At 61.7% G+C, this 57,671-nt stretch carries 41 protein-coding genes and 1 pseudogene (1 of these 42 running past the window's edge); 22 read left to right on the top strand and 20 right to left on the bottom strand.

All coding sequences use genetic code 11. The features are described 5' to 3' along the window. Positions 1 to 971: the 5' portion of an APC family permease gene (locus ACFMO7_RS00210; RefSeq protein ID WP_376793524.1), read on the bottom strand. It extends 514 nt beyond the left edge of the window; the window shows 971 of its 1,485 coding nt (coding positions 1-971); its start codon is at positions 969 to 971; its stop codon lies beyond the left edge, outside the window. A 438-nt stretch (positions 972 to 1,409) separates the two neighbouring features. Further along, the gene (locus ACFMO7_RS00205; protein WP_376793523.1) at positions 1,410 to 2,033 is read right to left on the bottom strand and encodes a PadR family transcriptional regulator; all 624 of its coding nucleotides are present in this window, start codon (positions 2,031 to 2,033) and stop codon (positions 1,410 to 1,412) included. Positions 2,034 to 2,439: 406 nt separating this feature from the next. Here ACFMO7_RS00205 and ACFMO7_RS00200 point away from each other — a divergent pair, with 406 nt between their 5' ends. The 3 genes from ACFMO7_RS00200 to ACFMO7_RS00190 all read left to right on the top strand — a co-directional run bounded on the left by ACFMO7_RS00200 (position 2,440) and on the right by ACFMO7_RS00190 (position 6,638). Then, positions 2,440 to 2,955, top strand: a complete 516-nt coding sequence (locus ACFMO7_RS00200) for a hypothetical protein (protein WP_376793522.1) — start codon at positions 2,440 to 2,442, stop codon at positions 2,953 to 2,955. A gap of 257 nt (positions 2,956 to 3,212) precedes the next feature. Next, positions 3,213 to 4,679: an FHA domain-containing protein gene (locus ACFMO7_RS00195; protein WP_376793521.1), complete on the top strand. Its 1,467-nt coding sequence runs from the start codon at positions 3,213 to 3,215 to the stop codon at positions 4,677 to 4,679. 729 nt (positions 4,680 to 5,408) lie between these two features. Beyond that, the gene (locus ACFMO7_RS00190) at positions 5,409 to 6,638 is read left to right on the top strand and encodes a M48 family metallopeptidase (protein ID WP_376793520.1); all 1,230 of its coding nucleotides are present in this window, start codon (positions 5,409 to 5,411) and stop codon (positions 6,636 to 6,638) included. Between the two features lie 141 nt (positions 6,639 to 6,779). On the opposite strand, the gene ACFMO7_RS00185 is transcribed toward ACFMO7_RS00190, so the two are convergent. The 3 genes from ACFMO7_RS00185 to ACFMO7_RS00175 all read right to left on the bottom strand — a co-directional run bounded on the left by ACFMO7_RS00185 (position 6,780) and on the right by ACFMO7_RS00175 (position 10,628). Next, positions 6,780 to 7,844, bottom strand: coding sequence for an LLM class flavin-dependent oxidoreductase (locus tag ACFMO7_RS00185; protein ID WP_376793519.1), 1,065 nt, complete (start codon positions 7,842 to 7,844; stop codon positions 6,780 to 6,782). Between the two features lie 234 nt (positions 7,845 to 8,078). After that, positions 8,079 to 8,270, bottom strand: a complete 192-nt coding sequence (locus tag ACFMO7_RS00180) for a hypothetical protein (RefSeq protein WP_376793518.1) — start codon at positions 8,268 to 8,270, stop codon at positions 8,079 to 8,081. A gap of 213 nt (positions 8,271 to 8,483) precedes the next feature. Further along, positions 8,484 to 10,628 (bottom strand): polysaccharide lyase family protein, encoded by a 2,145-nt coding sequence (locus tag ACFMO7_RS00175; protein ID WP_376793517.1) that lies wholly within the window; start codon positions 10,626 to 10,628, stop codon positions 8,484 to 8,486. 345 nt (positions 10,629 to 10,973) lie between these two features. On the opposite strand from ACFMO7_RS00175, the gene ACFMO7_RS00170 reads away from it, so the two are divergent. The 4 genes from ACFMO7_RS00170 (at position 10,974) to ACFMO7_RS00155 (ending at position 15,319) form a co-directional block, all read left to right on the top strand. Next, positions 10,974 to 11,540, top strand: a complete 567-nt coding sequence (locus tag ACFMO7_RS00170; protein ID WP_376793516.1) for an RNA 2'-phosphotransferase — start codon at positions 10,974 to 10,976, stop codon at positions 11,538 to 11,540. A gap of 457 nt (positions 11,541 to 11,997) precedes the next feature. Continuing rightward, complete coding sequence (locus ACFMO7_RS00165; RefSeq protein WP_376793515.1) at positions 11,998 to 12,549, top strand: HdeD family acid-resistance protein; 552 nt, start codon at positions 11,998 to 12,000, stop codon at positions 12,547 to 12,549. Positions 12,550 to 12,733: 184 nt separating this feature from the next. After that, positions 12,734 to 13,825, top strand: a complete 1,092-nt coding sequence (locus tag ACFMO7_RS00160) for a hypothetical protein (RefSeq protein WP_376793514.1) — start codon at positions 12,734 to 12,736, stop codon at positions 13,823 to 13,825. A gap of 102 nt (positions 13,826 to 13,927) precedes the next feature. Then, positions 13,928 to 15,319: an FHA domain-containing protein gene (locus ACFMO7_RS00155; RefSeq protein ID WP_376793513.1), complete on the top strand. Its 1,392-nt coding sequence runs from the start codon at positions 13,928 to 13,930 to the stop codon at positions 15,317 to 15,319. 127 nt (positions 15,320 to 15,446) lie between these two features. Here ACFMO7_RS00155 and ACFMO7_RS00150 read toward each other — a convergent pair whose 3' ends face one another. Beyond that, positions 15,447 to 16,205, bottom strand: a complete 759-nt coding sequence (locus ACFMO7_RS00150) for a hypothetical protein (RefSeq protein ID WP_376793512.1) — start codon at positions 16,203 to 16,205, stop codon at positions 15,447 to 15,449. Positions 16,206 to 16,391: 186 nt separating this feature from the next. On the opposite strand from ACFMO7_RS00150, the gene ACFMO7_RS00145 reads away from it, so the two are divergent. Then, entirely contained in the window at positions 16,392 to 17,654 is a 1,263-nt protein-coding gene (locus ACFMO7_RS00145) for a 3-oxoacyl-ACP synthase III family protein (RefSeq protein WP_376793511.1), read from the top strand. Positions 17,655 to 17,897: 243 nt separating this feature from the next. On the opposite strand, the gene ACFMO7_RS00140 is transcribed toward ACFMO7_RS00145, so the two are convergent. Then, positions 17,898 to 18,785: a GNAT family N-acetyltransferase gene (locus ACFMO7_RS00140; protein ID WP_376793510.1), complete on the bottom strand. Its 888-nt coding sequence runs from the start codon at positions 18,783 to 18,785 to the stop codon at positions 17,898 to 17,900. Between the two features lie 243 nt (positions 18,786 to 19,028). Here ACFMO7_RS00140 and ACFMO7_RS00135 point away from each other — a divergent pair, with 243 nt between their 5' ends. After that, positions 19,029 to 19,817: a phosphatase PAP2 family protein gene (locus ACFMO7_RS00135; protein WP_376793509.1), complete on the top strand. Its 789-nt coding sequence runs from the start codon at positions 19,029 to 19,031 to the stop codon at positions 19,815 to 19,817. Between the two features lie 262 nt (positions 19,818 to 20,079). Continuing rightward, the gene (locus ACFMO7_RS00130) at positions 20,080 to 20,565 is read left to right on the top strand and encodes a PaaI family thioesterase (RefSeq protein ID WP_376793508.1); all 486 of its coding nucleotides are present in this window, start codon (positions 20,080 to 20,082) and stop codon (positions 20,563 to 20,565) included. 276 nt (positions 20,566 to 20,841) lie between these two features. On the opposite strand, the gene ftsH is transcribed toward ACFMO7_RS00130, so the two are convergent. After that, entirely contained in the window at positions 20,842 to 22,995 is a 2,154-nt protein-coding gene (gene ftsH / locus ACFMO7_RS00125) for an ATP-dependent zinc metalloprotease FtsH (protein WP_376793507.1), read from the bottom strand. Positions 22,996 to 23,443: 448 nt separating this feature from the next. On the opposite strand from ftsH, the gene arsN2 reads away from it, so the two are divergent. The 3 genes from arsN2 to ACFMO7_RS00110 all read left to right on the top strand — a co-directional run bounded on the left by arsN2 (position 23,444) and on the right by ACFMO7_RS00110 (position 25,757). Continuing rightward, the gene (arsN2, locus tag ACFMO7_RS00120) at positions 23,444 to 23,896 is read left to right on the top strand and encodes an arsenic resistance N-acetyltransferase ArsN2 (protein ID WP_376793506.1); all 453 of its coding nucleotides are present in this window, start codon (positions 23,444 to 23,446) and stop codon (positions 23,894 to 23,896) included. A 194-nt stretch (positions 23,897 to 24,090) separates the two neighbouring features. Further along, positions 24,091 to 24,735 (top strand): RNA polymerase sigma factor SigZ, encoded by a 645-nt coding sequence (sigZ, locus tag ACFMO7_RS00115; RefSeq protein ID WP_376793505.1) that lies wholly within the window; start codon positions 24,091 to 24,093, stop codon positions 24,733 to 24,735. A 221-nt stretch (positions 24,736 to 24,956) separates the two neighbouring features. Further along, a complete protein-coding gene (locus ACFMO7_RS00110; RefSeq protein WP_376793504.1) occupies positions 24,957 to 25,757 on the top strand; it encodes a methyltransferase domain-containing protein in 801 nt (266 codons plus the stop codon). 103 nt (positions 25,758 to 25,860) lie between these two features. On the opposite strand, the gene ACFMO7_RS00105 is transcribed toward ACFMO7_RS00110, so the two are convergent. The 3 genes from ACFMO7_RS00105 to ACFMO7_RS00095 form a co-directional block, all read right to left on the bottom strand. Then, positions 25,861 to 26,703: a hypothetical protein gene (locus ACFMO7_RS00105; protein WP_376793503.1), complete on the bottom strand. Its 843-nt coding sequence runs from the start codon at positions 26,701 to 26,703 to the stop codon at positions 25,861 to 25,863. 181 nt (positions 26,704 to 26,884) lie between these two features. Further along, entirely contained in the window at positions 26,885 to 28,309 is a 1,425-nt protein-coding gene (locus ACFMO7_RS00100) for an APC family permease (protein WP_376793502.1), read from the bottom strand. 263 nt (positions 28,310 to 28,572) lie between these two features. After that, positions 28,573 to 30,054 carry an APC family permease gene (locus tag ACFMO7_RS00095; RefSeq protein ID WP_376793501.1) on the bottom strand — a complete coding sequence of 494 codons (1,482 nt, stop codon included), beginning with the start codon at positions 30,052 to 30,054 and terminating at the stop codon, positions 28,573 to 28,575. A 750-nt stretch (positions 30,055 to 30,804) separates the two neighbouring features. On the opposite strand from ACFMO7_RS00095, the gene minC reads away from it, so the two are divergent. The 5 genes from minC (at position 30,805) to ACFMO7_RS00070 (ending at position 36,807) form a co-directional block, all read left to right on the top strand. Then, complete coding sequence (minC, locus tag ACFMO7_RS00090) at positions 30,805 to 31,671, top strand: septum site-determining protein MinC (protein WP_376793500.1); 867 nt, start codon at positions 30,805 to 30,807, stop codon at positions 31,669 to 31,671. Positions 31,672 to 31,928: 257 nt separating this feature from the next. Next, positions 31,929 to 32,765: a septum site-determining protein MinD gene (gene minD, locus ACFMO7_RS00085; protein WP_376793528.1), complete on the top strand. Its 837-nt coding sequence runs from the start codon at positions 31,929 to 31,931 to the stop codon at positions 32,763 to 32,765. A gap of 18 nt (positions 32,766 to 32,783) precedes the next feature. Further along, positions 32,784 to 33,134, top strand: a complete 351-nt coding sequence (gene minE / locus ACFMO7_RS00080; RefSeq protein ID WP_376793499.1) for a cell division topological specificity factor MinE — start codon at positions 32,784 to 32,786, stop codon at positions 33,132 to 33,134. Between the two features lie 1,559 nt (positions 33,135 to 34,693). Next, on the top strand, positions 34,694 to 35,662 hold the full coding sequence (locus ACFMO7_RS00075) for a hypothetical protein (protein ID WP_376793498.1): 969 nt from the start codon (positions 34,694 to 34,696) through the stop codon (positions 35,660 to 35,662). 167 nt (positions 35,663 to 35,829) lie between these two features. Continuing rightward, positions 35,830 to 36,807 (top strand): VOC family protein, encoded by a 978-nt coding sequence (locus tag ACFMO7_RS00070; RefSeq protein WP_376793497.1) that lies wholly within the window; start codon positions 35,830 to 35,832, stop codon positions 36,805 to 36,807. Between the two features lie 219 nt (positions 36,808 to 37,026). Here ACFMO7_RS00070 and ACFMO7_RS00065 read toward each other — a convergent pair whose 3' ends face one another. Together ACFMO7_RS00065 and aroE are read right to left on the bottom strand one after the other, a co-directional pair. Beyond that, positions 37,027 to 37,971: a fumarylacetoacetate hydrolase family protein gene (locus ACFMO7_RS00065; RefSeq protein ID WP_376793496.1), complete on the bottom strand. Its 945-nt coding sequence runs from the start codon at positions 37,969 to 37,971 to the stop codon at positions 37,027 to 37,029. 242 nt (positions 37,972 to 38,213) lie between these two features. Further along, on the bottom strand, positions 38,214 to 39,137 hold the full coding sequence (gene aroE, locus ACFMO7_RS00060) for a shikimate dehydrogenase (protein WP_376793495.1): 924 nt from the start codon (positions 39,135 to 39,137) through the stop codon (positions 38,214 to 38,216). A 239-nt stretch (positions 39,138 to 39,376) separates the two neighbouring features. On the opposite strand from aroE, the gene ACFMO7_RS00055 reads away from it, so the two are divergent. Continuing rightward, positions 39,377 to 40,198, top strand: a complete 822-nt coding sequence (locus tag ACFMO7_RS00055) for an NUDIX hydrolase (protein WP_376793494.1) — start codon at positions 39,377 to 39,379, stop codon at positions 40,196 to 40,198. 56 nt (positions 40,199 to 40,254) lie between these two features. Continuing rightward, entirely contained in the window at positions 40,255 to 41,121 is an 867-nt protein-coding gene (locus tag ACFMO7_RS00050) for an MBL fold metallo-hydrolase (protein ID WP_376793493.1), read from the top strand. 77 nt (positions 41,122 to 41,198) lie between these two features. Here the strand turns inward: ACFMO7_RS00050 and ACFMO7_RS00045 are convergent, their stop codons facing one another. After that, positions 41,199 to 42,899, bottom strand: coding sequence for an ABC1 kinase family protein (locus ACFMO7_RS00045; protein WP_376793492.1), 1,701 nt, complete (start codon positions 42,897 to 42,899; stop codon positions 41,199 to 41,201). A gap of 360 nt (positions 42,900 to 43,259) precedes the next feature. On the opposite strand from ACFMO7_RS00045, the gene ACFMO7_RS00040 reads away from it, so the two are divergent. Both ACFMO7_RS00040 and ACFMO7_RS00035 read left to right on the top strand, forming a co-directional pair. Continuing rightward, a complete protein-coding gene (locus tag ACFMO7_RS00040) occupies positions 43,260 to 45,971 on the top strand; it encodes a M1 family aminopeptidase (RefSeq protein WP_376793491.1) in 2,712 nt (903 codons plus the stop codon). Positions 45,972 to 46,443: 472 nt separating this feature from the next. Further along, positions 46,444 to 50,010, top strand: coding sequence for a DUF4012 domain-containing protein (locus tag ACFMO7_RS00035; protein ID WP_376793490.1), 3,567 nt, complete (start codon positions 46,444 to 46,446; stop codon positions 50,008 to 50,010). 220 nt (positions 50,011 to 50,230) lie between these two features. Here ACFMO7_RS00035 and ACFMO7_RS00030 read toward each other — a convergent pair whose 3' ends face one another. The 6 genes and pseudogenes from ACFMO7_RS00030 to ACFMO7_RS00005 all read right to left on the bottom strand — a co-directional run. After that, positions 50,231 to 51,193: an acetamidase/formamidase family protein gene (locus tag ACFMO7_RS00030; RefSeq protein WP_376793489.1), complete on the bottom strand. Its 963-nt coding sequence runs from the start codon at positions 51,191 to 51,193 to the stop codon at positions 50,231 to 50,233. Positions 51,194 to 51,334: 141 nt separating this feature from the next. Continuing rightward, positions 51,335 to 52,780 (bottom strand): APC family permease, encoded by a 1,446-nt coding sequence (locus tag ACFMO7_RS00025; protein ID WP_376793488.1) that lies wholly within the window; start codon positions 52,778 to 52,780, stop codon positions 51,335 to 51,337. Positions 52,781 to 53,243: 463 nt separating this feature from the next. Then, on the bottom strand, positions 53,244 to 54,668 hold the full coding sequence (locus ACFMO7_RS00020; RefSeq protein WP_376793487.1) for a GH1 family beta-glucosidase: 1,425 nt from the start codon (positions 54,666 to 54,668) through the stop codon (positions 53,244 to 53,246). A 206-nt stretch (positions 54,669 to 54,874) separates the two neighbouring features. After that, entirely contained in the window at positions 54,875 to 55,864 is a 990-nt protein-coding gene (locus ACFMO7_RS00015) for an ABC transporter permease (protein ID WP_376793486.1), read from the bottom strand. Positions 55,865 to 55,866: 2 nt separating this feature from the next. Continuing rightward, positions 55,867 to 56,865 carry an ABC transporter permease gene (locus ACFMO7_RS00010; RefSeq protein WP_376793485.1) on the bottom strand — a complete coding sequence of 333 codons (999 nt, stop codon included), beginning with the start codon at positions 56,863 to 56,865 and terminating at the stop codon, positions 55,867 to 55,869. A 217-nt stretch (positions 56,866 to 57,082) separates the two neighbouring features. Then, positions 57,083 to 57,671: pseudogene (locus ACFMO7_RS00005) on the bottom strand (ABC transporter substrate-binding protein); the annotation flags it as partial.

The following is a 57,671-nucleotide window of genomic DNA, read 5'->3' as shown; positions in this document are numbered from 1 at the left end:
ACGAAGAGAACGCGAGCGAACGAGTAATTGTAAGCTGTAGCGGCCATTAGGTAGCTGAAGAGCAGCGCCACGACCGTGATGTTGCCGGCCCATTTGCCCAGGACGGTATCGACTACGCCCACCAGGGCGAAGGGATTGGCGGTCGAGCCGGCTCCCTGGACAAGCAGGAGGGTAAGAGTGCTGGCCAGGTAGCCGAAGAGCACAACCAGGGTACTCCAGCGGAGGTAGCCCGGAATAGCCTCGCGATCGTAGACCTCTCCACCCATATTCAGGGGCATAGCGGCCCCACCAAAAGCGCCGCAGATCAGACCAAAGAGGCTCAGATGCGCCAGCGTAGGTATCCAGTCGGCGGGTGTACGGAAGCTGGTAGCTGGCTGATGGCCTTGCAGCAGCCAGAGGGCCCCGGCTCCGCCGATGAGAGCGATGCTGAGCAGGCTGGCGCAGAAGCCAACATTGACCAGGTTTTGGGCGGTGCGCAGGCGGCGGCTGGCAAGAATGCCCGACAGGACAATCAGGCCGATAATTGCTAGCCCCTGTTGCCAGGGCTCAGTGAGCCAGCCGTGGTTCAGTCCCTGGAGATAGCTCACCATGCTGGCGGCAGAAATCACGATCAGCAAAGGACCGGGCAGCCACCAGCAGAAACCGACAAGGAAGCTCCAGTAGCGACCAAGAGCATGGTGGGTCCAGCTATAGAGGCTGCCATCGTGAGGGAAAAGCACGCCGAGTTGAGCAGAGACCAGCACAGACGGCAGAAGGTAGAAGAGACCTCCACAGAGCCAGAGAAGCAGCGCCGCCGCGCCGCCGCTGGCGGCAGTTGCCGAATTGCTCAGATAGAGCATGCCCAAGACGCAGAGGGCCGTCAGATCGAAGGTTCCCAGCATGGGAGGCATGGCCCTGGGCACATAGCTTTCCGAGGGAAGCTCTTGCTCCGCTTCTCCTGCCGACTCAGACGTGACAGATGATTGCCTCATTGGTTCTCCTCTAGGTCTTGTGAAGACTGAGTAGTCAGAAGAGGCCCAGGCTGCTTGACGGAAGACCTTGTACTAGGAATAGACAGGGCAACCTCCCTGGCCCTCTGCCAGCTCGCTCTGGCCCGCCTTTCTTTGCCGTCGTCGCTCCTCCTGCCCGTAAGGATCCTGCTCCGAGCAAGAGATGTTGCCCCTCGCCCCTCATTCAGAGGCGGGTTCTCGCTGATTATGCAGGGCAGATTCTGGCCGGGGCGTCCGGTTCTTCCTGGCACCTCTCGTCTGGCTCAATTCTGTTGGTCAGGAGGCCCGAAATGGAGAGAATCTGAGATTCTCTTTGAGAATATCACAGGTTTCTTGCTGATTGCCAGGAGAAGGGGGGAGGTAGCCGTATTGGGGGGCAAACCCCGGTGTAAGAGGCAGCTCTTGGAAGAGATGCTCGGACTAGGTGTTATCGGATAAGCGTTGCTTCAAGCGAGCGATCGCGCGCTCGGTGACCTCCAGGCCCGCACGCAGCACCGCCTCTTTGTATTCGCGAACGAGCATCTGATACTCCAGCAGGCGGGGGCGTCGCGTAGGCCGATTGGCATATTGTTGACGTGCCCACTCCATATGTTGCAGTTGCCGAAGCAGGCTCTCGCGGTGCTGCAGAAGATGCTGAAGGGCGGTGGCATCGGAGGTCTCGCCGCAGAAAAAGAGCTTGGTCAGAAATTCATCTTTGGTAAAGCGCTCGGGAATTGGCTCGCAGAGCCAGCGGTCCAGCTCAGCCTGGCCTCGTGGTGTCAGGCGATAGAGTTTGCGATTGGGGCGGCTCTTCTGCTCAATGACCTCGACCTCGACCAGACCTTCGTGTTTGAGGCTTTTGAGAGTGGTGTAGATCTGGCTGCTGCCAGCGTTCCAGTAGCTGGCGATCGCCCGGTCAAACGCCTGCTTGATGTCGTAGCCGGTCATCGGACGGGTACCGAGCAGCCCCAGGATGATGTAGCGCAGGGTATTGCGCGAAGCGAGGGAACTGGAGCTGGCCTCTTCTTCCTCTTCGTACGCTGAGTGGGACAATCCTTCAACCATAGGACCTCTTCTCTCTCTGCTCTCTGGCCTGGTGCTATCTTAGGGCGTCGTCGGGACGCCTGCGCTGGGCGGCTGGCCTCACGGAGGCTTCCCGGCCGCCGGGAAGCCCGTGTCGGAGTCGTGCGGCCATTGCATCTCTCTATTATAGCATTGTACTCGCCGTGGCGTCGGGCCGGGGAGCGGGCTGAGCTTGGCCGGGGATCCCGGCCTGGCAGGTCTGAGTTGGCATCAAAAATTTTAACCTCTCTTTCTCCGAGTCGTATATCTTTACGAAATGAGACTTCCGCCTGGTGAAGGGGGCGCGTCGCCGGGGGCGAAACCACTCCGTGAGGGGGCCTCATCCGAGAAGGCAAGAATTGAGCAAAGCAAAGTAGAAAAAAGAAGAGAAGGCAGAACAGGAGAGTATATGAGTACCCGTTTCTACAATACCCAGGACATCGATCTGGAGCGTCTGGCCCATGATCTGGAAAGTATTCTGCGGGCGCAGGGCTACCAGACCCAGCAATTTGGCAGCGGCGATCAGAAGGTGGTACAGTTGAGGAAGGGGGGCGACTTTGAGCGGCTGCTCGGCCTGCAGGCGGCGCTGGCGGTGGTGATCCAACGCACGGCAGGGGGGATCTCGGTTACCACCGGTCAACAGCAGTGGGCCGAGAAGGCGGTCGTAGGGGTGGCCGGTATGGCTATTCCGCCGCTGTGGCCCTTGCTCTTTACGGCCGGCATCGGCGCGGTGCGGCAGGCCACGCTGGCTAACGAAGTGCTCTGGATTGTCGACGGGCTGATTCGGCAGCAGCAGCCGGGGGTGCAGAGCTGGCCGCCCGCCCCGGGCTTTGGCTTCCCTGGCTGGCAGCCGCCGCAGCCGCCTCCTGCGCCGTCTGGGCCGCAGTCGCCCCCTCCTTCGACCGAGCCGTCGCCCGCGCAGTAGACCCAGACCGGCGGTAGGTAGGTTGTGAGGCCGTTGACACGCCGCATGGCGAGCTAGATGCGCTTGCTGGCGAGATGAGGCCGCGCCGTTTCTGTCACCGGTGGGGAGGCGGCGCGGCTCCTCCCTGCTCTGTTGAAAACCTGCGCCATGAGCAGCTTGCTCGTTCTCTGTCGGCCGATAACGAGGGAAGCGCGATTGTTGGCTGTGGTCGGAGAGCGAGCGAGGAGCGCCTCGCTACCGCAGAAGAGGAGAGACCAATGGATGCCCGATTCTATACAACACAAGATATCGATATACCACGTCTGGCTAGCGACCTGGAGAATGTCTATCGTGCCAAGGGCTATCAGACCCAGCAGTTTAGCAATTCCGATCAGGCGCTGGTGCAGCTGAAGAAGGGGGGGGACTTTGAGGCTGTGCTTGGCATGCAGGCTGCCCTCTCGTTGACGCTGCAGCGTGTCTCGGGGGGAATGCTGGCCATGATTGGTCAGCAGCGCTGGTTGGATAAAGCGGCGGTAGGCACTATTGGCGCTGTGGGGGCGATGGTGATTCCAGTCCTGCTGCCGCTGGCGATTACCGCCGGTGTAGGAGCCGTGCGTCAGGCAAGCCTGGCGAATGAGGTGCTCAACATTGTTGATGGGCTGGTGCGCCAGCAGCGACCAGAAGCTCAGATTGGTCCCATTCCCCCCTCTTTGCTGCCGCAGATTCAACAGCAGTGGGGGATGCCAGGGATGGTGACCGGTCCCTATGGGACGGTGCCAACGCCCGCCCCTGGCTCGCCTTCGTATGTGCCGCCCTACGTGCCGTCAGCGCCGACGCCGGCTGCGCCAACCGTTCCCAGCGCCGGTCTGCGCTGTCCTCAGTGCAATACCCCGTATGAGCCAGGCGATACGTTCTGCTCGGGCTGCGGGAGAGCGCTCAAGCTGCTCTGTCCAAAGTGCAAGACGGAGTTGAAGCCCAATGCGGCCTTCTGCCCCAAGTGCGGCGCGTCAACCTTCCAGGCTCAGGGTTCAGCAGCCCAGGGAGGCCAGGCACCCGCTCGACCGGCGCCCACGCCGGCTCCTGCCCCGCCCAGACCGCCGGCTGCTCCTGTGCCGCCGGCCAGGCCGCCGATTCAGCCATATACTTCCCAGGTGCCGGCCCAGCCGCCGGTGATTCCCAAGCCGACGGTGACCTTTATCCCGGGGCCGGGCGCTCAGGGACAGGGGACGGAGGTCAGCGGCAGTGCCGAGCCAACTATCGCGGCCTCTCCCTCGACCGCCGGGCAGACCCCGGTCTATCAGCCGTCGACGCCGACGCTGTCTCCAAACTCTCCAACTCCAGTGGCCCCGCAGTCGCCGCCACCCCCAGGGCCTCCGCAGCCAATCAAGGCTCGTCCGGCCGGTGGCCCGCGGCCCGATCCTAATGCCCCCTGGGGACGGCTGATCTTCAGCGATGGCCGCGAGCTTGTTCTGGCGGGCGAGCGTCTGGTGGTCGGGCGCTACGACCATGACCTTGGCGGCTTGAAGCCCGATATCGATCTTGGCCCAATGGAGCATGCCGACACGGTCTCACGTGTTCACGCGCTTCTGGAGCATGTCGGCAGTACTTTTACGCTGACGGATCTGAACAGCACCAATGCGACGCGCATCAACGGGCGGCGCCTGGAGCCGGATAAGGCAACTCCTCTCAACGATGGCGACTCGCTCCACTTCGGTAAGGTTAGCTGCACGTTTCGAAAGTTCTAAGGGCCTGCCCGGCGCCTCTCTCCCCGGTCTGATCTGCCGTTAAGCGGTCACGCCGGGGAGCGCTTAACTAACGGCAGCGCGGCTTCTTGACCGCTGGCCTCGTCCGATCCTGGCCTTTTCCCTGGCAGAGAGAGCCAAGAGACCGGGGCAGAGCTGATCCCCGCCGGCGCCGAGACTGCTACTGGTCCTGGCTGGATGGAGACCTCGGATCTCTGGCTGGCGCATGGCTCGGCTGGCTCCAAACGCTTGTAGCCCGAAGAGCTGGTAGAGCTGGCCATCATCTTCATCTGGGTCCGCTGTCTTGGGTATCATCTTCGTGGGGCCTTGGGTAGCGTCTCGCCTCCTGCTCGTCCCTCCGAGCTGGTCTGCTCCTTTGCCTGTAGCATATATATGCACTATATATGGTGCCTGACCCGGGCCTTTCCCTGGACCGGGCCAGCGCCTCCGAGGGCCAGTCGATGGTGAGCGACCAATGCCGCCTGCCTTCCTCGCAGGTTGATCTTCAGGATTCGGAGCGCCTGTCTGCTCTGGCGTCGAGTGACGAGCGCCCGCAGGTGTGCTCCCCGCTAGACCGGCGATGCCGGGATCTATCTAGAGGGAGGCGGTAGAAACAGAGGCCAAGATCGACTTGCTCTGGCCAGGACCTATGCGTTAAGATAAAGCGAAACAAGACGAGACGAGGCACTGCGGGCACTGCCGCTAACTATTGTGTGGAGAGAGGTAGTCTGTATGCAACAAGAGCAGTATCCACAACAACCGGAGCAGAGAGAAGGAAGTGCGTCCGAGCCGGCCCAGCTTGATCCCCAGCGCCAGCAGCAGGCGCGCGTCTATGCCCGCATCCGGCGACGCCTCTGGCTCGTGGGGCTGGCTATCGCTGCTGTCGGCCTGGTAGTGCTCTTTCTCTTCCGGCTCGATCTCTGGCTGCGCGACCTTCTGCAGCCGCTGGCCTGGCAGCCCCTCACGGGCTGGTATCCTCTACAAGTAGCCTGCTACTTCCTGGTCCTGCTCCTCGTCTATGAACTGATCAGTGCCCCCCTGACCGTCTATCGCGGCTATGTGCTGCCGAGACGCTATGGCCTCTCGGTGCAGACGCTGGGAGCCTGGCTAGGGGATCTGTTCAAGGGATTGCTGCTGAGTGTCATTCTTGAACTGGCGGCTCTTGAACTTATCTATCTTCTGCTGGCCACACAGCCGCTGACCTGGTGGCTCTGGGTGGCGCTCGTGATGCTCTTCTTCTCGGTGGTGCTGGCCAACCTGGCGCCGGTCCTGATTCTGCCGCTCTTCTACCGCTTCACGCCTCTCCCCGATGGCGAGCTAAAGGCCCGTCTGCTGGCCCTGGCCGAGCGGGCCCGCACGCGGGTGCGCGGCGTCTTCACCATGCAGATGAGCAGCAAGACCACTGCTGCCAATGCCGCCCTGATGGGCCTGGGCAACACGCGTCGCATCGTCATCGGAGATACCTTGCTCGATCAGTACACGCCGGATGAAATCGAAGTCGTGCTCGCTCACGAGCTGGGTCACCATGTTCACGGCGACATCTGGAAACTGATCGCCAGTCAGTCGCTCTTGACCCTGGTTGCCCTCTACCTGGTCAATGTCACGCTGCACTGGCTGGCCACCCCGCAGCTTGGCTATCACGGCCTGGCCGATCCTGCAACCCTGCCCCTGATCGCTCTGGTCAGCGCGGTGGTAGGGCTAATCTGCATGCCGCTGGGCAATGCCATCAGCCGCCATCTGGAGTACCAGGCCGACGAGTATGCCCTGCTGACGACTGGCAAGAGCGCGGCCTTTCAGAGCATGATGACGCGCCTGGCTAACCAGAATCTTGCCGAGGCCGAGCCGGCTCCCCTCGTCGAGATCCTCTTTCACGATCATCCTTCGATCAAAAAGCGGCTGGCCCATGCCGAAGCCTTCGCGCGCCGCCAGAGTCGCGATGATCTCAGCCTGGCCAGGCCCTAGCCCTGGATCGGGTCAGCGTCGGGCCGGCCAGCGGCCGACGTCGGGCGGAGCGGGCAACCTCCAGGCCAGGGACGGATAACAAGGCAGGGTGGACAGCGCGTCCGTGGCCTGGACTGCCTTTCCGCCTGATAGCAAGCCCTGTCAGGAGCGCAGAGCTTCCATCAGGGCGCTCAGAAGTTGGCCAGCCTCGTCTACCGAGCCGCCCGGCATACTGAGCAGCGGCTGATCCACACCGCGCTCCGCCCAGAGATCGAGCCTGGCCACGATCTCGTGCGGCGTGCCCACTATGGAGACCGCATCGAGCAGCTCTGGATCAACAGCCTCGATGGCGCTCTTCATGCCTTGCTTCCAGCCCTCGATCACCGCCTGCACCTGGGTCCCATAGCCGTGGCGAGTCAGCATCTCGGCGTAGTAGACTCCCATCTTTCCAATATAGTAGGCCAGGGGGGCCGCGGCCTGATAACGAGCGGCCTGGCGCACCTGCTCATCGGCATTGGCGGGCAAAATCACGCTCGTAATGTACGGAGCGATCAATGCGCTGTGGGGAGGACGTCCGGCGCGCTCTGACCCCTCGTCAAGCTGCTGACGCAGCTCCTGCCACTTATGACCAGGCCAGTAGACCGGCAGCACCCCGTCGGCGATCTCTCCCGTTTGGATCACGTTCTTCGGCCCCATTGCCGCGATGTAGATAGGCACATCCGCGCGCAGCGGCGTAAAGCGCAGCTTAAAGCCGCGCTCCAGCTTAAAGAACTGCCCATGATAGACCAGCTTCTCATGGCGCAGAATCATTCTGATGATCTCGACGTACTCGCGCGTGCGCTGGAGGGGCTTTTCGAAGGGGACACCGTGCCAGTGTTCGATCACGTTAGCCCCCGAGGGGCCGAGGCCGAGAATCATGCGCCCCCCGGAACGCTCATCCAGGGTGGCGACAGTGCTGGCGATCAGGGCCGGGGTGCGGGAGTAGATATTGGCAATGCCGGCGCCAAGCTTAATGCGCCTGGTCGCGCGTGCCAGATCGGCCAGCGAGGTGAACAGCTCGTAGCCCCAGGACTCGCCCAGCCAGACGGAGTCGAAGCCCAGCTCATCGGCAATCTTGACCTTCTCGACAATCTCGTTCCAGGCTCCGGGGAATTGCGGCGAATCAGCCACCAGCCCTACACGGCTGCGATAAGCCTTCGTCGCTGCAGGCGCGGAATCAGCGTTCATGCCTGCGTACCTCCATTGGTAGAATTTGCTCCTATGCTGAAATTATAGCGTATGCTCGCCTGGGGCTGGCTGAAGGGAAGCTGCCGCCTGGCCTCTTGCTAAGCTCGTTCCTCTATTGGTTCAATACTGGCCTGCGCCGGCCCAGGACGAGTGCCCTTACTCCGTTCCCCCTTGACCATGACCACAGGCCAGTTTCTTCTGTCCACTCTCGCAACGCTCCGGCGCCAGACGAGATTATTTCAGCGTCTTCTTGCGCCTATGCCATTGATCCAGAGAGCGGACCACGAAGCGCGGCTGGCCGTCCAGATAGATGGCCAGATAGTAGTAGTCAGGTTGCCCAACCTCGGGCAAAATGCGCGCCTCCACCTTTGGCGCTTCCTGTTGAATGAGCGTCTGTAGCTGCTGTGCCTCTTGATATGTGAGCATAGATGAAACCTCGGCTCATCGGAGCCGGTCTATCATGGTTTTACCCGCAGTAACGGAGAAGGCCAGTTAAGTATTGCAGCGATAAACGAAAAGGCTAGCGAGAAGAGGCCGTGCAGCCAGGGACCTGGCAGGGAGAGATAGACAGCGAGGCGCCCACGGTCAGAGAGCTACCGCGAGCGCCTCGCCCAAAGGAGGAGGGAAAAAGATCTGCTATCAGGCCAGTGTGCAGCTCTGACCATTCAGAGCGAACGAGGCCGGCGCCGGATTACTATTGGTCCAGGTGCCATTAAACCCCAGGCTCGTCGAGGCTCCTGGAGCCAGCACCGCGTTATAGCTCAGGCTACTGGCGCTGACCTGATTTCCCTGCTGGCTGAAGGTCGCATTCCAACCCTGAGTCACCGTTTGGCCAGCGCTGAAAGCAAAGGTCAGAGTCCAGCCGTTGATCGTACTGGTCCCGCTGTTCGTTAGAGTAATACTGGCTGTGAAGCCACCGGGCCACTGGCTGGTGACGCTATAGCTCACGCGGCAAGCGCTGGTCGTCACGGTGGCGGTCGGAGCAGGCGTCGGGGTGGGCGTCGCCGTAGGGGTAGGAGTGGCAGATGAGCTGCCGGTCACCTGCGGTCCCACCTCCAGCTTGATGGTATCGTACATGGCGCCACCGCCGCTGCTCACCGAGGTCATCGCGAAGGCCACCGTATTGCTGCCAACGCGCAGAAGCGAGGCCGGGAAGGTAAAGACCATCAGGTGATAGTAGCCGCTCTGGTTGGCACTGCGATAAATCGCCGCGTCATTCGCGTAGGCGGGATAGGAGCCAATCGCCGTCCCATTCACGCGGACCGTTACGGCAGCGGTGCGCGTCAGACCTGCCAGCGCCACCGTGAGGTGGGCATCGCCGCTATAGCTTTGACTGACAGAGAAGTTCACGTTCCAGGTGCCGACCGCCGTCTGAGCGTAGTACCAGTTGTTGGCCGGCGTGCTGGAGCCAATGGTATAGGTCAGGTTCGCTGGCACCTGGTTCCAAAGGCCATACTGGCGCGGCAGGTTGCCCAGACGGAACTCAGCCGCCTTGCGGTCCGCAGTGCCGATCTGCCAGAGGAGGGTGCTGTAGCGCACCGGCGTCCAGGTCAGTGTCCCCAGGTTTGTGCTCGTGCCACTGATGTTCACATTATCCAGCTCGTACTGATCTGTAATATCACCGATGCTGCCGCCGTTGGCCCAGGCGTAGAGGCTATAGCTGCCCGGGCGCACCTGGCGAATGGTAAAGGTGCCTGCGGCATCAGCCACCGTTGTAAAGATGTAGCCGGCTCCCTGGGCATAGACATCGCCGCCAGGCTGGGCCAGGGTCACCTGGGCCCCAGCGGCGGGACGCCCATCGGCCAGGCGCAGGGTACCTGTCACTGTGGTCCGCGTGAGCGGATAGGCGGCATTGGAGAGCCAGCTATAGGGCCACTGTTGTTGCTGGAGGGCGGCCTGGGCCTGTGCGTCGCTGATGCTGCCGTTGTTAAAGTAAACAAACCAGGGACCAAAGAGCTTGCCGTTGGGGATCGTTACCTCCGGCGTTCCAAAGTGGGCGCTGATCAGCATATTCAGGACGACTGCGTCGCCAGTACTGCTGTCAACGTGGACCGTCAGGTCCTGCTTGAGCGGACCACCGTTGTTGTACTCGTGGCTGGGTGAAATCAGCCAAACGCCATAGCCGTTGCCGTAGACACCGTGCAGCAGGTCTTGACTCATCAGGTAAGTGGCCGCATCATATTTCGTATAGATGGTGCCATCGCTGAGCTGATAGGTGGAGTCCTGCAGCTCGGTGGCCGCTTGAATCTGGCTCAAGGTTGGAAAGGGAATGGCGCTTAGAACCCCGTTATAGCCCGTGCGGAAGATCGAACCGTCGACGCGGTAGAGGGTGCGAAACTCGCCAACGGTTCCGATGCCGGTGGCCAGAAAGTAAGAATAGAGGCCACTGACTCCGCTGCGCACTACGTAGTGCAGCGCGCCCCAGCTACTGATGTAGGCGATATCGACCATGCTCGAGGTGTTGGTCACCACGGTGAGCTGGGTCGGACTGAAGCCCGTGCCGCCGTTGATCGAGCTGTAGAAGCCCTTGGCTGGCCCAATCAGCTCTTTGCCCTGCCAGACCAGCGAGTAGCCGGTGCCGGAGCTGTTGAATTTGATCGTAAAGATGCCATTGCTGATCGTCGCGCTCATGCCAGAGACGCTTAAGGTCACGGGCGAAGCCGCCTGAGCCGGCTGGCCGGGCAGAACGGTCGCCAGGCTCATACTGCACAAGACAAGGAGAAGGATCAGCAGACCGGAGAGTATTCCCGGGAGGAGAAGAGAGCGGAATCTCGTGCCAGACATATAGCGATTCCTTTCTGTGGCTCATTCTGCTTTCATCCTGGAAAGCAGCTCTAAGGCGGTTGTATTGACCAAGGCTCCCCTTAGACAGGGAGGGAAGGCAGGCTCAGATGTGCGCTGGCACCCGCCGGCACCCTCCCCATACATAGAGAAGTATACATCAAGAGGATTGCGGCCAGCAGTAGGTGAGAAGAATGTCAGGCTGTGTAACAGGTAGCATGATGGTGGGCTGCATCAGCTTGGAAGAGATTGACGCAGGAGCAGACCATCACCGCGCTAAAGTCCGGCGACGCTCGGATTATCTTCAGCAAGACTAGCGAAGGAAAGGTGAAAGGAGTTTGCCGCCTGATGAAAGGGAGAGAAGAAAGGTCGATCGATTATCTGAGCCTGAGCCGGACAGTAGCGCATGCCCTGCGCCATCAGCCGGCGCGGTACGGGTTGCAGCTAGACGAAGAAGGCTGGGTCTCCGTGGAGGAGCTGCTACATGCCCTGCGTCAGCGGCGGGCGAGCTGGCGCCACCTGCGCGAGGAAGACCTCGAGATTATGATGGCCAGCGCCGAGAAGCAGCGCTACGAGCTACGCGCTGGCAAGATACGGGCTCTCTACGGGCATTCGCTGCCTGGTCGCTTGCCAAAGCCAGAGGCCACTCCGCCTGAGATCCTCTATCATGGGACCTCACCGGAGGCGCTGCCCACCATCCGACGCCAGGGACTCAAGCCCATGCGCCGGCAATACGTCCATCTTTCTGCCGATCTGGCCACCGCCAGCCAGGTTGGCAAGCGCCACACGAACCAGCCCGTCGTTCTCGTGGTACGCGCTCGGGAAGCTAACGAGCATGGCGTTCGCTTCTACCGTGGAAATGACCAGGTCTGGCTGGCCGATGCCATTCCCCCGGCCTTCATCCGCTTCCCGTGAACGCGAGCCGGCGCCGTCTCGATCTGACCTCCTTGGGTCTAATCTCCCCGGGTGCCGCGCGATCCCTACTTACCTCCTCGCTCTATTGGGAAGAGGCACTTGAACCGTATTCATCGCTGCGGGGATCGGCGCTGCCATACGCCCGCCTGAGCAGCGTAACGCCGACAGCGCCTTGCACCATCACTATCATCGCCACCTCCAGCGGCATCGCCTGCTCCCAGGCGCCGGCAGGAAGGAGGAGGGAGGAACAGCGAAGGCCACGCTGGCTGAGCTAAGCGGCGGTTGTCTCCCCAGGCGTCTAGAGGGCGTGTTCCCTATGTAAGGATGCTGCAAAGGTCCGGCTGTTGTTATTCCTGATGGGAGGCAGACAGGCAGGGGAAGCATCAGCTCGCCTGCTGTGCGGACTGTGCGGAAGACGACATGACCGCTAGAGCGCAGAAGAAGGAGCGTGATAGGTATGATGACCGGTTATCAGATTTCTCAGCATGCGTGGTGGATACTGGCCGTGCGGGGAGTTGCCGCCATCCTCTTTGGAATCGCCGCCCTGCTCTGGCCTCATCTCACCCTGCTAGTACTGATCTATCTCTTCGGAGCCTACGCCCTGATTGATGGCCTGGTCGCCGTTGCTGTAGCGCTGCAAGAGCGCCATATAGTCGGCCACTGGTGGATTCTCCTGATTGAGGGGTTGGCTGGTATCCTGGCGGGTCTGCTGGCCTTCTTCTGGCCGGGTATCACGGCCCTGGTCCTGCTGGCCCTGGTAGCCACCTGGGCCATCCTCACAGGAGTGATCGAGGTGGCGGCAGCCCTAAGCTTCCGGCGCTCGTTCGGCTTAGAATGGACGCTGGTACTGGCTGGCGTGGTCTCTATTCTCTTGGGGATTGCCCTGGCCTTGAGTCCTGCGGCTGGCTTGCTGGCTCTGGTCTGGCTCATCGGCCTCTATGCCATCGTCTTTGGCCTGCTTCAGCTCATCCGCGCCTTTCAGTTTCGCGCCGCCCTCCCCTCGTGGTGAGGGCTGGTCTGCCAGCTGAAAGAAAAGAGAGAGGCCCAGCCCGGCCCTCAGCTCCCCTCCTGCCCAGGCTTAGCCCCCAACAAGTCCTATGTCCTTTGTCGGCTCTGACACACTCTGATATAATGCCTTCATCCCACACCACACTCTCCTGGTGCAAAGCAGGCAAGGGGCGAGAAAAGAGGCAATGGCCAGAAAAATTGTGGTCCTGTTGCTGGCAGTTGGCGGGCTGGTGGGCCTGGGGCTGGGCTACGTCTGGGGCGGTCTGCAGAGCTACGCCCGCTATCAGCAAGCGAGCCTGGAGGGCCGTCAGCACTGCGGCGGTCAACTGCCGGTCCGTGTCTGCGTCAATGCTCCGCAGGAACTGTTCTCCGCCTTTTATCCCTCTTACCTGCGCACGGGGAGCGCCGTTGTGGAGGTTCTCGTTAGCAGCACTGCCGGCCCGCAGGCGCTGCGCATCAGCGTGAGCATCGAGGGATTCTCGCAGGTGGAGACGCGCACGGTGAGCGCCGCGGAGCGGGTACAGAGCGTTGGCTTCGTCCCTCCCTTGCTAGAGGGGGCCTTGCGCTCGCTGACTGGCGATCGTCAGGCTCGGCTGCAGGTGACGGTCGCCGACCTGCAAGGCAGGCGCTATTATAGCAACGATATCCCCCTGCGACTCCATTCGCGGCGCCTGATGGCCTGGTCTGCGGCCAACCGCCTGCGCATTGCGGCCTGGGTAACGCCGACGGCTCCGGCCGTTGAGCAAGTGGTGACGCACGCTCTAACCTATCTGCCGCAGCAACCGCCGCCAGCTCCTCTGGCAATGACGGGCTACTCCGGAACAATTTTGCGCCAGGTGCTTGATCAGGTCGATGCCCTCTTTGATGCTCTGCGGCTTGACTATGGCCTGCGCTGCCAGCGCCAGGGTCTCCCGTACGCGGGTCCGGAGAGCACGGCCTCCGCGACCCAGGCGATTCGCCTCCCGTCAGAGGTTCTCCAGCAAGGCGGGGGCTCCGATATCGAGGTGACTCTGCTGCTGGCTTCGGCGGTCGAAAGCATTGGCCTCCATGCGCTTATTGTGGTGCTGCCCGATCGGACCCTGCTCGGGGTGGCGCTCTCACCCGATGATCAGGGCTTTGGCTATTGGGATGTCAGCGAGTTGAGTGCTGCCATGACAGGCGATGCTGTTAATGTTGCCAGCGATGCGCTCTACGCGAAAGAGGAGAAACAGGGTGCTGTCATCGACAGGATTCTGATTTCTGAGGCTCGCCGCGCTGGCGTTGAGCCGATGCTCTAAGCGATGGTGCACGTGTGAGGAGGGAGTGCTACGAGTAGCGTTGCTTTTCCTGAATGGTTTAGCTTCGGTTGCTACGGTGGCCTCCTCTGTTGCCTGCTCACAATGGCCGGAGAGGTCTTTTATCAGGGGCTGGGCCGCCGCGGAACAAGACGCCAGCTCGCCGGTGCGCTGCTGGTGGAGGGGCTGTCTGCTCTCCTGATCGCTCCCGCTCTCATCTGGTTCTATCTGCGTTTTATACCCCTCCAGCCGGTGCTCCCCTCCTCGGAGGTAGCGGCCATGCTGACCTATGTGGCTCTGTGCGGCTGGTGTCTGCCGCTGAGCGCGGGCCTGGGCTATGGCCTCTTTGCCACGCCTGCTTCCGCCGCGCGGGGCAGGGTCCAGGGAACACGCGCCTTGTCGCGTGGTCTGAGCGCTCCCCAGGCTACTCCGCCCCCGCTCTCTCATCCGCCGCATCCGCCGGGTCTGACGGCGCCCTTTGTCTTCAACGCCGATACGCCCTGGGGCTGGCTGGAGCATCGCAATGGTCGCCTGCAGGGTCAGCGTCTGGCTCTGACCCGCGCCTTTGTGCGCCTGGGAAGGGGCGAGGAGAACGATATCTGGCTCGACGATGATCTGGCCTCGCGCTACCATGCTGAACTGATTTGGGACAATGGCCAGGTCTATGTGACCGATTGCAACAGCCTCAACGGGGTCTTGGTCAATGGACAGCGTGTCTCTGGCTCGGCTCTCTTGCGCTCGGGGGACCTGTTGGAGATCGGCTCGCTGCGCTTCCTGTTTGAGCTAGCCGCTCCGACGCGCGCGGCTGCTTCCACCGACGATGATCCTTTGCTGCGCCATCCTCATCCCCTGCGACCGGTACGTTTGCAGAGGAGCCAGGCCACGCCGCCGGCGACGCCTTCTCCATTGCTCTCGGCCTGGGAGCAGCCATTTGAGGCCAGGCCCGAGGGGGAGCCAGGAGCCTTTGGCGGGATAACGCCGCTACCCCAGGGACCACAGGCCCCCGCGGAACCGCCGCCGTCCACGACTGTGACAACGCCTTCTGAGGCTCTGCCAGCGCTGCGTGCGGTGACGCATGTGCTCCTCATCTGCAATGGGGCTCTTGTGGGTCGCAGCTTCGTTTGTAACGGGCCGGCCCTGGTCATCGGGGGCGATCCGGGCTGCGAGGTCTGTCTCCAGGACCCGTCGTTGGCCCCGCGTCATGCGCTCTTGCTGGTGCGCTCCCAGCGCCTCTATATCCAGGATCTGACACAGGGCGCGACGCTGGTAAACGGAGAGCCGCTCAGTGGGCCACGGCTGCTGGAGAGTGGCGATCTGTTGCAGGTGGGGGCCATTCTGCTTCAATACAGGCCGTTAGTCCCCTCGCAAGCGCCGGAGGAGCCTCTGACGGCCCCGACCTCCAGCGAGCCGCTTTTTTCTGGGACCCAGCTCACCCAGTCACAATTTCAGTCCCAGGGGCAGCCGCAGGCTCAGCCGTTCTGGCCTCCAGAGCATTAGCCTGAATGAAGTCCGGCTCGGGCCTGGCTCTCCAGTCCCAGCCGGCTGGCCCGCGATCGCCTTCCCTTCCTGCGGCTTGCTTTTGGCTCCTGGCTGACCGCTGCCCGTGCGCCTCCGATCCTCCCTCCTACCAGTCCAGGCGGATCTGGGCGGCGGCATTGTGGGCGAGCAAAGGTTTGCCCTGGCCTGGGTAGAGATAGTAGATCTGGAGGTCACGCAGGACGCGCAGCGTCTCCTGCTGTCCACGCGGGTCGCCGCTGGCATGAAGGATAGGCATTCCTCCTTCGGTCGTGCTCATGGCGGCTCCTCCGATCAACTCCCAGGAGAAAGGGTTATAGAGGCAGAAGTGGCCACGAGCCGCGCCGCCAGTGGCAATGACTCGCCAGTCCTCGTGACGCGGCAGGCCCCCCACGTCGTGTAGCCAAATGCTCACCTGGCGCAGGTGAGGGTTGGTAAAGGTCAGCAAGGCGTCGAGTGAGAATAGCTCGCCGGCGCGAAAGGCAAGCGGAATAGGCAGGGTACCGCCATCGCCATTGCCTGCGGGTCGGCGGTCGTTCGTGGAGGAAGTGCGGCCCCTGGTCCTGGCCAGGGCGGCGACAGGAGCTGTGCAATACGAGCGCAGCGTCTCGATCCCCCCACTTTGGTTTGTCTCCTGGCTGGTTAACACGATCAGGTCGATGTCGCTGGGAGAGCGCTTCAGGAAGCGCTCGACGTAGTGCAAGATCAGCCGCCCGTTGAGAGAGGAGCGAGGGTCGACGACCACCAGGCTGCCATCGTCGATCAGGTAGGTGTTGAGCATGCCGAAGCGGTCGGTGATCGTGTGCACCTGGCGAAGCTTCTGGGCGGTCCGGGTCGGGACTTCCTGCCCGGGCAAAATAGCAGTCATGCGTCTCTCTCCTCTGATAGCGCGATAGCTGCCTTTTCTATCCTATCACTCTGGTCAAGAACAAGCTGGGCGAGATCGCTGGCCAGTAGCCTCAGAATGGAAGCGGCCACGGCCACGATATGGTATACTTGGAATAATCGGTCTTATGCCTGATCATCGAACGTCATTGAGGGAGTTCATCAAGCAATGACATCCTTCCCTGTAGACGGATCATGGCCACAGTATAACTACATTGTGCCTGAGATCTACACCCGCGCCAATGTGCGCCTGATCGGCCTGGGCACCTATGCCCCTGCAGGAATCATCACCAATGATTTTTTTGCCTATATTTCGACGCGCCTGGGCGATCCGCGCAAGGCTGAGGACCTGGAGCGGGTGACGGGCCTTGTGACGCGCCATGTCCGCGCAAGCACGCTAGAGCTGTGCCGCAGGATGGCCGGTGAGGAGGCTCCCGGCCTGATCGACAGTCCCGAGGCCCCGCGCGATGAATCGCTGGTCGATATGGCTGTTGTGGCGGCACAGCGTGCTCTGGCCAGTGCTGGTCGCTCTGCCTCCGAGATCGATATGATCGTGGGCGCTTCTTCCTCTGACAACGATGCTTTTCCGACTATCGCCGGTCAAGTACAGCACCGCCTCGGCCTCAAGCCCATTCGGGCCACGATGCTGCGCGGGGCTTGTGCCTCGCAGACCGAGGCTTTTCAGGTCTGTGCTGAGGCTCTTGCTTCTAGCACGGCTCGCCTGGTGCTGTTGGTGATGGCGGAGGGCCTGCTGCCTAATATTATGCATATTCTGGACTGGAAGACCAGCTCGCTCTTTGGCGAGGGCGCGGCAGCCTTCTTGCTGGAGCGCGGCGGGGAGGGAGATGAGACCTATGCCATCAGCGGCTACGACGCCGGCCAGGCTCCGGCTCTCTTCTATCAGACGCCGCTGCGCAAGGATTCCATCGAGATGGCTGAGGTCGATATGAAGATTCTCCAGCTTTATCGGGAGGGGAAGGGCAAGGAGCTGGCGCAGTTGCTCTCGCAGAATCTGGTCGGCTATACCAAGATGAATGGCAAGGAGGTTTTTCGCGAGGCTCCGCGGGCTATGGCGGAGGCGGTTGACGCCTGTGTGCGCCATGCTGGCCTTGCCTATGATGAGGTCTCCTATATTATTCCCCATCAGGCTAACTCTCGCATTACGCGCCGCCTGGGTGAGCTGCTGGTCCATGACTATGGCTGGCCAGCTTCTACAATGGAGAAGCTGGTCGATAATTTCCGCTATTACGGGAACCTCTCAAATGCCAGCATTGCTACGGCAATGGCCGAGCTGATCTATCATGACCAACTCAAGGATGGTCAGTGGTTGGCCTTACCTGCGGTTGGCGGCGGCATGCACTATGGCTGTTGGCTAGTGCGCTACCGCGTCCTGAAGAACCCACACGCGGTCATGAAGCCCCTGGAGCATTGAGCCGCTCACTCCCTCGCCCGGCTGGGAACCGACTGACCGCCCAGATAAGCAAGAAGAGCGGATTTTGGTCTTGGAGAGGCGGGATGGCCTGAGCAGGTCCAGCTCACTGGCTGGATCCCGACCGGCTGCCTCTGTTCTGCTCAGGAGGCTATCCCGCTTGTTGCCTGGGCGAGGCGTTGGAGTAACCTGGCCGGCGCCTTCGGCTCATCTTGGGTGGCAGATGGGAGGTTGGACCTGGGCTGCTCAGGTCAGGCTGCGCTCATAGGTAATGTAAGGATTCTCAGTAACCTGGTACTCGGCGCCGGCAAAAGTATCGCGCACCATTAGCAGATCGGGCACGTGGGCGCGCACCGCCTCGAGGTTGCGCTGAGCTGCGAGATGGCGCAGAACGTAGGCGAGCTGGCCAATGGTGTCGGCGGTGGTGCCATCGATATAGCCGATGAAGAGATACCTGCCGTGGCGTCCCTCGCGCTGCTCTGTCATCATTAAGCCATCGAGACGCTCCCAGCGTCGCAACAGGTAGACCTCGCCAGCGGCAATCTTGGTCTTCAGCAGGCGATCGCTGATGCTATAGGCGATGAAGCCCGAGTAGTAGAGGCCACCGGTCAGAGGGAAGATATTAGAGACGTTGAGATAGTCGATGATCTCCTCAAGGTCCTCGGGGCGGGCTAGCTCTGGGCTGGGAAGCGAGGCCAGGCGCCGCGGCAGCTCCGGTAAGGGCGGAGCCTGGTATGGAACAAAGCTGCCGACCTCCTGCATCCGACTCTTCTTGACCAACGCAATGGCTGCGCTGTTCGTGGCCTCGGTGAGCAAGCGCACGGTAGTTGCTCCACGGCGTATAGCCTCAGCCATAGCAGCCCGATGCAGGGCCGAGGCGACTCCCTGGCGGCGATAAGCCGGATCGACGCGCAAGCCCTCCAGCCAGGCCTCGCGCTCGTTGAGCATGCGCAGATGAAGCAAACCGACGGCGCGCCCGTCGCTGGTAGCCACCAGCAGTAGCCCTTGCGGGTCCTCTAGCCAGCCATCCCAGGCTTCAGCGATGTAGTCTCCCCATTCCCAGGTATGACTACAAAAAGCAAGGATCGTCTCGCGGTCCTCTGGAAGTGCGGGACGCACCTCAAAAGTTGCCATTGTACTAGCTCTCCTTCTTTCCCCTCTTCAAGGCGGAGCAAAGCCTGCTATGAACTCTTCGCCGCCGTCCCTTCCCACCAGATATAATACAACAAGAAGGCGACTCGCCCAGGTCGCGAGCGACCCCGTCCACAAGGAGGCGACAGGTCCGTTAGAATGGCAGAGCGTTCCCCTCAGAGTGAGCAGCCAAAGAGAGAGAGAGAGGCGATCGCTGGAGGCGAAGAAGAAAGTCTCCTGACAGAGATGCAGCAAGAGATCCAGGAAGCGCGGCTTCCCTGGTATCGGACCATACGCATACGTCGTGGCAGGCTCTTGCTGGTCCTCTATGCTCTCCTGCTGAGCGTCTTCGCCTTGCTGGCCTGGTGGGTACATGAGCACCCGGTGCTGAGTATCGACGTTGCCATCACGCGCGAGTTCCAGGAAGAGCAAAGCCCCTGGTTACGCACGCTGATGCTGGCCATCAGCTTGATTGGCAGTGTGCCGTTGCTGGCAGCGTTTCTGGTTGTGGCCACGGCCCTCCTGCTTTGGCTGGCACGCTTCCGCCTGGAGGCCCTCATTTTGCTTGGCAATTGTCTGAGCAGCGAGTTGCTCAACCGGACAGTCAAGCTGCTGGTGGCGCGCCCGCGCCCCTCGCCCACGCTGGTTGAGGTCCTGCAGGCTGCCAGCGGGGCCAGCTTTCCAAGTGGGCACGTTATGGCCTACGTGGCCTACTGGGGCTTAGTTTTTTCCTATGCCCTTATTCTCTTCGAGGGCTGGCGCTGGTGGCGCATCCTGCTCCTGCTCCTCTCCGCTTTCTTCATTGTGATGGTGGGGCCATCGCGGATCTATCTGGGGGACCATTGGGCCAGCGATGTCCTGGGGGGCTACCTCCTCAGTGGACTCTGGCTGAGCCTCTGGCTGCTCCTCTATCTTCGCCTGCGGGCGCAGGGTCTGTTGAGCCGGGCCTTGCCACGGGGAAGAGCTGGGACGGAGAAAAAGGAGGTCCGAGGGCCGGCTTCGCCCGCCTCCTGGCGCGAGCGAGACCTATCCTAACGGCAGGGAGCTGGTGGAGAGAAAGAGCGAGGCTGGCGCTGCCTTCCGCACTCCTCTCCTGCCAAAGGAGGCCGCCCTGGCGCGCTTGCCTCTGATCCTGGGGCTGTGATACACTCAGCCCAAACCGGTGGGGTCGGAAGGCGAGCAGTCCCTCTGCCAGCCCGCCGCCTCTCTGGGCGCGCCCGGCCCGGGTTGGGGACCTCCCGTTCAAACTCGCTCTGCCGGCGAAATTCTCCACGGAAGGACGCCCTCGGCTTGTTCTATGAAGCTCAACGACGATACCGACTACCAGCGCTGTTTTGTCTGTGGTAAACGCAACCCGTATGGGCTGCAGCTTGTCTTTCGTCGCGAAGACCGCAGCATTGTGGCCGATTTTCAACCACGCGAGGAGCACCAGGGTTTTCCTGGCGTCATTCACGGCGGCATCGTGGCTGCCGTCTTGGATGAGACTTTGGGACGGGCCTCGCTGCTGGCTGAGCAGCCTCAGTGGACCATGACGGGCAAGTTGGAAGTGCGCTACCGGCGCTATGTCCCCTATGGGCCTTTGCTGCGAGTGCGCGCCTGGCTCCTTAAAGAGCGACGCAGCATGCTCCAGGCACAAGGGATACTGACGCTGGCCAGCGACGAAAGCACACCACTGGCGGAGGCGCAAGGAATCTTTTTACCATTGCCAGAAAGCTTTGTAGATACCCTCATGCAAGATTATCCCGGACTTCGACAGTTCTTCACTGGGCAATTAGAGGAATGAACGGGGTCGAAGCCGGGATAGCGGTGGTGGCTCCTCGCGGCGCTGCCAGCTTGGTAGGGATAGGAGATCGCGGCGCTCTGAGCGAGGAGGTGGCATCTTGAGAGCTGCCGGCAGGCTCAAGCCTGAGCTGCGGACAGTAAACAGGCAGGCAGGCTAGTCGGGCTGCTCTCTCCTCCCGCCAGCCTGCCTGCAAGAGACTTGCGGCGCTTCGCTTCAGGCTATTGGCTTCGGTCTACCAGGTTCTGACGGATGGGCCGATGCCGCTTGCGCGCTCGCTCAGGAAGGGTGGCTACCATTGCCTGGGGCGGTGGGAGCGGGCGGCTCCGGCTCCTGAAGGCTCGTGCCGACCTCGGGAGGGGCCGGCGCTGGGGTTGGCTCAGGAGGGGCGATCACCTGGGGAGTGCCCAGCGGAGCCGGCTCGTCGGGGGCCGGCGTGGCCCCGGTCTCCTCCAGAATGGCGCGCAGTTGATCACCGTCGAGCGTCTCCTGGCGGCGCAGCTCCTCCGCGATGCGATCAAGCGTGCGGCGGTGCTTTGTCAGCAGGTCGATCGCCTGCTGATAGCAAGAGCGCACAATGCGTTCGACCTCTTCATCGATCAGCTCGGCGGTCTCCTCGCTATAGTCGTACGGCTGACCGACCTCCATTTCTGAGACACCCGAGAAGGGGCTAGGTCGCTCGCTGTAGGAGATCGTGCCGAGACGCTCGCTCATGCCCCAGCGCGTCACCATCTGGCGAGCGAGGGCGGTGGCCTTCATCAAATCGCTTTGGGCGCCGGTCGTGATGGTACCGAAGACGACCCGCTCAGCGGCCTGGCCACCAAGGGCGTAAGTAATCTGCGCCAGCAGATACTCCTTGGGATAGTTATAGCGGTCATCCAGAGGCGTCGACATCGTCACGCCCAGCGCCTGACCGCGCGGCACGATGGTCACCTTGGTAACCGGGTCGGAGTGTGGCGTGAGCAAGCCCACCAGGGCATGGCCTCCCTCGTGGTAAGCGGTCACGCGCAGGTCCTCCTCATTGAGCACTAGAGGACGCTCGGCGCCCAGCAGGATCTTGTCAAGAGCATCTTCGAAGCAGCGGCGATCGATATAGTCGAGGTTGCGACGGGCTGCCAGCAGAGCGGCCTCGTTGGCCAGGTTGGCCAGGTCGGCGCCGACCATGCCGGGCGTGGCCCGCGCGATGGCCTCCAGATTCACATCGGGAGCCAGCGGGAGATTGCGCGTGTGGATGCGCAAGATTGCCAGGCGTCCGCTCCAGTCGGGACGGTCCACCGTCACGCGGCGATCGAAGCGGCCCGGACGCAGCAGAGCCTGATCCAGACCATCGGGGCGGTTGGTCGCTGCCAGCACCACCACCGCCTGATGAGACTCGAAACCGTCCATCTCAACCAGCAACTGGTTGAGGGTCTGCTCGCGCTCCTCGTTAGTGTTGATACTGGCTCCACGCTGGCGCCCGACAGCATCGATCTCATCGATAAAGATGATGCTGGGAGCGGCCTTCTTGGCCTGATCGAAGAGGTCGCGCACGCGGCTGGCGCCGACGCCGACCAGGACCTCGACGAACTCGGAGCCGGACATGGAGAAGAAGGGGACGCCGGCCTCGCCGGCCACGGCGCGCGCCAGCAGGGTCTTGCCCGTTCCCGGAGGACCGACCAACAGGATACCACGCGGGATCTTGCCGCCCAGGCGCTGGAACTTCTGGGGCGTCTTCAGAAACTCGACAACCTCCTGCAGCTCGTATTTGGCCTCGTCGACGCCGGCCACATCGGCGAAGGTCGTGCTGGGCCGGTCTTCCAAAATCAGGCGCGCCCGGCTGCGACCAAAGTTAAAAATGCCCTGTTGCCCCTGCGTGGCTCGGCGAGTAACGAAGAAGAAGAGTCCCAGCAGGAATGCCCAGGGGAGCACGCCGATCAGCAGATTGATCCAAAAGCTGTTGTCGGGAGGCGCCTGATTCACCACCGTCACCCCCTTGGACAACAGCAGCGGGATCAGCTGCGGGTCGGTCTGGGGCTCTGGCAGTTGATAGACGTGATACTGTTGATAGCCGTCTACCTCCTGGCGGAAGTCGCCGACGATGTCCGTCTGCCCGATAAAGGTGGCCGTCTTGATGTTACCCGCGTTGATCTCCTGATAGAACTGTGTATATGTCAACTCCTTCCGTTGAGGAGAGGAACTACTATTGGCGTTGCTAATATAGCTATATAAGTACAACCCCAGCACCAGCAGGACTACCAGCAGCAGCCAGAAATTCAGGTTTGAGGAACGCGGCGGAGGACCCGAAGGCCCGCGCGACTGGTTGGGCGTCGACTGCTGACGCTGCGACTGGCGTGGCGGCACTGGTAGCAGCGGGGGTGGCGGCGTATTATTGTTATGTTGATGGTTACTTTGCTGTTGGGCGTGGTACAGACCAGATAATGGTTCTTTTTCCATTGCAAGACGTTCCTGCTTTCTGGTTGCGCCGTCTCTGGCTGAGAGCGATCTCCAACCGCTCCCTGGCACTGGCGTGACGCTTTCTGATGCTCCCTATAGCTACCCTATTATATCCCAGATGGGATGAAATTGCACACTGGCAAGTGAAGCCAGGCGGGCAGGAGGACCAGGCAAGTACCGGCTTGGCCTGCTTGCCGCCAGGCTCTCCCTCTTGCCCTGCCCTGGTTCTGCAGATATTACGAACGAACGTTGGTGGAGGTGCAAATCAAGTGACCGGGTGAACCTTTTCCCGCTTGCCTTCAGGCTCTAACTGCTATTCGCGCCGTGTCCACCGCCAGAAGGCTGGCTGCCGGCGTTCGCAACAAAACCTTCTCGGTCCAGCCCTGATGCTGGATGAACAGACCCCGGCCCGGTGAACAGGATAAGAGCGATCTGGAGGAGTGCACAAATGACTATCGAAGCAACAGATATACGGATTATCCCGGCCACCGCTGAGCAGCGAGCGATTATCCAGCGCCTTGTGCAAGAAAGCCAGCTTCCGCTTGCAGGACTGGAGCGCGACCTCTGGCGGGCCTGGCTGGCCTGGAAGGGAGAAACACCGCTTGCCTGTGCTGGCCTGGAGCGCTATGGCCGGCGAGCCTTGCTGCGCTCGGTCGCAGTGGCATCTGCCTGGCGCCAGCGAGGTGTGGGCAGCCAGCTTGTTCGAACAGTGCTACTGGAGGCCCAGGCCCTGGGCTTGAAGGAGGTCTATCTTCTGACCACAGGAGCCGAAGCCTTCTTTGCTCGTTTGGGATTTCAGCCGATTGCCCGTGACGAAGTGCCGATAGCCCTGCACGCTTCCGAAGAGTGGCGGGATGCCTGTCCCCAGACAGCCTGTGCCATGCTCTACCGGCTGTCCTAGCCAGACTGGAGGGCAGGAAGATCCGCCCTTCTTCATTTTCTTTTTCTTTATCTCGTGGCCCAGCTTGCCCTGGCCCGGCAGCCGATCCTGCTCCCGCTGAGATATCGGAGCCGGTCCCTTCCCGGCGGCTGCGTCCTTTAGAAGGAAGCGGCGTCTTAGTAGAGAAAGATCTGAAAGAAGAGAGGTCGGCCGTCATGTCCATTGCCACTGAAGATGTCTGGGTGGCCCTTCATGAGCCGCTGCGCGCCTTTCTCCGCCGCCGCCTACCCGACGACGAGAGCGTTGACGACCTTCTACAGGAAGTCTTTCTGCGGATTCATCAACATCGCGAGCGGCTGCGTACCTGCCAGAAGCTAGAGCGGTGGGCCTACCGCATTGCCCATCACCTGGTCTGTGATTACTATCGTCGGCGCCGGGCCTTTGTGCCTCTGGAACAAGGGACGGAAGCAGGCTCCCTGGCGCCCTCTGCTGAAGCAGAGCAGGAGTGCGAGGCCGCCCGAGCGGCCATCAAGCGCTCGTTGCCCATTCTCATCAGCAGGCTGCCCGTGGCCTACCAGGAAGCCCTCGTGCTCACGGAATATGAGGGCCTCTCACAGCGCGAGCTGGCCCAGCGCCTGGGACTCTCCTTCTCCGGAGCTAAATCGCGCGTCCAGCGTGCGCGCGAGCGGCTTCGTCAGCTCTTGCAAGCCTGCTGCCGATTCGAATTTGACCGCCTGGGACGGGTGATCGGCTATCGGCCCCTGGCCCCATGCTGTGTCGCTCCGGAAGCCAGCCAACAATGCTCTGTTCCTCCTTCCTGCCCCGCGATGCTCCCCTCGTCGCCGTTGTCTGGGCGCTGACCTCCTCTCCTTCTTCGCCCCCAGCTCGATAGCCTGGCGCGGGCCGGGCGCGGGGACTGCGTCCTTTTCGTAGGAGGCCCGTCTCTCTTCCCGAGACTGGCGATGAGCAACACACCCGGCAGGCAGAGATCGGTTGTGAGCAGGCCGCTTCGCTTCGCGACCGTTGGCGGTCTGTCTGTCTGCCTGCCTGCCAGAGATTAGTCAGATAGGAGGCTCCCAACATGGCTGAATTCCCCTTCTCGACAGAAGAAGCGCTACGATCCTTTATCTGCCGCTACTATCAGGAAAACCTCTCGCTCTCTGCTCAGGCTCGTTATTGTGAGAGGAGGCATCAGGGACTGGGCCGTAGCCAGTGCACGTGCTACAGACCAGAGCAGCTCAGGGTCCTGCCGGAGGAGCTACTTGCAGGCGCCTGTTGCTGTGGCAATCCGCTTGAACAGGCGGAGTTAAAGGCGGGAGAAAGCGTACTTGATCTGGGCTGTGGTGTTGGCCTCGACCTGCTGCTGGCAGCTCAGCAGGTCCAGCCTGGGGGGATCGTCTACGGTCTTGACATGAACGAAGCCGCCCTCGAGCGGGCTGAGGCCTACCGCAGGCAGCTCAACCTGGACAACGTGCGTCTTCTCCGAGGACTCATTGAAGAGCTGCCCTTAGCCGAGGCCACTATCGATGTCATCATCTCCAACTGCGCCATCAACCTCGTGCCAGACAAAGAGCGCGCCCTGCGAGAGGCCTACCGGGTGCTCAAACCTGGCGGCAGACTGGCCATAGCCGATACAGTCCTCGAAGGGGAGCCGTCGGATCTGCTCCGTCGTGAGCCACAGGCCTGGGCCGCCTGCCTGACCGGTTCTCTCAGCACAGCGATCTACCGCAAGCTCCTGGCGGCGACTGGCTTCAGCGATATTACCATTGAGCTAGCTGCCGGAGACTGGGACTGGCCGGCCTTCCTTGACGAAGAAGAACGCCAGCGTCTGCAAGGCCGCTGGCTGAGCGCCCTCATTCGTGCACGCAAACCGGCAGCCTGATTCCAGCGGCAAGAACCAGCTAGCGGCAGCGAGGATAGTGGGGGCAGGCGACAACCTCGATGCGTCGCGTCGGCGGCCCAACCGCCAACTACCTGGCAGCTCATTAAGGCTGTACCTGCGCGCGCAGCTGCAGCACAATCGAGGTCGTCGTCCCCGGAGCAATCTCCAGGCGATCGCCGGGCCGGTTAAGGGCATCCTCGCTGCCAACCGTTGGCTCGAAGCAGACAAAAGCGTGGTCGGGGCGGGCAGGCAGCTCTGTCCATACCTGCATATTATGCAGCGCATAGCGGCCAGCCTGGGGCACTTCCGCGATAGTCAGCATCCCCCGCTCGGGAAAAGAGATCGTCACCTCGCCAGTAAAGGGATAGGGAGTATCCGGAGGCTGGTGCTCCCAATCAATCCTGTTGGCTTCAAAGCCGGGCAAACCGACCACCTGCAGGCGGGGCTTGGCAGCCTGAGCCACCGCGAAATATGGATGGAAGCCGGGCGCAATCGGCATCGTCTCCACGCCGCGATTCTCCATCGCCAGCTTATAGGTCAGGGCGCCGGGCGCCACCGTCACCGTCACCCTGAAAGTAAACTCGTAAGGGTAGCAGGCCCGAGTGGTCTCGCTGCTCTCCAGCTGCAACTCGACCTGATGCTCGTCCGCGGCCAACAGGCTCCAGGGAAGCAGGCGTCCGAAACCGTGGATCGGCAAGGACGTCCCCTTCTCCAGGAACAGCCCATTGCGGAGGCGCGAAAAATTCGGGATCATCAGCGGCAGACCCCAGCGGCGGACATTGCCAGTCGCAAGAGGGCGATAGAGCACCTCCCAGGACCCAACCTGAAAGTGCGAAACCAGGCAAATCTCGGGAATCACCCCCACCAGCGTTTCCTGAGCGCGCAGCACAAGCTCACGCTCTGTCGGAAAGCGCAAAAAATCGGCGGGGAGCAAAGAAGAACTCATCGGCCGGACATCTCCCGGAAAAAGAATCTCTGGCCGCTATTGTAAAGAGCAGCGGCGTTGAAAGCAAGCTCAAGCGTGGCTCGTCCCAGCCCAGCCACCGAGGAGCGCCGATAATGCAATAAGCGAAATAAAAAGAGAGGCGGGACCGGAACGGCCCGCCTCTCGTCTACTGTCTGAGGACTTACTCGCCCTCCACATACACCTGGCTGCTCCGGCTCAGCACTTCCGGTGCGCGGAAGCGCAGAATCAAAGCGATGATGATCCCGATCACCAGCCAGAGCAACGCCAGCGGGAAAGCCCACGTTAGCGGAGCTTCATACTGCTGCGTTGCCTGTGACCAGAGCACGATCAGCAGGATCACTGCCGGGACGAGCGGAAGCAGGATATGGCGGAAGACATTGAACTCTTCGGAGTGCTCGCGCAGGTAGAAGACTGGCACCGCCACGCAGGTCGCCAGATAGACCAGGATAATCGGCAGCACGATAATCGTGCCGATCAGAGCGAAAGCCGTCGTCGTCCCAAAAGCCAGGCCGAGCGCCAGCGTGAGCACGATGCCCACCACCATCGTAAAGATAATGGCCACGTCGGGAGAAGCGAACCTGTTCAGGTGGGCCAGCCCTCCCGGCAGAGCGCGCACACGGCCCATCGCGTAGAGCACGCGCGAAACCGCGTTCACTCCAGCATTCGAATTGGCCAGCGCGCTATTGAGGATTGCCAGATTCACAATGATGCTGAAGCCGCCCCAGACGCGCTGGGCCATCGTGCCCCAGGGATTTGGATCGCTCACATAAGAAGCGATCTTCGCTGGTCCCCAACCGACCACCGCCGCATAGGCGCAGAAGACATAGAAAAGACCGATAAGGAGGGCCGCCAGCACAATAGCCAAAGGCACCGTGCGGCGCGGATTGCGAGTTTCCTCGGCCAGAGGGGCCGACGACTCGTAGCCGGCAAAGGCCAGAACCGTAAAGATCATGCCCAGCAGCACGCCCTGCCAGCCGCCGAAGCCCGACTGTGCGCTGGAGGCCGGATTAAAGGTTGCCGGCGTATTATTGCCGCCGGCGGTCACAACCAGCCAGATCGCCAGCAGCAAAAAGACCCCGATCTCGAGGCAGCCCAAGACCACACCCACATCGGCAGAGACCTTAATGCCGAAATAGGTCAGGGCGAAAATCACCAGCGCGAAGATCACACTCCAGATAGCCCAGCCGTAGGGGCCTAGCGACACGATCGAGTCCGCGACCGGTCCCAGGACCAGCAATTGCAGAGGCACAATCAACAGATAGGCCAGGTCGAAGATCCAGCCGGTCACCCAGCCGGGCACGGAACCGAGCGAGCGGCTGATATAAGTAAAGAAGCCGCCAGCCGAGGGCAAATGGCGCGCCAACTCCCCGATATTCAGAGCGATCAACACACTGACCACCAGCGTGATCGTCACCGCCAGGGGGAGAGCGGCCCCCGCAAAGGGCACGGCGGCACTCAGACTAAAAGAGACCGCGGAAGCCGGCGCCATCGTCGTGATCGATTGGAAGAGCACACCGGGTAAGCCGATCGTCCCGGATCGCAGATTGCTCTGCTCCTCGGTAGGTGCGCTAGACTTAAGCGTCATGGCGATCCACTCCTTTACAAATAACAAAATAGCCATCGGTGAGCAGCGCAGCGAGCGGCTGCTCAAATACAAGAGCGGCTCTTGCCCCACCGGGACAGGGCAGCAGCGCGGCACTTATCGCGGAGCGCAACGGGCGGATCGCGGTCCCGCGCAGAACGAGCCGGACCAGACAGTTGCGCTCCGCCGGCCAGCCAGTAAGCCACAGGCGCGAGAGAGGAAGGCAGCCGCTCCGGCACCCTGGAGCGGCAGAAGGCCCACACCATTCATGCCTCAAAGCTCTGGTCCTGCCAGGCGGCCTGGCTAATGGCAAACATACTGGCGATGCCGCAGGCTACCAGGCAGATCACCGTCAAGCCGCCCACAATGTACCACCACTGGCCGTTGCCGATCTGTTGAGGAATCGGCGAGTACAATAATGTTACAATCATGGCCATCAAACAGGCAAGGGGCGCGATGATAATGCAGAGCCACAACACCGGGAGTGGCACCACCAGCAAGCGCAGAAAGCGCTCGCGCTGGCGGAAATAGAAGACCGCCAGATCGACAAAGATAAAGATTGAAGAAAAAGCCCAGACCAGGGTGAGCACCGAGAGCGTCACCGTAAAGACCACCGCGGCCAGGTCGCTCGGCTGTCCCAGGGGCAACAAATAAGGCAGCAGGAAGATCAGCGCGGCGCACAGGCAGGCCACCACCGTCTGAAAGACAATAGCGTTGGAAGGCTGGCGGTTGCGGTTCAAGCGGCTCAGTCCCAGCGGCAGGAAGCGGTCGATACTGGCCACCATCAGCAGGCGAGCGAAGGCCACATTCAACACGGTGGTGAAGACCGGGAAATAGGCGATAACACAGACTGCGGCCACATTCCCCAGGAACTTGCCGAAGACGTGGTCGATCACACTAATCACGGCGAAAGGTCCCTGGCTGGCGGCGTCGGGGCCGAGAACGGCCAGGAGAGCAAAGGTAATTACCAGGTAGCTCAGGATCACGAAGAAGGCGCCCCAGGAGACATGGCGGGCGGCGATCCGCTCGCTGGCCATCTCGCCGCCCAGAATCATCGAGACATCGGCGCCGAGGTAGGCCAGAACCACGCTACCGTAGAGCACAAAATTGGAGGGATTGATCCCCCAGGAATGGAGATCGTTGAAGGGGGTGGCCGTAGCATGACCAGTTGCCAGCCAGATCAGGGCCGCACCACCGAGCAAGACCACCACCGCGTAAGTCAGAAGAGTGATCACATTCACCACCAGGCGCAGCGTACTCATCGGCTGCAAGGCGAGCACGGCCGAGACGATCAACAAGGCGATACAGAGCAGGCCCTGCTGCCAGGGCTGAGTCAACCAGGAAGCGTTCAGGCCCTGGATAAAGGTGATGCCAATACTCAGGCTTGCCACCATTGCCAGCAGGCCGGGCATCCAGAAAATCAGGCTGGCGAAGAAGCCCCAGAAATTCCCCAGAGCGCGGTGAGTCCAGACATAGGTTGAACCTTCGTGGGGATAAAGGACACCGAGTTGAGCCACCCCAATCACACAGGGGATAAAGAAGACCGCTGCTCCCAACAACCAGTACGTGAAGGCGGCGGGTCCAGCCCCTATCGTACTGACTGGGTTGTTGATGAAGAGCATGATCATCATAAAGATCATCGTCATATCGAACAAGCCGAGGGCCTGGGGCATCGTTCGTGGGACATAACTTTGAGAGGGGAGATCGCCCTTTTGCTGATCCAGACGCTGCAAAGCTTCGAAAGCCATCGTGATGAACTCCTGAACACTCAGATCGTCCCCAGCCAGGAAGAAAGCAAGGACTCCAGGACTGAAACAGAGCCGCTAGCAGAGCAGCCCATCCTGGTCCCGGCGGGAGGAGAGATCGCCCGGTCAGTCAACTTGCTGTGACTGTTGCCGTGACTGGCCGCTGGCTGGCAGTAGCTGCCTGGTTGTCCTGACCTTGCCGAGAGGCAAGGAGATGGAAGCATACAAATAGAGAGCTGGACCAAGCACAGCTGCTCTCGGCAAAGAAGGGACTCCCGGCCTTCGATCAAAAGAAGTCTCAAGTTGCTGGCTGCACTTCCCCTATCCTGGACCCACGGATGGAAAAGCGGAGAAGGTACACTCACTATAATAGATGAGCTGAGGATCAAGGTCTAGCCCTTTATCTGCAGATAGGAATGAAGTAATAGCGCTGCCCCATCCGGATGGCTCTCCCCTGGAGGGCGAGAGGAGTGAAGTGGGCGCCATCGTCTGAACCAGAGAGAAACGCCGGCTGCCAAAGAGAGGCAAAGAAGCTGCTCCTATTGCGTTTTGTTGCTCTGGCGTTTATACTGTAACCTGATAGCGTCAGAAGGTGGTTCTTTGTGGCAGATGGCCGGTTCGGCAGCGGGCGGCCATCGTGAAAAGGAAGCAGGTTTAGAAGAAGAAAAAGTAAAGGGTGAAGCAGGGAAGAGTATCAAGGCTCCTGCATGAATGAGAAGAGAAGAAGCCGAGATAAAGAAAGCAGCTAACGAAATGAGTGCCCAGGGTCCTGCCGAGCAGCCCCCGACGGGTGGGCGCGAAAGGTTGAAGAAGACGGGCGAAGGCCCGTCCTGGCTGGTGGGGGGCGAAGCGGAGCGACGAGAGGAGAAGCCGTCTGCGTCGGGGCAGATTGCCATCAAGGGGACACGCCACGGTCTGCTCCTGACGCTGGAGCCGGATACGCCCTTTGCGGAGCTGTTGCAGGCTCTGGCCGAGAGGCTGGCGGAAGCTCCCGACTTTTTTCGGGGGGCCACCCTGACGGTTGATACCCGCCAGCGGGTGCTTCACGCCAGTGAGCGCGTCCAGCTGGAAAACTTGCTGGCACATTATCGGATGTCGATCGCTTCACTGGAGCAGGTGGCCGGCATGCGCATGGGGGGACTGGGGAGCAACGGAGGGGCTGCGTATAGCGCGACCACGCCGTATGTGGCATACTCACCCTATGAGAGGACAGGAGCAGGGGCTGTGACTGTGGACCTGGGGCTGACCACCAGTCAGCGTGATCCGCGTGAGTCGGATGATACGCTCTTTTTGCGGCGGACGGTGCGTTCCGGTCAGGCCATTCACCACCACAGCAATATTGTGGTATTGGGTGACGTCAATCCTGGGGCGGAAGTCGTGGCGGGTGGCGATGTGATCGTCTGGGGCGTCTTGCGCGGTATGGTCCATGCCGGCTATCCCGATAACGAGCAGGCCCTCGTCTGTGCGCTCCTGCTGGCGCCCGTCCAGCTACGGATCGCTCACTTGCTCTCTCGCCCGCCAGAAGGGCTGGAGGTGCAGCCGCGCCCCGAGGTGGCCTCGATTCGCCAGGGCCAGATCGTCGTTGAAACCTGGCTCAATGGTCGCCCTCCCCGTAAGTAGCGAGCGTCGGCGCAGGGCAGGAGAGAAGGCCGACCACCTGGCCAGCTACAAAGCCGCCTGAGCCAGCCTGGAGCTGGCTGGGCCGGCGGCAACCGATCCTTCCTGGAGTGCGCGGCGGTGTACCCGGCGAGCGAAGGGTACACCTTCAGGCGCCTTGCCGCGTGCAAGGATAGTGAAGGAAGGAAAGCAGGCAAAAATGATCGTTTGCTAGGTGTGCACAAAGAACGGTGTTTTCCGAATCGACAGGGAGCATGCGCATGGATAGCCGGGTGATCACGATTACTTCGGGAAAGGGCGGCGTTGGCAAAACAACGACAACGGCGAACCTGGGCACAGCCCTGGCCATGCAGGGAAAGAAGGTGGTGGTTGTAGATGCCGATATTGGGCTGCGCAATCTCGATGCAGTGCTGGGTCTGGAGAACCGCATCGTCTACGATCTGGTCGATGTGGTCGAGGGACAGTGTCGCCTGCGCCAGGCGCTGATTAAGGATAAGCGTTTGCCCGAGCTTTATCTGTTGCCCGCTGCTCAGACGCGCGATAAGAACGCTATCAATAGTGTGCAGATGGTGCAGCTCTGCCAGCAGCTGCGCCAGGAATTCGAGTTTGTCCTTATCGATTCGCCTGCCGGGATCGAGCAGGGCTTTCGCAACGCCATTGTGGGCGCCGACGAGATCATTATTGTGACCAATCCCGAGATGGCCTCGGTGCGCGATGCCGATCGCATCATCGGGCTGGTCGAGGCGGCGGGCAAGCCCGAGCCGCGCTTGATTCTCAACCGTCTGCGCCCCGATATGGTGAGGCGCGGCGATATGATGGATGTGGCGGATGTGTTGGAAGTGCTTGGCATCGATTTACTGGGAATCGTTCCCGAAGATGAGTTGATTATTGTGGCCACCAATAAGGGTGAGCCAGTCGTCTACGATAAGCGCTCGCGTGCCGGTCAGGCATTCATGAATGCTGCGCTGCGCATTCTGGGTGAGGAGATCCCCCTTGAGGAACTGGTGGAGGCGCCAACGCTGATGGAGCGTTTGCGCCGCCTGGTGGGCTTTGGCCCCGCTGCGATCGGGAAGCGCACACGGTCCTGGCCGTCCTGATGAAGGAGGCGATGGTGCATGAGTATGCTTGATTTTATGGCCAGTCGCAAGCGGCCCAGGCCGGGCGAGCTGGCGAAGGAACGCCTGAAGGTGGTCCTGATCCAGGACCGGGTGAAGGTGAACCCCGAGCTGCTGGAGCAGATCAAGGCCGATCTGCTGCGGGTGATCTCCGAGCGCCTGGAGGTCGATGAGCAGCATGTTGAGATCACGATGACCCGCGAGGACCGCTGGGATAAGCTGCAGGCTGCCGTCCCGATCAAGCGCCAGAAAATTACGTTTGAGTGGGACCCGCCCTACTATGGGCCTTCCGCCGAGGGTCTGCAGGGACCGCTCCAGGTGGAAGTTGAGCGCGAGCAGCCATCGTCATAGTGGGTGAGCGGGTGGGTCAGTGACCTACCTGCCTGCTTACCTGCCTGGCCTGGTCTGGCCGGCTGGATTGCCGTAGTCCGAGGCGGGCGCCATCCGGCCTCCCTGGAAGGCGACACCGCCAGCCTCTTCACCCTCCGAAGAGGGGCCAGGGTTGGAGCTATCTTTGCTCAGGCCTTCTGGATGCCGGCCCTCGTGCCCGCCCCTGCTCCCCCCGAAGAAGGCGGGGCGGCCTCGAGTGGCGACAGGATCACAACCCTGGTGCCTGATCTGGCCCTCCTCGCGCTGCTCCTACCCTTCTCCCGTAGTTCTTCTTCTCGCCAGCGCTCTCTGCCCGCCCGCTGGCCTCTATTGGGGCATCGCACCACTCTCCTGGTCCTGAGCCTCGACTTTGGCCATCTGGATCGAGAGGTCCTGCTGTGCCTCTGCCTCCTCTCCTGACAGCCGCCCACGAGCCGCTTCCTTGATTCTGAGACTCTGACCCAGCGCCACCTGTCTGTCTGGCCGGCTGGCCCCGTGGCCTGGGATGAGCAGACTGGTCTGGCCGATCTCTTTAACGGGTCTTCCATGACTGTGCGCTTAAACATCTTAACATACAAAATTTACATTATGTATGTTAATCTATCAGAAAGTTAAGAAATATGCAATACACACTTTTGTTTCTCAACTCAAATTCCATCTGATCGTAACCGCCAGGGAAGCGGGAGGAGGTACAATAAAAGCGTGATCTCAGATCGAAGCTCGTTTGAAGCTGAAGAAGCGGGGGTGGTATGAGAGAAGGAGCGTGCTCCTTCTTACTTACTCGCTGCAAGGCAGGTGCACAAGAGAGTGTTCCTGTCGCGGTAGTGAAGTGCCAATGCGCGGGCACGAGCAGACGCGGAGAGGTCTAGAGGTGGAGCGTGCGCGTGTAGGGGCTGGCTTTCGCTGCGGCTGGTGCCCGGAAGCGTAGCCTCTTCTGGCCTCTCGGTGGTGGCGCGTCGCCGGCGGTGCGTAGAGGGACGAGCGAGGGAGCGAGCGAATCGGCCAACGCGCGGACCGAAGCGTGCCGCCGCGGCGCTGCTGTATACGGTGCCGTCGGGCTGCAGCTATGGCGCGGACGGTGCGGGAAGCGTGGTCCGACTCGGGGCGGGTTGCCTCCGCCTGTCGGGTGCGTGCGAAGGCAGGCAGGCCGGCAGGGGGTAGCTATGTGGTGGTGGGGTGACGATGCCGCCCGCCTCGGGGAGGGCCAGGCTGAGGACCGCCCGTGAGGGGGTCTCCCGCTGCGGTGGGGTTGTTGTTGGTTGTGGTGCAGCGTTCTCGTACAGTACATGTGCGATGGACTGCTGTGAAATACCGTCCGGCCAGTATCTCCCTTTGGTGCCCGGCGTATCATCGTATATAGCGAGGGATGATGTGTAGTGGGGTGCGTACCTCTGTCTCCATACGTGTCCCTCGCGACGGCACTGAGGTGTCACCGGCTTCCTGCCGGCACTTCAGTATCGCGACAGGATCGAATAACCTGGCTGTCATCTCTCTGGGGGACTGGGTGGTGGCCCTGTTCTTTGCACAGGGGTGGATGTGTGATGAGTGAAGACAGCAAGAGCGACAAGAAGATCTATATTCTGGTTGAGCGCGCGAGCACCCTCTCTCGGGGGGTGAGTCGCGCGCTCTGGCCGGCCACGGCGCGGCGGCTGGTTGAGACCAGTCGGGCTGCTCAGCGGCGCCGTGCCCGCTTGATGCGGCGCCGTGTTTGCCCTCGGCAGCCACTGGCCCCACGTACGGCGCCACCGCGGTGGCTGCCGCGCCTCTTTCTGACGGCCCTGGTGGCTTCCTCGATGCTGAGCGGGGGAACGCTGGTGCTAGCTGTACTCTGGCATCTCTGGTTCCTGCCGCTGGGTGCCGCCCTGGCTCTCTCCGTCTCGCTGCTCGCGCTCAGAGCGCGCTGGCCTGCCGATCTGCCTTCTGCGCCCCTCCCGCCGCAGATGTCTATGGATGCCGCCCTGCCTGCCTCCTCTTCCTTCGGGCTGCCCTGGAAGAGTCTGCCTGGTCAGCCGGGAGCGCCCGAGACCCCAATGCCCGATCCGCCCTCGCTCGTGCGGGTCTTAGAGACCTTCGATCTCTCGCGCGGGGAGCTGGAGCCGGCCCTCACTGAGGTCCCCTGGCCTCCTGCAACAGGTGTCGGAACTGGCTCCGAGTGGGGGCAGCGCGGTTTTCCCGCTGGGGCCGCTGGCTCTCCCTTGCCGGACGAACTACCCTGCTCTTCCGCTGGCCAGCCAGACAGGCCTGGCTCTGCTTCCCTGATTGGATCTTCTCCCTCTACGACCGATTTTCCCCGCGTGGCGGTTCGCTCCAAGGCTGAGGACGAGCCTCTGGAAGGCAGTGAGCAGGCTCAGTCTTCCAGGTCCCTCGAGGTTTCTCCGCGCGAGATTGAGATGCCTGAGACGCGACCCTGCGACGGCCTCCAGGCTAAGGATCTGGCTGAGACCCCGCCGCCCACCTATCCCGCTGCTGCACAAGACAGCGATCAGAAGGACGAGGGCGAAAAGCTATGACCTTTGGGGGAGACCTGTTGACCTGGCTCGCTCACACTGGGTATGATTCCCCAGAAAAAGAGACCATTGGCCGGCTGGCTGATCCCCAAGCTCCAGATCAGCCAGCGAGCGGTTCCCGCGGTAGCGTTGGTTGCAGTCGACAGCAGTTCCCTTCCCTGGAGGCAGTTGTGAGCGAGCAGCAGATTCAGAAGGTGAAAGTCAGGCGCTTAGCGCATGTGGGCCTCTGGTCCGGCGATGTGGCGACCCAGGCCCGCTTCTATCGCCAGGTGGTGGGCCTCGATCTGCGCTCAAGCGAGGTGCGCACGGATGGGCAGGAGATGGAGGTGGAGGTGGCCAGCGCCTTTCTCGCTCTGGGCGATGAACATCATTGCCTGGCTCTCTTTGCCGATACGCGCGATCTTCGTCCCGTCAAAGCTGATGGTCACTTTATCCTGCCTCAGAGTCGGCTGCACCACATGACCTTCGAGGTTGATACGGAGGCCGAGCTGGCTGCCCTGGCCGCGCGCCTGAATATGCTTGGCGTGGAACTGGCTTTCGAACCTCGCGACGGCGATACCGAGCGCGGCGATACCCTCTGGTTCCGTGATCCCGATGGGAACCGCATCGAGATCGCCGTGGCTTCCGATGAGGCTTTTACTCAGTACGCCGCCGCCAGCGGGCGGCGCCAGGCTCGCCTGCGCCCCCTGGCTCTTCAGCATCTGGCTCTCCAGACACCGCACCTGGAGACAATGGTTGAGTTTTATACCGAGGCGCTCGGCTTCGATATCTCCGACTGGCTGCTACGTGAGTGGGCCTGGCTGCGCTGCAATACCGATCATCATACCCTGGTGCTGATTCAGGGGCGCCCAGACGTCGATCACATCGGCTTCCGCATCGATAGCGGCCTCGATCTGCTGGCCTGGGCCGATTATCTCAGCCGGCACGAGACGCCTATCCTCTGGGGCCCTGGACGTCACGGGGCCGGCCACGATCTCTTCCTACGCTTTGCCGATCCAGAAGGCTGCCATGTCGAGCTGTCCGCGGAGCTGGAGCAGTACTACGATCAGGATGTAACGACGCCCCCGCGCCTCTGGCATGCCCGCCCTCGCGCCCTGAACCTCTGGGGGACCTTGCCGTCCTGGATCAAGGAGGAGGTCACGGTCTGACTCTTTCCTGCCGCCGTCGGCTCCCGCGCCCGGCTGCCGATCGTTGTAAGCTCAGGCGGCGGAGAAGCAAGCAAGGCATCGATCTGAAACGCTTCGCTGGACCGTTTTGAATGGCTCGGGTCGAGCAGGGCAGATCGCCAGCAGAATAGATAGCCCTCTCCCTGGCCGGACGAGGTGACGGATTGGTCTGATCCGTCGCCTCGTCGTGTTTAAGGGGACTTATGCCCCAACGATGCGATTCCTCATCACGCCGATCTCGACAATCTCGGTTTCCATGATGTCGCCGGGGCGCAGGAACTCGGGCGGTGTGCGGGCGAAGCCCACCCCGCTCGGCGTGCCGGTCGCGATGATATCGCCCGGCTCCAGCGTCATGCCGTTGGAGAGCACGGCAAGAATGCGGGGGATAGAGAAGATCATCTGCTCGGTGCTGGCCTCTTGTTTGGTGACGCCGTTGACACGCAGGCGCAAGGTAAGCCGCTGGGGATCAGGGATCTCATCGGCGGTCACGATCCAGGGTCCCATGGGACAATAGCCGTCGATGCTTTTGCCGCGGAAGTATTGCTGGTGCTGGGCCTGCAGGTCGCGGGCTGAGACATCGTTGAGCACGGTATAGCCGAAAACGTAGCTGAGGGCCTCCTCTTCGCGGATGTGCTTGCCTCCCCTGCCGAGGATGACGGCCAGCTCAACTTCCCAGTCGATCTGCGTCGAGACGGCGGGGTCGATGACCACATCGCCGTAAGGCCCATTGACCGTCGTCGGGGCCTTGGTGAAAATAACTGGGTGCTGTGGAAGCTGGGCCTCTCGTCCGCGAGCCGCCGCGGACTCGCGAGCGTGCTCGGCGTAGTTCAGTCCCAGGCACATGATGTTTTTGCGCGGGCGAGGGATCGGAGCCGTGATCTGGACGGCAGAGAGCGGCTGTACAAGACCACTCCCCTGCAGAGCGGGGATCGCACTCAAGCGCCCGCTGGCCCGCTGGGCCTGCTCGAGCAGAGCGCGAAGACCACGCTCCGCCTGACCATACTGCTCGATGAGCGCTTGCATCTGATCAGGGACGCTGAAACCAAGGGCGCGCGCTCCTTGCGCGGCATCGACAATCTCGTCGTTGAGCACCAGGCCCACGCGCACGCGCGGGTTGTCAGGCGTTGAAAAGCTTGCCAGTTTCAATGATGGTTCCTCCCTTGTTCTGGCTGTGGCTCCTTCTCTTGGGTAATAGTATGTCCCCCGACTCCAAAAGGCAAGCTGCTGCCCAGCTCTGTTCTCCCTACCGGCGAGGTGGACGACCCTGGCTTCCGGCCATCGCCCTCCTGAGGGAACAAGGAAAGGGCAGGCGAGGCGGAGACAGGCCGGGGCAAGGCAGGTCAGACCAGTGCGCCTGCGCGGCCTGGCGAGCGCGAAACCAGACTTTTCTACTCGGAGGCAAGGGCGGCGCGCATGGCCTGCAGAGGAGCAGGCTGGCCTGTCCAGAGGGTGAAAGCCAGGGCCCCTTGATGGAGCAGCATCGGCAGCCCATTGGAGGCCCGCATTCCCAACGTCCGTGCCTGGCAGAGCAGCTTTGTCTCCGCCGGATTGTAGATCATGTCGAAGACAAAGGTTTCATTGCCGAAACGTGCCAGCACCTCGCCGGGCAGCGGGCTGAGGTCTTCATGCATGCCGACCGGGGTAGCGTTGATGATTAGTGAGAGCGGGTGAGGGATCAGAAACTCGGGATCGCTGAGGCTGAAAACCTGGGGAACGCTCAGTTCCTGGCGCTGGGCCGTAAGAAAGTCGCCGACCTCTGCAGCCAGGTGTTGGGCGCGCTCCAGGTGGCGATTGACGATGATCAGGCGTTCGACGCCGGTGCTGGCCAGGGCGAAGGCCGCGGCGCGCGCTGCCCCACCGGCCCCCAGAATGATAGCCGTATAGCCCGTCAGCGAGATCGTGCTGCTCTCGCTCGGCTGGCCGACCCCCAACTCCTGAAGGGCATGTAGCAGGCCGGGGGCATCGGTGTTGTAGCCATGCAGATAGCCATCGCGTGGCACAATCGTGTTGACCGCCCCAATGCGCGCCGCCAGCGGGTCGACGATGTCGAGCAGAGGGAGCACGGCCTGCTTGTGGGGAATGGTCACGTTCGCCCCGAGATAGAGCGGATCAAGCAGACGAGCCACGCGCGAGGCCAGCTCATCGGCGGGCGTTTGCCACAGCTCGTAGACTGCATCGATCCCCAGGGCGTCGAGAGCCGCCTGTTGCATGCGTGGCGAGAGCGAATGCGCCACAGGATCACCGATGAGGCCCAGGCGGAAGCGAGCGTGTCGCCCCGGCAACGGCTTAATCACTGGTGCTTCAGCATCCATAGCTACTTTCTCAGCCCTGCTTGGCCTTCGCTTCGATCGAGAGCTGACAGATCCTACTCTGTCTGGTGCATGTTGTTTATCGTTAGCGCAAAAAGCATGAACATGTTCAGCGTACCACAGGCCGCGCCCTCCGTAAAGGGGGCCAGCCGTGTCCGCGCGAGGGCCGCGCATATGGTACTATAACAGTATCACGTCCAGGTCAAGAGAAACTTTCCTCAAGGGAGATGGAGAGAGAACCTATGGCAGTTGTGCCCCGCCCGGCCTCAGCAGTGATGCTGCTGAGGAATGGACGCGCCGGCGGCGAAATGGAAGTCTTCATGGTCCGGCGTGTCGTCCAAAGCGAGTTTATGCCCGATGTCTACGTTTTCCCCGGCGGCTCCATCAAGGCCGATGACCGGGCTGCCGAGGAGAAGCCCCAGCTCTGCGCCCCTGTGCCCGCCCGAGAGACGGTCGCTGATCCCGAGGGAAGAACTGCCCTGGGGACGGGAGCGCGGGCGGCAGCTATCCGTGAGCTGTTTGAAGAAGCCGGGGTCTTGCTGGCTTATCGCAATGGTGCTCTGCTAGCTCTGGCGGCAGATGAGGCCGGGCAGGCGCGCTTCGCGGAGTATCGCCGGGCCTTTCATGAGAGGCGAGGCTCGCTCGTCGAGCTGGTTGAGCGCGAAGGGCTGCAGTTGGCCACCGATCAGCTCCACTACTTTGCCCACTGGCTGACCCCGGAGGGCATGCCGCGCCGCTTCGACACCCACTTCTTTCTCGCCCTGGCTCCCTCGGAGCAGCAGGCTGCCTACGATCAGCTAGAGACCAGCGATGGCCTCTGGATCAGACCCGCCGAAGCCCTGGCCCGCTCTCAGGATGGCAGCTTTCCCCTGGTCTTTGCCACTTTGCGTCAGCTCGAAGAGCTGGCTACCTTTGCCCGCGCCGAGGAGGCCCTGGCCTTCGCCGCCAGCCACTATGTGCCCCTCAAGCAGCCACGCCTGGTGCAGGAAGATGGCCGCTACCGCATCTATCTGCCCGGCGATGAACGGGGCTGGGAGGTCCCGCCTCATATGACCCAGGGCTGAAGGGAGAAGGAGAGCAGAAGCACTTTTGCTTTATTTGGAGAATTGAGAGCGCTGATATGGAACAGGAGCAGAAGCTACAACAGGAGGAGCAGCCCTATACGCTGGTGCTGGCCCCCAATCCTTCGGTGATGACGGGACCCGGCACCAATACGATCGTATTGGGCGATGAGACCACGGGGGCGCTTGTCATTGATCCGGCGGTCGAGGAGGCCGACTATCTGGCCCAGGTGATCGCGGCCGGGGAGGCCCGCGGTGGCATTCGGCGCATTTTGATCACTCACGGCCATCCCGACCACTATGGGGGGGCAGCGGCCCTGCGGGCCCGGCTTGGGGTGCCGGTACTGGCCTTCAGTCGCGCGGGAGTTGCCCTGGCCGATGAAGAGCTGGAAGATGGCGCGCGCCTGGCCGTCGGCAGGGACACCCTGCGAGCCATTCACACCCCAGGACATCGTTTCGACCATCTTTGCTTTCTCCTGGAGGGGACCGGCATCCTTTTTGCGGGTGACCTGCTCGCCGGCGTAGGCACGGTAGTCATTGCTCCCCCGGAAGGCGATATGGGGGCCTATCTGACCTCGCTGCGCCGCCTGCAGCAGCTGGCGCTGCGCAGCATTGTGCCTGCCCATGGCCCCGTCATTCTCGATCCAGGCAGCAAGCTTGCCGAGTACATCGACCATCGCCTGTTGCGTGAGCAGCAAGTCATCACCGCCCTCGGCCAATTCCCGCAGGGAGCAACCGTCGGTGAGCTGGTGCCGCAGGTCTATGCCGACGTCTCGCCGACGCTGCACGCCCTTGCCGCTCAGTCTCTGACGGCTCACTTGCTCAAACTAGAGCAGGAAGGCCGTGTGCGCCGTCACGGTGGAAGCGAGGACGAACGCTGGCGGCTAGAGCGCCTGGAGGGCCGTGTGGAACCAGGACGCTCCTGAGTGAAGAACAGGGCGGGCCGCTCGCTCCTGCCCTGCCTCTTCTCTCGGCCTGGGATCCCTCCCCCTCAGCAGGCTGGCTAGCGGCGCAGGAGCAGGCCCAGAACAGTCACGCCAGCCAGGCCCAGGCAGAACCAGCCGGCCGTGAGCAAGTGGACGCTGGTGAGCAGATAGACGCCGGCGGCCAGCGCCGCCAGGCTCACGACGGCGAGGGAGAGAGAGCCACCGCGGCCCTCGCTGCTATTGGCGCTGCGCCCTGGACGTGGGCGCCGCCCCCGGCCGTTGGGCAGAGGGTCGGCCAGGCGGATCTCGATCTGTCCGCTCTCGAAGCGGGTGATGAAGCGTTCCAGCGCCTGGGGTAGGGTGAGCATCGCTCGCCCGTTCTCCTGCAGATAGCGCAGCAGCTCCTGCAGATTCTCCCCCAGCCTATCGCCGCTGAGGCCGAGAAACTTACGCGCATACGGAGTGGCAACATCGATCAGATTGAACTCAGGGGCCAGGCCAGTAGCCACGCCCGCCAGCACACTGATCGCGCGCCCCGTGAAGGCAAACTGGGCCGGAATCTGAAAAGGTTGCCCGTAGAGCAACTGCTCAATATCCTGAGTGACATCCGACAGGTCCAACTCGCGGGCCTCCCCCAGGGTCATACCGTAGTATTGATTGAGCATCAGCTCCACGCCGCGCTCAATGGCCTGCAGATTGGCGTTTTCCCCCAGAAAGCCGAGGCGGGCCAGCGCATTGACCAGGGCCTGCGAGTCGCGAGCCACAAAAGCCAGAAAGAGATCGCGCATAGCCTTCTTCATGCTCTTGGTCAGGGTACCGACCATGCCGAAATCGACGAAGGCGATAACGGGGTCCTCTGGGGGAGAGCCGCTCTTGACAAAGATGTTGCCCGGGTGGGGGTCAGCATGAAAGAAGCCGGCTTCGAAAAACTGGAAGAAATAAGCCTCAACCGTGCGCCGCGCGATCTCCAGCCGGGCATAGCCGGCGGCCTCCAAAGCGGCATAGTCGTTGACCTTGATCCCATCGATCCACTCCAGCACCAGAACCCGCTTAGAACTGTACTCTTCATAGACGCGCGGAATGTAGATCTGAGGCTGATCGCGGAAGATCTCGCGGAAGCGGCGGGCGTTGGCGGCCTCGGTCAGATAGTCGATCTCCTCATAGACCGTGCGGCGAAATTCGCGGTAGACGGCCATAAGGTCGATAAACTCACTGGTATCGACGAAGCGCGTGATGACCCAGATGACGAACCGGATCGTGCTCAGATCGGTATTGATCAACTGCTCGATGTGAGGGCGCTGGACCTTGACGGCGACCATTTCGCCGCTGCTGGCCAGGACGGCGCGATGGACCTGGCCAAGAGAGGCTGCCGCCGTTGCCTTGCGCTCCAGCATGCTGAAGATCTGCTCAACCGGCTTGCCAAGATCGGCCTCGATCACCGAGACGACATGGCTGAAAGGAGCTGGCGGCACCTCATCCTGCAGGCTGCCCAAGACCTGTAGGGCCTGCTCTGGCAAGAGATCGGCGCGCGCGCTCAAAAACTGCCCCAGCTTGATCATCAGGACGCCAAGCTTGATGGCCGTCTCGCGAAAAGCTGTCAGGACCTTGATCAGCACCTCGATATTGGGCTGGACCTCGTAGTGACCGCGCTGATGGGCGCGAATCACGCGCCGCCGCTCGCGGTAAATCACCCAGACAGTCCACAGCAACAGACGGGCGACTCGCAAGAAACGCGCTACCTGGGCCAGTCTATTGATCCGTGTAGGTTTGTAACGCATACTATCAGTGAAGACCTCTCTCCAGGTACAATAACACAGATATCTACGCTGTGCCCAGGGAAGCAGTTCGAGAAAAAGGTTGAGTCGCGTCGGGTCGGGTCAAGCCGCAGCGCTCCGCCCGATGCTCGACTGCCTGCTCTGGCTCCGGGCAAGGGCGAGTCAGGGTCGCCGGTGCCAGCGCCCTACCGCTCTTGTGGACCTCACCGCTCGATCGACTGGCCAACGTATCGGATCTCACTGCTCTTTTGTCATTTTGCCTGGAGAGCTATCCGGCTCGTCTCATATCGGCTGTACTTTCGAGCAGGTCACGACACAGCGGAAAAAGCTTTATCGTTCTACCACAAAAAGGGGAGTTTTACCTTGAGAGGCTGCTACAGATCAGCTTTTGCTGCAGATGACTATCACACGTGGAGAGGGCTGGAAGAGGAGGAGGCCTGCCAGGTCTGGCAGGGCCTGGCGGCGCCGCCGCCCAAGGCGCGGGCCTTTGAGCTACCCGGAGACCGCTTACACTATGCTCCCGACCGTCCTGCCGATATCACCCATGTCAGGCTGGAGATAAGCCTTGACTTTGAGCGTGAGACCGTCAGTGGCACCGCATGGACCTCCTTTACGGCCCTCTACGACGAAGTGCGCACGATCGCCTTCGACGCCGTTGAATTGCACATCGAACGAGTCATGCTTGAGAGCGGTCAGGAGCTGCGCTACAGCCTTGAGCCGGAGCGTCTCATTGTCAGCCTCGACCGTCCCTATCGCTATGGCGAATCCTTCACTGTTGGAGTGCGCTACTGGGCCCAGCCGCGCATTGGCCTGAACTTCAACAAACCCACGCCAGATGACCCGACGCGGCCTGTGCAGGTCTGGACCTTCAGTCAGACCTGGTACCATCGCCATTGGTTCCCCTGCCACTGGATGCCCAACGATCGCGCCACCACTGAAATCATCGTCACGGTGCCGGCGCACTTTGTCACCCTCTCCAACGGCGAGCTGCTGAGCGTGCGCGACAATGGTGATGGCACCAGAACCCATCACTGGCGCCATGATGTTCCCCATCCCGCCTATCTGATCTCGCTCGTCGTAGGCGACTTTGCCGTGATTGAGGATCGCTACGGCGATCTGCCAGTGACCTACTACGTGCGGCCCGACCGTCGCGACGACGCTCGTCTGCTGATGGGCAAGACGCCGGCCATGATCGATTTCTTCAGCCGCTACCTCGACTATCCCTATCCCTATCGCAAATATGCTCAGAGCGTTGTCGAGGTCTATCGGGGAGCGATGGAGCATACGACGGCTACCACCCACAGCTTCATGCTGCTCTTCGATCAGAAGGCGGCCCTCGACCTGGGCGAGGATGGTCCCGTGACGACGGTCGCTCATGAGTTAGCCCATCAATGGTTCGGCGACCTGTTGACCTGCCGCGACTGGTCCGAGGGATGGCTCAACGAGGGCTTCGCCACCTACTTAGAGCACCTCTGGATCGAGCACGATCGTGGCAAGGATGTCTTCAAACTGATGATGCGGGAGATGGCCCAGCTCTATTTTGCGGAAGACAAGCACTACCGGCGGCCCGTCGTCTATCGCGGCTACTACCGGGACGGCTTCGAGCTATTTGACGGCCACCTCTACTACAAGGGGGCCTGGGTGCTGCACATGCTACGCCACCAGCTTGGCGAAGCGGCCTTCCGGCGCGGCCTGCATGCCTATCTGGAGCGTCACCGTGGGCGCGAGGTCATCAGTGCCGACCTGGAGCGCACGCTTGAAGAGGTCACGGGGCGCAGCCTGGCCGCCTTCTTCCAGCAATGGCTCTATCAGGCGGGCTATCCAGCCTTCTCGGTCAGCTACGCCTGGGATAGCGAGCGGCAACTGGCCAGGCTCACCATCAGGCAGACCCAGACCATCGATGACCTCACGCCCTGCTTTGTGACGCCCGTGGATCTGGCCTTCACCGTGCCCGTGGCTGATGGCAGCGATGAGACGCGAACGGTCAGGCTGCAGGTGACCGTTGGTGAAGATGGCGAAACCACTCAGACCTTCTTTGTGCCACTGGAACGTGAGCCGCTGATGGTGCGCTTTGACCCCGAGGGCTGGCTGCTGAAGACCCTCGAATTTGAGCGTCCCGCCGCTATGCTGCGCTATCAGTTGGCCCATGATCCCGACATCCTGGGCCGCATCGAGGCGGCGGAAGCCCTGGCGAAGCAGGGCGATGAGGCGAGTCGTCGCGCGTTGGAGGAGGCCCTCTTCAACGATCCCTTCTGGGGCGTGCGCTGGGCCGCGGCGAAGGCCCTGGGCGAACTGGGAACAGAGGCCGCCCAAACTAGCCTGCTGCGGGCCCTGGGCGAGCTGGAGGCCCGCCAGTGGTCGCGGGTGCGCGCCGCCATAGCGCGAGCCTTGGGCCGCTATCAGGTACCACAACAGAGTACCCTGGCTCAGCGGGCGGCGGAGGCCCTGCGACCGCTGGTCAGCGAGGGCGACGTCAGCTATGCCGTCGAGCAGGCAGCCGCGGAAGCGCTGGGCAAAACGCGCGTGGCCGGCGTCCTCGATGTCCTGCAACAGGCCATCGGACGCCCATCCTGGCAAGCTTATGTACAGCAAGGCATCTTTCGAGGACTGGCCTGCTCCGGCGATGAGCGCGCCATCCCGCTCATCTTGGACTATCTCGATCCCAATCGCCAACCGCCTCTCTGGCGCCTGGCCGCCGCACACGGGCTGCAGACGCTGGCCCAGGAGCGCCACCTCTATCCCGAGCCAGCCTGGCAACAGGCAGTGACCCGCCTCTGCGAGGCTGTCGAGCACGATCCCTGGGAAGCCGTGCGCCAGAGAGCGGCGGTCGCGCTCCAGCTCTTCGGCGACCGACGGGCGATTCCCGCCTTGGAACGGGCCGCCGCCCGCGAGCTGAATACGAGTACCCTGCGCACCATGCGCGTGGCTCTCCATATGCTGCGCAGTGGAGGAGAGACAGGGGAACAGCTCGGCCTCCTGCGCCAGGACCTGGAGACGCTGCGCGAGGAGAACCGCCGCCTGAAGGAACAGCTTGCTGCCCTGGAAACGCGCCTCGCTCGCGAGCAGTCAAGCTAACGCAACTGACTGCCAATGCCAGTGAGCCGCCCGCCAGCCCAACAGGAGCCTTCTTCCTTCTGCCCGGGCGGCTCTCTTTTTCCTCCTTCCCTATCCAAAAATGCTAAGGTTGCCTCGTTATATGCGCAGACTTCGATATAATAAGCGGCACGTGCAACGTCTGTGAGGGTTCAAGCGTCCTGTATAGTAAAGGGGGGGGAGAACGGCTGACTGCTTTCGGAGTCTATGCCTGCTCAACAGTCACTGGCGAACCTGTACCATTATCTCTGCGACTCATATATGGTGGTGCTCACCGTATATGGTGCCTCTTATCTTTTCATTACCATAATCATAAAGTAAAAGTAGAAGAAAGGACGGCTACCAGGACTACGCAATTGCTGATCCCTTATCTCATCTATATGAACGTGTTCGCTCAATATGGCTGTCGATCCTGCTCTCAGTTCGTGGATCTGGAAAACATGGAGGTAAAGCCTTGCCTGGGGTACGCGCCGCATCTTCTCCGCCAAGGGCCCGTCGCGACGATCTCGCGACGTGGGCTGAGGCCGATCTCTCCGCCTTGGGAGAGCGAGAAAAGCAACGTTATGCTCAACGCAGAAACGCTGTAATTGACTATTATACTACTGATAAGCCTATTGAAGAGATCACACTGCAATATCGTCTTTCCTGGCAAACCTTAGAGCGACTGCTTGAAAAATGCCTGAAGCGCCATCCAGATGGACGTCTCTGGGGCTTCCGCGCCCTCGTTCCAGGAAGCCTGGTTGATGGAGACACAGAAGTTCCCACGAGCACCCTGCCCGGGCCGGTGGCTGATCCCGAGGCAGGTGGAGCGGAGGAGCAGCGCCAGGCCGGGCAGCGCACTCCTGGCTGGAACCGAGAGGAGACGGAGGTTGCCGAAGAGGAAGAGCCGACAGTCAGGCTGGTCAGAGTGCGAGGGCCAGGCCCCTCTGAGCCAGACCCTCAACCCACTCTCGCGACGGCAGGCGCGAATGGGACGGCAACCGTCGAAGCGAACGGCCACCAGCGGCCCGCTCCCTCCCTGAGCGAGGAGCAGCCTTCACCTGCCTCTCCCCCAGAGGACAGCAAGCAGTGCGGTCCCGCTGAGCTGGCGGAGGGCGAGCAGGTCAGCGCAGAAACGAGAGAAGATGCCGAGATTGCTCGGGAGGAGAAAGCCGCATCAGATAGAGAAGAGCAGTCCCCGACCAGTCCTCTGGAGAATGAAACTGCCATAGAAGAAGCCAAAATAGAAGAAGAAGAACAACAAGAAGAACAGCAGGAGGAAGAGAGTCCGACCGTTCCTCTGGAGCGAGAGCGGCAAGAGGGCCAGAGCACAGGGGAGACGGAACCTGCTCAGGCTCAGGGCCAGGGCGACCAACAAGACCTGGCCGGCCTCCCAACGAGCCATCTGGGGCCGGAGCCAGCCCAGGGAGAGAGGCCATCTTCGGAGCCAGTCGAGCAGCGGCCCGCTACCAAAAAAACAATCGGTGAAGAAGAGAAGCTCTCGCCCGAGGTGGACGAGCTACCGACCACCCTTCTCGACGAGCGTATGCTGCCGGCTCCCCTGCATGAGGAGGCCGAGATTGCCCTCTGTCCGGGGCACGAGCGCGAGCTGCTCGATCTGGCCAACGAACCGACCACTATCCTGCCGTTGGCTGGAAGCCAGGCCCAAGACAGACGGCGGCGGCATCCAGGGCTGCTGGAGCGGCGTCTTGCCCATCAGCTACGGCGCCTCCGCGGACGTCGCCGGGGGCGCAGTCAGCAGCAGCGCAAGCGTCATCGTTTCCGCGCTTATCTCAGCCTGGCCGTCCTGATAGCGCTCATCGTCGGCCTGCTCCCGCCCATAGGCGCGGCTCTGGCCGCCTACGGCGCCTACAACAACGTCAAGGGCCTGGCCGAAGATGGCGTCAAGCACCTCATGAACGTCAAAGACCTGCTCACGCTCGATAAGAACAATCCGCTGGCGGCCCTGGAGGCTGACAAGCTCCAGCGCGCCCGCCAGGAATTTCGCCAGGCTGGGAGCGACTTCCTGCAACTTCAACAGCTTGTCGAGCGCAGCGATATCCAAGAAGCCATTCAACGTTTCGCGCCCGAGTACGCGGTCAGCCTCGACCAGGCGCGTCACCTCGTGCAGGTAGCCCTCGACGTCTCGCGTATGGGCGACGAGATGAGCGGTGTGGGCTTGCTCGCGGCCAGCATCATCCACGGCTCGCCGCTCACCACCAGCAGCAAAGCTAAACCTCTTCTCACTGCCCAGGACGTGGCCGCCGTTCAGGGATCGCTGGTGCACGCCCTCTACTACATCAACGACATCCAGCAACAGATGAGCGCTGTTGACCTCAAGCAGCTTCCCATGCTCAGCGCTCACCAGCGCGATCAAATAGCCAGCATTGTCAAGGTCCTGCCTGAGGCGCAGAGGCAGATCAACCAGGTGCAGCAGCTTATCCCCCTGGCCTCCTGGCTACTCGGCGTCGACGGTCACCGTCGCTATCTGCTGCAAACTATGGATAACGCCGAGCTGCGTCCTGGCGGTGGCTTTACCGGCCAGTATGGCATTGTAGACGTAGAGAACGGCGTTGTTGGGCCGCTGGCCCTGCGCGACGTGGCCAAGCTGGACTACGCCGGCAACGGCTTCCAGATGGGACGGCAAGCCCCACCGGGCTATAGCTGGATGCACATGGGCAACTTTGGGCTGCGCGACTCCAACGTCTCTGGAGACTACCCCACCACAGCGCGCATCAATATCCAGGTCTTTCAGGACGAAGGAGGCGGCCCCGTTGACGGCGACATTGCCTTCACGCCCACCTTCATCGCTCACATTCTCGATGTCACTGGCCCGATCGTCGTTAAAGAATACGGCGAGACCATCACCTCGCAGAACCTGGCTGAGCGTCTGCACTATTATCAGCAGGACCCTGCCGGCATCGCTCGCCAGGAGCAGGTAACGGGTCAGGGCTTGCACGATGCCCGCAAAGCCTTCACCTCGCTGGTAGCCAGGCTGCTGCTCGACAAGGTTCGCCATCTGCCTGTCAGCAAGCTGCTCGACATCGTCAAGGGAGCGGTCAAAGATATTCAGGCGCGCGACCTGGAGCTTTACTTTACCAATCCCGCTGTCGAAGCCTGGCTTGTGCAGCAAGGCTACTCTGGGGCTATCAACAGTTTCAAGAGCGTCGACGGCTTTCACGTCGTCCAGGCCAACATCAGCGTTAACAAGGCCAGCCAGTATGTCCACAGCACTTTCCAGGACAATGTGGTGCTGGACGCCCAGGGAGGCGCCACCCACAACCTGACCATCATTCTGGAGTATGATCAGCGCGGCCCTGTCTATGGCTTCGACGCCTACACCGACTACATTCGCGTCTATGCCCCAGCGGGTGCCCAGCTCATCGACGGCGGTGGCTTCGACTCCGGTCAGCCCGTCTGCACTGCCGGCAGTAGTGGCACAAAGACATCTTCCACTTCCTCATCTACTTCCTCGAAGCTGCCCGTAGCTGGGAGCCGATGCGACAGCTTCAGCTACATTCCGCCGGACGGCTCGCGCTATTGCCCGAGCGGCAACTACGCCCTTGGGCCGCGCTACCAGAATCCGCCTGTTGACAGCGTTGGTCCGCCGACGGCCCTGCAGAGCGACCTGCCCGGGCGAGCCATGTGGGGCGGCCTGACGGTCACCCCGAAAAACTGCACCTCCTACATCCGTCTCTCATGGTATGTGCCCCATGCCCATATCAATCCGAAAAACCCGGCCAACATCTATAGCCTTCTGGTAGGCAAGCAGGGCGGGATGGTGCCCACCGTCGATATTACCATCGATGCCACGGCCCTGCATCTCAAGGGCGTTACCACCCTCCACTATCACAGCGACATTCATAAGGACCAGGTGATCACTCTCAAGGGAGCGCAGGCCGCTGCGAAGGCGACTTCCAAAGCCTCTCCCACCGCCGCTGTCAAGGGCGATCTGACGGCCTCTCTGCTGACAGCCGCCGCCCGTCCACAGGCCCTGGTTGTCCCAGAGCCACCGGCTGGTGCCACCTGGCGGCGACGCTAAGCCGCTTGCGGCTCAGGCCCAGGGCAGGCCGACGGCTAGACTGACAGCAAGCCGAGCGTGGTCGCCGGAAGAGAAAAACAAGGCCGGTGCTCCCTTTCTGGCGAAAGCCGAGGAAGGGGAACACCGGCAACTCTTGCTGATTGTGGCTGGAGAGAGCGGGTCTTGTCTCTCTCCAGCCTGTCCTGTCCTGTCCGGGCTAATCTGGGCCCAAAGCCTGGCCTTACTTCGTGAAAATGCTCGTTGGCAGGAAAGCCCCGACCACCCAGTGAGGTGCGTCCACCACCTCGCAGATCTTCAAGTCGACCGCCACGCTGCAGAGCATATAGGCATCGCTGCGCGAAAGGCCGTAGTTGCGCTGCAAGTAATCGATCATATGGCGGATCGCATTGCGCGTGGCCTCCATCAGATCGGGGCCGATGCCATCGGTCACATAATATGGAGCTGTATTTGTGCGCTGAATCAATGGTCCACCCGTCAAATACTGCGGCTCTGGCACTGGGCGATCCTTATGCACCGTCAGGCGGACCACCGCATGCATTGGCGTCTCGATAGCGGTACCGCAGACCTCCCCATCGCCCTGGGCGGCATGGCCGTCGCCCATGGAGAAGAGGGCCCCGGGTACCTCCACCGGTAGATAGAGGCGAGTGCCCTTCGTCAGATGGCGGGTATCCATGTTGCCGCCGTGGCGATAGGGGGGGATTGTCGAAAGGGCCCCTGGCTGGCCCGGCGCCAGGCCGATCTCGCCGCAGAAGGGAGCCAGCGGAATACGGATACCGGGCGCAAACTCGGCCCAGCCATCGGCGCCGCCCTCCAGGTGCCAGATCTTGAGTGCCGGCTCAGGAAACTCGTCGGCCAGCAGGCCGAAACCGGGAATGACTCCCGTCCAGCCCCACTCGGCTGGCTGCAAATCCAGAAACTCCACCTCCAGCGTGTCCCCTGGCTCGGCTCCCTCCACATAGATCGGACCGTGCACCTGGTCCACGCGCGAGAAATCGAGCGAGCCGATGGCCTCAACCGTGCTATTAGCCTGGATCTGGCCGCAAGAGGCCTCCAGCATATCAAACTCCACCACCTCGCCCGAGCTAATGCGGGCGATAGGCGGAATGCTATGATCCCAGGCCAGATGCCACTGATCGCGTCGAATATGGATCGTACGCCCTGCCTTTGGAATATCTGTCGTCATGGCCGGTAGAAAGCTCCTTTCTTTGGCTGTCTTGGTTCGGCCAGGCTTCACCCACTTGCTGAGCCTGAACCGTTTCCTACACCTGGAGAAGAGGATGCAGAAGAGACGCAGAAGCTGGTAGCGGCTCAAACCGGGCTGGCTTCACTCGGGCAGCTTGAGCGCTGTCGCGTCCTCCTCCCCAATCGCCTCCATGTGCAGGCCCTCGCTCGCCTCCAGATGCAGACCGATACGCTGAGCCAGACCGGGACTGGCCATAATGCAGATCAGGCCCAGCAAGAGCCAGGCCAGCGCCACGTACGGAAAGATATTGTAAGGAGGCGCCGGGACCGGGTAAATATTGCTGTAGAGCGTATAGCCCAAGAAGATGATGGCTAGCAGTGGGATCAGCCACTGCCAGCTCCACAGACGTCGGCGCAGGAAGAACCAGATGGCCCCTACATTTGTCAGCACATAGGCTACCAGGATGAGAAAGACGCCGATGGTCCCCAGATAGCCGAAGAGCGTCGCCCCCGTCATACCCGGAGCCAGGCCCCAGGCGCCGACCACCACAAAGTCGCAGAGCATGATCACCGCCACCGCCAGCGCGGGCGAGCCGCTGCCACGGCTGGTCGTACCCAGGCGCTCCGTAATAAAGCCATCGCGTCCCATCGCGTAGAGCATACGCGCCCCAGCGTTCGCCGTGCCCAGGGCACTGGCGAAGGCGCTGATCGTGGCCCCGAAGTCGAGCAGAATGGCCATCACTTGCCCGACATACCGGCGTGCCAGGTCATCGAGTGGGGCCGCCGATTGCGCAAAACTGGTCACGCCCTCCCGGCTCAGACCGAAGCCCAAGGTCTGGGCGTAGGTCACCACAACGTAAAAAAGACCCGTCCCAAAGACCGCGGCCAGAATCGCCAGGGGAATATTGCGACGCGGATTGCGCGTCTCCTCTCCCAGCGTAGCCGCCCCCTCGAAGCCGGCAAAGGAGAGGAAGCCGAAAACCGCCGCCAGGGCCACACTGTTGAGCGGCTCGGCGGAAGGCGTAAAAGGGGCGAGGGAAAGCTGCCCAACGCTGCCCAGCCGGACCAGGATCACCGCCACCAGCGCCACGATCAGGAGCACCGAAATCCCTTCCATGGCCAGGGTCAGGCGCGTCGAGATAGTAATCCGGCTGTAGGCGAAAAACCAGATCAGCAGGCCCGCCAGCAGGGCCAGCGGCAACCAACCCACACTCAGGCCCAAGCTGGCCAGGAAGGCCTGGGCAAAATTCCCCACCTCCGCCGTCGAGGCGCAGGTAAAAGCGAGGTAGGTGCCCAGCAGGGCCCAGCCCGAAAAGAAGCCGACGCGCGGACCCAAGGCCAGGCCATTAAAGGCATAGACCGACCCGCTGTGGGACAAATAACGGCTGAACTGGATAAACGAGAAGCTGGCCAGGCCGACGGCCACCGTGGCGATCAAGAAAGCCAGCGGCACGGCACTGCCGGTAATGCCGGCCGCCAACGAGCCATTGAGCGCCATCGCCGCAGTGGGCGCCATAATACCAATAGAGAGCGCAATGCTCTCCAAAAACGACAATTCACGGCGAAGACCGCTTTTCTCTGGCTCCAAGTGCAACCTCCTGACATCAGGAACAGAAAGGCACCCGGCGTAACAGGCGAAGGGAACGCTCGACCCTCCCAGCTACCTGCGCCTGTCTACGCCAGCACAGGGACAGCCTCCAGTAACGATGAAGCTGCCCGCTTGAAAGGATAATCCATTTCGCCGCAGAAGGCAACCTTCAGGCGGGCAGCCATGAAGCGAGGCGAGGAGACGAGTGTGCTGGAGCCTGAGAGGGAAAAGCCCATAACCGAGACTCTTCTCAGAGCAGGCGAGGAGGAGAGACGAGCAGGGCCAATGCCTCCGCTGACCCAATGTGGGTGGAGTCGGGCAAGGGCCTGTGTGGTCCAGCGCCTCGGCCGGGGCCTCAGCCAGGGGGAAGTCGGTCGCCTCGGACTTCCGTGTCAATGCCAGACGGCAGAAGGCGCGCCTGGTCTCGCGCCGGGCAGGGGCCAGAACCGGCGCAGACGAGGCGCTAGCGACGTTGTGAAGCGATGAACGAGGCGTACCAGCGACCGCTGTCCTTGATGATGCGTCGCTGGGTAGAGTAGTCGACATAGACCAGGCCGAAGCGCTTGCTGTAGCCAAAGGCCCACTCGAAATTATCGAGTAAGGACCAGACCATATAGCCCTTGAGCGGCACCTGCTGAGCGAGCACCCGGCTCAGCGCCTCAATGTGCTGCTGCAGATAGTGGATACGCTGCCAGTCATGGACGCTCTCCCCGCCATGCCAGTGATCCTCGAAAGCCGCCCCGTTCTCCGTCACCACCAGGGCCTTGACCCCATACTCGCGATGGAGGCGGGTCAGGATCACCTCCAGCCCCTCCGGGAAGATCTCCCAGCCCATATCGGTGTAAGCGGCTCCAGGAATGCGCTCGATGACCTCATAGCTGGCATGCTCCGCAGCGCTGGCCGCGGCTGCCGACCTGGGAGCACGCACAAGCATGCGGCTGTAATAATTGACGCCTAGAAAATCCAGAGGAGAAGCAATCAACGCCAGGTCGTCCGTCTGGATCGGGGGCGAGGTCACGCCCAGGACAGTAAAGAGAGACTCCGGATAGGAGGCGCGAAATATGGGATCGAGGAACCAGCGATTGCGGAAAACATCTGCCTGCTGCACAGCAACCTGCGTCTCAGGCCGCTCATCGGCAGCGTAGACCGGATAGAAATCGAGCGCAATCCCGATCTGAGCCTCGCGCGGCAGCACTGCGCGCAGGCGCTGCACAGCCAGACCGTGAGAGAGCAGAATATGATGACTGGCATTAATGGCAAGCTGCTTATCGTGCATCCCTGGGGCATGGATACCAAGAGCATATCCCAGATAGGAGCTGCACCACGGCTCATTGTGTGTCAGCCACCAGCGAACGCGATCGCCCAGACGGCGAGCTACCATCTCTGCGTACTCAGCAAAAGCCTGAGCTGTATCGCGAACGAGCCAGCCGCCGCGCTCCTCAAGGGCGACGGGCAAATCCCAGTGATAGAGCGTAACCAGCGGCTCAATACCCCGAGCGAGCAAGGCATCCACCAGACGCTCGTAGAAGGCCAGACCCCGCTCATTAACGGGGCCAGTTCCCTGGGGCAGGACCCGCGGCCAGGCGATTGAGAAGCGGTAAGCGCGCAAATTGAGATGAGCCATCAGCGCCACATCTTCTTCCATACGGTGATAATGGTCGGCGGCCACCTCACCAGTCTGACCCTGGAAGATCGCTCCGGGGCGAGCCACAAAGCGATCCCAGATAGAAGGGGCGCGCCCATCCTCGCGCACCGCACCCTCGACCTGATAAGCCGACGTGGCGGCTCCCCAGAGAAAACCAGGCGGGAAGCCGCCAACCAGGTTGCTGCCCCCAGCCAGCGAGGCCGGGAAACTACGATGGTCCTGTGGACGACCAGAAATGCCCATTGATCCTCCTTAATAGAGGCGGCAGCCGGAGGTAGCCAGACTACCCTCCTCCCTCTCTGCCACCTGAGTTTCGCAGTTTCCTTCCCTGGATGTGTAAGTGCATCCTTTCATGCTGTCTAGACAGCGAAAGAAGAAACGAGCAATAGATGCCATCATCTCTATTGATTCAGAACGGTATAGCGGCCAGACAGACAGGCAGAGATCGCTCAAGCGATCACGGCCCTGGTTTTCAGCAGCTTGCGCAGCTTCCGAGGCATAGCCTGGCGCAGGCTCGGGTTAGCCAGCTCATCGATGCCGAAATTCACCAGCGTCAACGCGCCGCAGACCAGGGCCACGCAGACACCGGCGGGTACGAACAGCCACCACTGGCCGGTGATCAGTGCCCCGTTCAACTGAGCCCAGAACAAGATGGATCCCCAGCTTGCGCGCGAAACATCGCCCAGGCCCAGGAACTCCAGGGCCACCTCGGCGCCGAGAGCATAGACGAAGGTGCCGACGTACGTCGAAGCCACCAGGGCAATCTCATTGGGCAGAATCTCCAGAAAAATCATGCGCCAGGTCGCCTCGCCCATCGAGCGGGCTGCCGTCACAAACTCGCGCTCCTTCAGCGAGAGCGTCTGTGAGCGCAGCACGCGCGCCCCGTAGGCCCAGGACGTAAAGAGCAGCACCATCGCGATCACAAACTCATTCTTGCCGGCTCCACTGGCACTGGCCAGCGACGCCAGAACAATGGCCAGAGGCAGACCGGGCAGCACTAGAAAGATATTGATCAGCAGCGAGAGCACCTCATCGATCAGGCCGCCGAAGTAGGCCGAACTAAGCCCAAAGATCACCTGCAGCGCTGTGGAACCAGTGGCGGCCACGAAGCCCACCAGCAGCGAGACGCGCGCCCCATAGACAATCTGCGAAAAGATGTCCTGCCCCAGACTGCTGGTCCCCAGAATGAACTGCCGGCTGGGCGGCTGCGCCCCGTGGGCGACCTCGCTCCGTGGCCCGTCCGGTGGGTAGGGCGTCAGGAGCGGAGCGGCCAGAGCTATCACCACAAAGAACAGCAGGATCGCGATGCCGGCTGTAATCTTGGGGTTGCGCCAGAGCAAGCGCAAAGCGTTCAGCAGCGGCCCACGCTGACGGTGGTCGGCTTGCTCAATCAGTGTCGTCGTCTCTACTGGGGACTCTCCAAGATTGGTCACCTGCATGCCTATGCCCTCCCATGTCGAATGCGTGGATCCAGCACGCTATAGATCAGCTCGGCCAGGAAGTTAGCCGCCAGCACCGTCAGAGCCAGAATCAGGAAACCGCCCTCGATCAGGGCGTAGTCGCTTTCCGCGGCCCCGCGGAACAGATGGTAGCCGATGCCGGGATAGTTAAAGACGATCTCCGTCAGCAAGGAGCCGCTGACCACCAGGCCCAGCGAGATTGAGAAGCTGGTAATGCTGGGCAAGACCGCATTGCGCGCCGCGTAGGCGAAGACCACTCGCAGCGGGGCCAGACCCTTTGCCTGGGCCATCAGCAGATAATCCTCTGAGAGCGTCGTGACCATAGCATTGCGCATGGTCAAGACCCACTGGGCAAGCGAGCCGATAATGAGGGTGATCACTGGCAAAGCCGCGTGCTGCACCAGGCTCCCAATAAAATCAAGGCTCCACTCTGGCCCATTAGGAAAGCTGCTCAGATCGTAAGCGTCGCTGGTGGGGAACCAGCCCAGCATCATGCCAAAGGTGTAGAGCAGGGCTAAAGCCATCCAGAAGTAGGGGATTGCGGACAGAAAAGTCAGGGCCGGCGGCAGCGTCGTGTCGTACCAGGAGCCCCGGCGCCAGGCAAACAGAACCCCGAGCAGGGTGCCAATCAGAAAGCTCAGGACCACCGCCATTCCCACCAGGCCAATCGTCCAGGGCAGACTCTGGGCCAGAATCTGCGCGACGGGCGTGGGAAACTCCGACGTCGAGGTCCCGAGCTGGCCATGCAGCAGCCCATTCAAGTAATCCAGATACTGCTGCCAGATCGGCACCGAGGGATCGGCACCAAACTCCTTGCGCAGGGCCAGGATCGTAGCTTGGCTCATTCCCTGGTTTCGCAGCTTGGCGATATAGTTCTGCAGCGGATCACCAGGCATCAGACGCGGAATGATAAAGTTGAAGGTAACAGCAGCCCAGAGAGCGATCAGATAGAAGCCTGCGCGCCTCAACAGGTAGCGCATACATCACTCCTTTGACCGAAAGTCAGGACCGACAGGAAACGTGCATCCCTCCAGTGCCAGGAGACAGAGGGCGGCTGACCAACTGAGCAGGAGGGGGGAGCACCCGGACAGCGGTCAGAGAGCGTAGAGAGCACCGTCCTTCCACCCCCAGAGAGGGAGTGGAAGGACGTCCTGGAAGAACGCACTACGAAAGGACAGGCCAGAAGCAACGCTACGATCAGGAGGCTGGCTTCAGATGCAGGATGACGTTTGCTGCATCGGGCAACTGGTACGGCGGACCAACGTCGTACGGATTGCTATCGTCAGGCCAGCCGACCCAGTGCCTGGTCGTGTACTCATCCCAGTCCACATTGACCGTCAGCGGAATGGCCGGCAGCTGCTCGACCATGATCTTCTCGATCCCCTGAATGGCCTGCTTCTGGACATTCGTGTCGGTCGAGGTCACGTACTGCTTCAGCAGCTGATCAACCTGGGTCGCCAGCGTGCCTGCCGAGTGCGTATCCCAGCGCTCGAAGTTCGAGCCGGAGACCGACTTGCCGATCGGGCCAGAGTTGCTGCTGCTGAGCATGTCGCGGTAGGGATAGTAGGGCGTGGGACCCTTATCCGTCCAGCTGATGGCCGCCTCGTAGTTGCCTCCATAGATGGCGCTGAAGTAGGTGTTGGCGTCGGCCACCCCGTTCATCGTGGCCTTGATGCCGGCCTTGTTGAGGTCGTTGACGATGAACTGGACGTCCTGCGCCCAGTCAGACCAACTGCTGGGGACGATGATGGAGAAGCCGAGGACCTTGCCGCTGGAGTCATAGAAG

The organism is Thermogemmatispora sp. (assembly GCF_042408735.1).
GTDB lineage: Bacteria > Chloroflexota > Ktedonobacteria > Ktedonobacterales > Ktedonobacteraceae > Thermogemmatispora.
Note: the sequence above shows the minus strand (reverse complement) of the source record. Positions and strands in the feature narration are given on the sequence as shown.

Coding starts and splice junctions, on each gene's coding strand:
- ACFMO7_RS00205 (WP_376793523.1), bottom strand. CDS start 2,033: ATGGTTGAAGGATTGTCCCACTCAGCGTACGAAGAGGAAGAAGAGGCC.
- ACFMO7_RS00200 (WP_376793522.1), top strand. CDS start 2,440: ATGAGTACCCGTTTCTACAATACCCAGGACATCGATCTGGAGCGTCTG.
- ACFMO7_RS00195 (WP_376793521.1), top strand. CDS start 3,213: ATGGATGCCCGATTCTATACAACACAAGATATCGATATACCACGTCTG.
- ACFMO7_RS00190 (WP_376793520.1), top strand. CDS start 5,409: ATGCAACAAGAGCAGTATCCACAACAACCGGAGCAGAGAGAAGGAAGT.
- ACFMO7_RS00185 (WP_376793519.1), bottom strand. CDS start 7,844: ATGAACGCTGATTCCGCGCCTGCAGCGACGAAGGCTTATCGCAGCCGT.
- ACFMO7_RS00180 (WP_376793518.1), bottom strand. CDS start 8,270: ATGCTCACATATCAAGAGGCACAGCAGCTACAGACGCTCATTCAACAG.
- ACFMO7_RS00175 (WP_376793517.1), bottom strand. CDS start 10,628: ATGTCTGGCACGAGATTCCGCTCTCTTCTCCTCCCGGGAATACTCTCC.
- ACFMO7_RS00170 (WP_376793516.1), top strand. CDS start 10,974: ATGAAAGGGAGAGAAGAAAGGTCGATCGATTATCTGAGCCTGAGCCGG.
- ACFMO7_RS00165 (WP_376793515.1), top strand. CDS start 11,998: ATGATGACCGGTTATCAGATTTCTCAGCATGCGTGGTGGATACTGGCC.
- ACFMO7_RS00160 (WP_376793514.1), top strand. CDS start 12,734: ATGGCCAGAAAAATTGTGGTCCTGTTGCTGGCAGTTGGCGGGCTGGTG.
- ACFMO7_RS00155 (WP_376793513.1), top strand. CDS start 13,928: ATGGCCGGAGAGGTCTTTTATCAGGGGCTGGGCCGCCGCGGAACAAGA.
- ACFMO7_RS00150 (WP_376793512.1), bottom strand. CDS start 16,205: ATGACTGCTATTTTGCCCGGGCAGGAAGTCCCGACCCGGACCGCCCAG.
- ACFMO7_RS00145 (WP_376793511.1), top strand. CDS start 16,392: ATGACATCCTTCCCTGTAGACGGATCATGGCCACAGTATAACTACATT.
- ACFMO7_RS00140 (WP_376793510.1), bottom strand. CDS start 18,785: ATGGCAACTTTTGAGGTGCGTCCCGCACTTCCAGAGGACCGCGAGACG.
- ACFMO7_RS00135 (WP_376793509.1), top strand. CDS start 19,029: ATGCAGCAAGAGATCCAGGAAGCGCGGCTTCCCTGGTATCGGACCATA.
- ACFMO7_RS00130 (WP_376793508.1), top strand. CDS start 20,080: ATGAAGCTCAACGACGATACCGACTACCAGCGCTGTTTTGTCTGTGGT.
- ftsH (WP_376793507.1), bottom strand. CDS start 22,995: ATGGAAAAAGAACCATTATCTGGTCTGTACCACGCCCAACAGCAAAGT.
- arsN2 (WP_376793506.1), top strand. CDS start 23,444: ATGACTATCGAAGCAACAGATATACGGATTATCCCGGCCACCGCTGAG.
- sigZ (WP_376793505.1), top strand. CDS start 24,091: ATGTCCATTGCCACTGAAGATGTCTGGGTGGCCCTTCATGAGCCGCTG.
- ACFMO7_RS00110 (WP_376793504.1), top strand. CDS start 24,957: ATGGCTGAATTCCCCTTCTCGACAGAAGAAGCGCTACGATCCTTTATC.
- ACFMO7_RS00105 (WP_376793503.1), bottom strand. CDS start 26,703: ATGAGTTCTTCTTTGCTCCCCGCCGATTTTTTGCGCTTTCCGACAGAG.
- ACFMO7_RS00100 (WP_376793502.1), bottom strand. CDS start 28,309: ATGACGCTTAAGTCTAGCGCACCTACCGAGGAGCAGAGCAATCTGCGA.
- ACFMO7_RS00095 (WP_376793501.1), bottom strand. CDS start 30,054: ATGGCTTTCGAAGCTTTGCAGCGTCTGGATCAGCAAAAGGGCGATCTC.
- minC (WP_376793500.1), top strand. CDS start 30,805: ATGAGTGCCCAGGGTCCTGCCGAGCAGCCCCCGACGGGTGGGCGCGAA.
- minD (WP_376793528.1), top strand. CDS start 31,929: ATGGATAGCCGGGTGATCACGATTACTTCGGGAAAGGGCGGCGTTGGC.
- minE (WP_376793499.1), top strand. CDS start 32,784: ATGAGTATGCTTGATTTTATGGCCAGTCGCAAGCGGCCCAGGCCGGGC.
- ACFMO7_RS00075 (WP_376793498.1), top strand. CDS start 34,694: ATGAGTGAAGACAGCAAGAGCGACAAGAAGATCTATATTCTGGTTGAG.
- aroE (WP_376793495.1), bottom strand. CDS start 39,137: ATGGATGCTGAAGCACCAGTGATTAAGCCGTTGCCGGGGCGACACGCT.
- ACFMO7_RS00055 (WP_376793494.1), top strand. CDS start 39,377: ATGGCAGTTGTGCCCCGCCCGGCCTCAGCAGTGATGCTGCTGAGGAAT.
- ACFMO7_RS00050 (WP_376793493.1), top strand. CDS start 40,255: ATGGAACAGGAGCAGAAGCTACAACAGGAGGAGCAGCCCTATACGCTG.
- ACFMO7_RS00045 (WP_376793492.1), bottom strand. CDS start 42,899: ATGCGTTACAAACCTACACGGATCAATAGACTGGCCCAGGTAGCGCGT.
- ACFMO7_RS00030 (WP_376793489.1), bottom strand. CDS start 51,193: ATGACGACAGATATTCCAAAGGCAGGGCGTACGATCCATATTCGACGC.
- ACFMO7_RS00020 (WP_376793487.1), bottom strand. CDS start 54,668: ATGGGCATTTCTGGTCGTCCACAGGACCATCGTAGTTTCCCGGCCTCG.
- ACFMO7_RS00015 (WP_376793486.1), bottom strand. CDS start 55,864: ATGCAGGTGACCAATCTTGGAGAGTCCCCAGTAGAGACGACGACACTG.
- ACFMO7_RS00010 (WP_376793485.1), bottom strand. CDS start 56,865: ATGCGCTACCTGTTGAGGCGCGCAGGCTTCTATCTGATCGCTCTCTGG.